The organism is Pseudomonas sp. GW823-FHT04A03, from assembly GCF_058796615.1.
Window position 1 is genome coordinate 56,435 of the sequence record NZ_JBXAIV010000012.1, and the last position, 55,983, is coordinate 112,417.

At 61.9% G+C, this 55,983-nt stretch carries 51 protein-coding genes and 1 tRNA gene (2 of these 52 only partly in view); 14 read left to right on the top strand and 38 right to left on the bottom strand.

Annotated features, from left to right (window positions below; translation table 11 throughout):
- The 4 genes from AC1Q9F_RS24190 to AC1Q9F_RS24205 form a co-directional block, all read right to left on the bottom strand.
- Window positions 1-192, bottom strand: partial view of an energy transducer TonB gene (locus AC1Q9F_RS24190; RefSeq protein WP_492621103.1) — the 5' end (the start) only. The gene continues 621 nt to the left of window position 1, outside the view; the window shows 192 of its 813 coding nt (coding positions 1-192); the start codon lies at window positions 190-192; its stop codon lies off the left edge, out of view.
- A gap of 379 nt (window positions 193-571) precedes the next feature.
- The gene (locus AC1Q9F_RS24195) at window positions 572-898 is read right to left on the bottom strand and encodes a hypothetical protein (protein WP_007952780.1); all 327 of its coding nucleotides are present in this window, start codon (window positions 896-898) and stop codon (window positions 572-574) included.
- Window positions 899-1,079: 181 nt separating this feature from the next.
- Window positions 1,080-2,423 (bottom strand): aryl-sulfate sulfotransferase, encoded by a 1,344-nt coding sequence (locus AC1Q9F_RS24200; RefSeq protein WP_492621102.1) that lies wholly within the window; start codon window positions 2,421-2,423, stop codon window positions 1,080-1,082.
- 23 nt (window positions 2,424-2,446) lie between these two features.
- A complete protein-coding gene (locus AC1Q9F_RS24205) occupies window positions 2,447-4,807 on the bottom strand; it encodes a TonB-dependent receptor (protein ID WP_492621101.1) in 2,361 nt (786 codons plus the stop codon).
- Window positions 4,808-4,972: 165 nt separating this feature from the next.
- Between AC1Q9F_RS24205 and AC1Q9F_RS24210 the strand changes: the two genes are divergently transcribed.
- Window positions 4,973-5,917: a LysR family transcriptional regulator gene (locus tag AC1Q9F_RS24210; protein ID WP_492621100.1), complete on the top strand. Its 945-nt coding sequence runs from the start codon at window positions 4,973-4,975 to the stop codon at window positions 5,915-5,917.
- A gap of 101 nt (window positions 5,918-6,018) precedes the next feature.
- Window positions 6,019-7,629: an alkaline phosphatase family protein gene (locus tag AC1Q9F_RS24215; RefSeq protein ID WP_443579217.1), complete on the top strand. Its 1,611-nt coding sequence runs from the start codon at window positions 6,019-6,021 to the stop codon at window positions 7,627-7,629.
- An 87-nt stretch (window positions 7,630-7,716) separates the two neighbouring features.
- Here AC1Q9F_RS24215 and AC1Q9F_RS24220 read toward each other — a convergent pair whose 3' ends face one another.
- Window positions 7,717-8,637: a TauD/TfdA dioxygenase family protein gene (locus AC1Q9F_RS24220; protein WP_492621099.1), complete on the bottom strand. Its 921-nt coding sequence runs from the start codon at window positions 8,635-8,637 to the stop codon at window positions 7,717-7,719.
- A 180-nt stretch (window positions 8,638-8,817) separates the two neighbouring features.
- On the opposite strand from AC1Q9F_RS24220, the gene AC1Q9F_RS24225 reads away from it, so the two are divergent.
- On the top strand, window positions 8,818-9,738 hold the full coding sequence (locus AC1Q9F_RS24225) for a LysR family transcriptional regulator (protein WP_085608580.1): 921 nt from the start codon (window positions 8,818-8,820) through the stop codon (window positions 9,736-9,738).
- Window positions 9,739-9,777: 39 nt separating this feature from the next.
- Here AC1Q9F_RS24225 and AC1Q9F_RS24230 read toward each other — a convergent pair whose 3' ends face one another.
- Window positions 9,778-10,791, bottom strand: coding sequence for an ABC transporter substrate-binding protein (locus tag AC1Q9F_RS24230; protein ID WP_011331920.1), 1,014 nt, complete (start codon window positions 10,789-10,791; stop codon window positions 9,778-9,780).
- A 303-nt stretch (window positions 10,792-11,094) separates the two neighbouring features.
- Between AC1Q9F_RS24230 and AC1Q9F_RS24235 the strand changes: the two genes are divergently transcribed.
- From AC1Q9F_RS24235 to AC1Q9F_RS24245, 3 genes are read left to right on the top strand one after another with little or no spacing between them, the layout of a single operon-like run.
- Window positions 11,095-12,693 carry an ABC transporter permease gene (locus tag AC1Q9F_RS24235; protein WP_492621098.1) on the top strand — a complete coding sequence of 533 codons (1,599 nt, stop codon included), beginning with the start codon at window positions 11,095-11,097 and terminating at the stop codon, window positions 12,691-12,693.
- Window positions 12,690-13,505 carry an ABC transporter ATP-binding protein gene (locus tag AC1Q9F_RS24240; protein ID WP_492621097.1) on the top strand — a complete coding sequence of 272 codons (816 nt, stop codon included), beginning with the start codon at window positions 12,690-12,692 and terminating at the stop codon, window positions 13,503-13,505. The genes AC1Q9F_RS24235 and AC1Q9F_RS24240 overlap by 4 nt, the downstream gene beginning before the upstream one ends.
- Window positions 13,506-13,519: 14 nt before the next feature.
- Window positions 13,520-15,130, top strand: coding sequence for an arylsulfatase (locus AC1Q9F_RS24245; protein ID WP_273536945.1), 1,611 nt, complete (start codon window positions 13,520-13,522; stop codon window positions 15,128-15,130).
- Between the two features lie 54 nt (window positions 15,131-15,184).
- On the opposite strand, the gene AC1Q9F_RS24250 is transcribed toward AC1Q9F_RS24245, so the two are convergent.
- Window positions 15,185-16,258 carry a fatty acid desaturase gene (locus tag AC1Q9F_RS24250; protein ID WP_492621096.1) on the bottom strand — a complete coding sequence of 358 codons (1,074 nt, stop codon included), beginning with the start codon at window positions 16,256-16,258 and terminating at the stop codon, window positions 15,185-15,187.
- A 100-nt stretch (window positions 16,259-16,358) separates the two neighbouring features.
- Between AC1Q9F_RS24250 and AC1Q9F_RS24255 the strand changes: the two genes are divergently transcribed.
- Window positions 16,359-17,363: an AraC family transcriptional regulator gene (locus tag AC1Q9F_RS24255; protein WP_492621095.1), complete on the top strand. Its 1,005-nt coding sequence runs from the start codon at window positions 16,359-16,361 to the stop codon at window positions 17,361-17,363.
- Between the two features lie 131 nt (window positions 17,364-17,494).
- Here the strand turns inward: AC1Q9F_RS24255 and AC1Q9F_RS24260 are convergent, their stop codons facing one another.
- Entirely contained in the window at window positions 17,495-18,880 is a 1,386-nt protein-coding gene (locus AC1Q9F_RS24260; RefSeq protein ID WP_492621094.1) for a heavy metal sensor histidine kinase, read from the bottom strand.
- On the bottom strand, window positions 18,870-19,550 hold the full coding sequence (locus tag AC1Q9F_RS24265; protein ID WP_085697973.1) for a heavy metal response regulator transcription factor: 681 nt from the start codon (window positions 19,548-19,550) through the stop codon (window positions 18,870-18,872). The genes AC1Q9F_RS24260 and AC1Q9F_RS24265 overlap by 11 nt, the downstream gene beginning before the upstream one ends.
- 136 nt (window positions 19,551-19,686) lie before the next feature.
- Between AC1Q9F_RS24265 and AC1Q9F_RS24270 the strand changes: the two genes are divergently transcribed.
- Entirely contained in the window at window positions 19,687-20,169 is a 483-nt protein-coding gene (locus tag AC1Q9F_RS24270) for a GlcG/HbpS family heme-binding protein (protein ID WP_492621093.1), read from the top strand.
- Window positions 20,170-20,185: 16 nt separating this feature from the next.
- The gene (gene uraH, locus AC1Q9F_RS24275; protein ID WP_007952813.1) at window positions 20,186-20,596 is read left to right on the top strand and encodes a hydroxyisourate hydrolase; all 411 of its coding nucleotides are present in this window, start codon (window positions 20,186-20,188) and stop codon (window positions 20,594-20,596) included.
- Between the two features lie 18 nt (window positions 20,597-20,614).
- Here the strand turns inward: uraH and AC1Q9F_RS24280 are convergent, their stop codons facing one another.
- Window positions 20,615-21,298, bottom strand: coding sequence for a Crp/Fnr family transcriptional regulator (locus AC1Q9F_RS24280; RefSeq protein WP_492621092.1), 684 nt, complete (start codon window positions 21,296-21,298; stop codon window positions 20,615-20,617).
- A gap of 85 nt (window positions 21,299-21,383) precedes the next feature.
- Here AC1Q9F_RS24280 and AC1Q9F_RS24285 point away from each other — a divergent pair, with 85 nt between their 5' ends.
- Window positions 21,384-21,908: an Mpo1 family 2-hydroxy fatty acid dioxygenase gene (locus AC1Q9F_RS24285; protein WP_492621091.1), complete on the top strand. Its 525-nt coding sequence runs from the start codon at window positions 21,384-21,386 to the stop codon at window positions 21,906-21,908.
- A gap of 75 nt (window positions 21,909-21,983) precedes the next feature.
- Here AC1Q9F_RS24285 and AC1Q9F_RS24290 read toward each other — a convergent pair whose 3' ends face one another.
- From AC1Q9F_RS24290 to dibA, 6 genes are all read right to left on the bottom strand, one after another.
- On the bottom strand, window positions 21,984-22,973 hold the full coding sequence (locus AC1Q9F_RS24290; RefSeq protein WP_007952816.1) for a sulfate/molybdate ABC transporter ATP-binding protein: 990 nt from the start codon (window positions 22,971-22,973) through the stop codon (window positions 21,984-21,986).
- A gap of 3 nt (window positions 22,974-22,976) precedes the next feature.
- Window positions 22,977-23,849, bottom strand: coding sequence for a sulfate ABC transporter permease subunit CysW (gene cysW / locus AC1Q9F_RS24295; protein ID WP_007952817.1), 873 nt, complete (start codon window positions 23,847-23,849; stop codon window positions 22,977-22,979).
- 13 nt (window positions 23,850-23,862) lie between these two features.
- Window positions 23,863-24,681, bottom strand: a complete 819-nt coding sequence (cysT, locus tag AC1Q9F_RS24300; RefSeq protein WP_007952818.1) for a sulfate ABC transporter permease subunit CysT — start codon at window positions 24,679-24,681, stop codon at window positions 23,863-23,865.
- A 71-nt stretch (window positions 24,682-24,752) separates the two neighbouring features.
- Window positions 24,753-25,766 carry a sulfate ABC transporter substrate-binding protein gene (locus tag AC1Q9F_RS24305; RefSeq protein ID WP_096821860.1) on the bottom strand — a complete coding sequence of 338 codons (1,014 nt, stop codon included), beginning with the start codon at window positions 25,764-25,766 and terminating at the stop codon, window positions 24,753-24,755.
- Window positions 25,767-25,898: 132 nt separating this feature from the next.
- A complete protein-coding gene (oscA, locus tag AC1Q9F_RS24310) occupies window positions 25,899-26,081 on the bottom strand; it encodes a sulfur starvation response protein OscA (protein ID WP_007952821.1) in 183 nt (60 codons plus the stop codon).
- A gap of 190 nt (window positions 26,082-26,271) precedes the next feature.
- Window positions 26,272-28,191 (bottom strand): phosphodiesterase DibA, encoded by a 1,920-nt coding sequence (gene dibA / locus AC1Q9F_RS24315; RefSeq protein ID WP_492621090.1) that lies wholly within the window; start codon window positions 28,189-28,191, stop codon window positions 26,272-26,274.
- A 146-nt stretch (window positions 28,192-28,337) separates the two neighbouring features.
- On the opposite strand from dibA, the gene desA reads away from it, so the two are divergent.
- Window positions 28,338-29,522 carry a delta-9 fatty acid desaturase DesA gene (desA, locus tag AC1Q9F_RS24320; RefSeq protein WP_115076129.1) on the top strand — a complete coding sequence of 395 codons (1,185 nt, stop codon included), beginning with the start codon at window positions 28,338-28,340 and terminating at the stop codon, window positions 29,520-29,522.
- Between the two features lie 145 nt (window positions 29,523-29,667).
- Window positions 29,668-30,657 carry a GGDEF domain-containing protein gene (locus AC1Q9F_RS24325; protein WP_007957611.1) on the top strand — a complete coding sequence of 330 codons (990 nt, stop codon included), beginning with the start codon at window positions 29,668-29,670 and terminating at the stop codon, window positions 30,655-30,657.
- Between the two features lie 27 nt (window positions 30,658-30,684).
- Here AC1Q9F_RS24325 and AC1Q9F_RS24330 read toward each other — a convergent pair whose 3' ends face one another.
- From AC1Q9F_RS24330 to AC1Q9F_RS24355, 6 genes are all read right to left on the bottom strand, one after another.
- The gene (locus AC1Q9F_RS24330) at window positions 30,685-31,896 is read right to left on the bottom strand and encodes a response regulator (protein WP_007957612.1); all 1,212 of its coding nucleotides are present in this window, start codon (window positions 31,894-31,896) and stop codon (window positions 30,685-30,687) included.
- A 141-nt stretch (window positions 31,897-32,037) separates the two neighbouring features.
- Window positions 32,038-33,315, bottom strand: coding sequence for a 4-aminobutyrate--2-oxoglutarate transaminase (gene gabT / locus AC1Q9F_RS24335; protein WP_007957613.1), 1,278 nt, complete (start codon window positions 33,313-33,315; stop codon window positions 32,038-32,040).
- 186 nt (window positions 33,316-33,501) lie between these two features.
- Window positions 33,502-34,944, bottom strand: a complete 1,443-nt coding sequence (gene gabD, locus AC1Q9F_RS24340) for an NADP-dependent succinate-semialdehyde dehydrogenase (protein ID WP_127796572.1) — start codon at window positions 34,942-34,944, stop codon at window positions 33,502-33,504.
- Window positions 34,945-35,261: 317 nt separating this feature from the next.
- A complete protein-coding gene (locus AC1Q9F_RS24345) occupies window positions 35,262-35,579 on the bottom strand; it encodes a RebB family R body protein (protein ID WP_207984669.1) in 318 nt (105 codons plus the stop codon).
- Window positions 35,580-35,622: 43 nt separating this feature from the next.
- Window positions 35,623-36,162, bottom strand: a complete 540-nt coding sequence (locus AC1Q9F_RS24350) for a hypothetical protein (RefSeq protein WP_492621089.1) — start codon at window positions 36,160-36,162, stop codon at window positions 35,623-35,625.
- Entirely contained in the window at window positions 36,162-36,389 is a 228-nt protein-coding gene (locus AC1Q9F_RS24355) for a RebB family R body protein (RefSeq protein ID WP_492621088.1), read from the bottom strand. Before AC1Q9F_RS24355 ends, AC1Q9F_RS24350 begins: the two co-directional genes overlap by 1 nt.
- A gap of 198 nt (window positions 36,390-36,587) precedes the next feature.
- Here AC1Q9F_RS24355 and AC1Q9F_RS24360 point away from each other — a divergent pair.
- Window positions 36,588-36,664, top strand: a tRNA-Arg gene (locus tag AC1Q9F_RS24360).
- A 65-nt stretch (window positions 36,665-36,729) separates the two neighbouring features.
- Here the strand turns inward: AC1Q9F_RS24360 and AC1Q9F_RS24365 are convergent.
- The 5 genes from AC1Q9F_RS24365 to AC1Q9F_RS24385 all read right to left on the bottom strand — a co-directional run bounded on the left by AC1Q9F_RS24365 (window position 36,730) and on the right by AC1Q9F_RS24385 (window position 40,582).
- Window positions 36,730-36,999: a hypothetical protein gene (locus AC1Q9F_RS24365; RefSeq protein WP_243459123.1), complete on the bottom strand. Its 270-nt coding sequence runs from the start codon at window positions 36,997-36,999 to the stop codon at window positions 36,730-36,732.
- A gap of 20 nt (window positions 37,000-37,019) precedes the next feature.
- Window positions 37,020-37,634 carry a hypothetical protein gene (locus tag AC1Q9F_RS24370; RefSeq protein WP_492621087.1) on the bottom strand — a complete coding sequence of 205 codons (615 nt, stop codon included), beginning with the start codon at window positions 37,632-37,634 and terminating at the stop codon, window positions 37,020-37,022.
- Complete coding sequence (locus AC1Q9F_RS24375; RefSeq protein WP_243459142.1) at window positions 37,631-38,212, bottom strand: RNA polymerase sigma factor; 582 nt, start codon at window positions 38,210-38,212, stop codon at window positions 37,631-37,633. Before AC1Q9F_RS24375 ends, AC1Q9F_RS24370 begins: the two co-directional genes overlap by 4 nt.
- 29 nt (window positions 38,213-38,241) lie before the next feature.
- Window positions 38,242-39,933 carry a vWA domain-containing protein gene (locus tag AC1Q9F_RS24380; protein WP_492621086.1) on the bottom strand — a complete coding sequence of 564 codons (1,692 nt, stop codon included), beginning with the start codon at window positions 39,931-39,933 and terminating at the stop codon, window positions 38,242-38,244.
- Between the two features lie 88 nt (window positions 39,934-40,021).
- On the bottom strand, window positions 40,022-40,582 hold the full coding sequence (locus tag AC1Q9F_RS24385; protein ID WP_492621085.1) for a YbhB/YbcL family Raf kinase inhibitor-like protein: 561 nt from the start codon (window positions 40,580-40,582) through the stop codon (window positions 40,022-40,024).
- 139 nt (window positions 40,583-40,721) lie between these two features.
- Here AC1Q9F_RS24385 and AC1Q9F_RS24390 point away from each other — a divergent pair, with 139 nt between their 5' ends.
- Window positions 40,722-42,251 (top strand): FAD-dependent oxidoreductase, encoded by a 1,530-nt coding sequence (locus tag AC1Q9F_RS24390; protein ID WP_492621084.1) that lies wholly within the window; start codon window positions 40,722-40,724, stop codon window positions 42,249-42,251.
- On the opposite strand, the gene pgaD is transcribed toward AC1Q9F_RS24390, so the two are convergent.
- The 11 genes from pgaD to AC1Q9F_RS24445 form a co-directional block, all read right to left on the bottom strand.
- Window positions 42,244-42,777, bottom strand: a complete 534-nt coding sequence (gene pgaD, locus AC1Q9F_RS24395; RefSeq protein ID WP_474732963.1) for a poly-beta-1,6-N-acetyl-D-glucosamine biosynthesis protein PgaD — start codon at window positions 42,775-42,777, stop codon at window positions 42,244-42,246. The two genes, AC1Q9F_RS24390 and pgaD, sit on opposite strands and share 8 nt — an antisense overlap.
- Window positions 42,774-44,129, bottom strand: coding sequence for a poly-beta-1,6-N-acetyl-D-glucosamine synthase (pgaC, locus tag AC1Q9F_RS24400; protein WP_207984658.1), 1,356 nt, complete (start codon window positions 44,127-44,129; stop codon window positions 42,774-42,776). Before pgaC ends, pgaD begins: the two co-directional genes overlap by 4 nt.
- Window position 44,130: 1 nt before the next feature.
- Window positions 44,131-46,128 (bottom strand): poly-beta-1,6-N-acetyl-D-glucosamine N-deacetylase PgaB, encoded by a 1,998-nt coding sequence (gene pgaB / locus AC1Q9F_RS24405; protein WP_492621083.1) that lies wholly within the window; start codon window positions 46,126-46,128, stop codon window positions 44,131-44,133.
- A gap of 12 nt (window positions 46,129-46,140) precedes the next feature.
- Complete coding sequence (gene pgaA, locus AC1Q9F_RS24410; protein WP_492621082.1) at window positions 46,141-48,621, bottom strand: poly-beta-1,6 N-acetyl-D-glucosamine export porin PgaA; 2,481 nt, start codon at window positions 48,619-48,621, stop codon at window positions 46,141-46,143.
- A 258-nt stretch (window positions 48,622-48,879) separates the two neighbouring features.
- Window positions 48,880-50,385 carry a YdgA family protein gene (locus AC1Q9F_RS24415; protein WP_492621081.1) on the bottom strand — a complete coding sequence of 502 codons (1,506 nt, stop codon included), beginning with the start codon at window positions 50,383-50,385 and terminating at the stop codon, window positions 48,880-48,882.
- Window positions 50,386-50,584: 199 nt separating this feature from the next.
- On the bottom strand, window positions 50,585-51,220 hold the full coding sequence (locus AC1Q9F_RS24420; protein WP_007957651.1) for a hypothetical protein: 636 nt from the start codon (window positions 51,218-51,220) through the stop codon (window positions 50,585-50,587).
- A gap of 93 nt (window positions 51,221-51,313) precedes the next feature.
- Entirely contained in the window at window positions 51,314-52,756 is a 1,443-nt protein-coding gene (locus AC1Q9F_RS24425; protein WP_492621080.1) for an efflux transporter outer membrane subunit, read from the bottom strand.
- Window positions 52,753-53,640: an efflux RND transporter periplasmic adaptor subunit gene (locus AC1Q9F_RS24430; RefSeq protein WP_129973835.1), complete on the bottom strand. Its 888-nt coding sequence runs from the start codon at window positions 53,638-53,640 to the stop codon at window positions 52,753-52,755. The genes AC1Q9F_RS24425 and AC1Q9F_RS24430 overlap by 4 nt, the downstream gene beginning before the upstream one ends.
- Window positions 53,637-53,846 (bottom strand): DUF1656 domain-containing protein, encoded by a 210-nt coding sequence (locus AC1Q9F_RS24435; RefSeq protein ID WP_492621079.1) that lies wholly within the window; start codon window positions 53,844-53,846, stop codon window positions 53,637-53,639. The genes AC1Q9F_RS24430 and AC1Q9F_RS24435 overlap by 4 nt, the downstream gene beginning before the upstream one ends.
- On the bottom strand, window positions 53,843-55,906 hold the full coding sequence (locus tag AC1Q9F_RS24440; RefSeq protein WP_492621078.1) for an FUSC family protein: 2,064 nt from the start codon (window positions 55,904-55,906) through the stop codon (window positions 53,843-53,845). The genes AC1Q9F_RS24435 and AC1Q9F_RS24440 overlap by 4 nt, the downstream gene beginning before the upstream one ends.
- On the bottom strand, window positions 55,903-55,983 hold the final stretch of the coding sequence (locus AC1Q9F_RS24445; protein WP_011331882.1) for a MarR family winged helix-turn-helix transcriptional regulator. The gene runs 348 nt beyond the window's last position; only the last 81 of its 429 coding nucleotides appear in the window; its start codon lies off the right edge, out of view; it ends in the stop codon at window positions 55,903-55,905. The genes AC1Q9F_RS24440 and AC1Q9F_RS24445 overlap by 4 nt, the downstream gene beginning before the upstream one ends.

Below are 55,983 nucleotides of genomic sequence, written 5' to 3' on the forward strand. Positions count from 1 at the left end.
GCCATGCACCACCAGCGCCAGAACGCCGAGCAGAATCGTTTCGCGGCGGCTCAGAATGCCCTTGGGCGCGCGCTGCAAACGCAGCTGCCCCAACGGCACGCGATGGGGCAGGCCGAGATCGACCAACTCGCCGCTCGGCGCCTGGCGCCACAGCACCTCCTGTGCACTGGCGGCGGTCTGGACATTGCCCATTGATTTACTCCCTGCGGTCTCTTTGCGTTTTTTCGCGTAGCCGATTCGCCGCTTGTTGAATCCCCCACGGCGTGATCGATGGGTCAATCATTGGGCTAGACACTTATCTCCGAAAGTAATCTTTCATGTTATGAATAGACGTTTATGGAATATATGAAACGGTCATTTCCGCCAAAGCCACGGCCCGCAAGGCTTCCAGCGATTTGCCGGAATCGACATGCTTTCCCGGCATAAAAAGTATTCATCCAAGGCATCGGGTTATCGATGACCCGGGATTCAGTGACAACTAATACCAAGTTGATAGTTGACGAAATTTTTAAAGGACAAACAAAAAGGCCGATGCATGTTTAATGCATCGGCCTTCGATTTACGGAATTTATTATTGCTTCACAAACTCCCCGGCCAGACCGACTACATCACCGTCAAAGTTGGTACGCGAACCCACCGCGCGAACTTTCGAGTAGTTGTGATCCGGCGAGAACAGCGTCCAGGACTGATAGCCAGTGCCGTCATTCAGAGCCGCGAAAGTAATGATCGTAGGCTGCCCGGTGCTGTTCTGGAAGTGATAGTGACCGTACGCGATGTCGTAGTTCACGCCGTTCTGGCTGAACTTGCCGCTGAAGGTGCCGTTGGAGTCGTTGCCATCGGTGATCGTCAGTTTGGCGCCAGCGTTAGCGTTTACATAGTTGCCATTAATGCTCGACATAACGAGATTTCCTTTATCGTTGGATAAGTGTCTTCCGATGAGAGCAAGTTTCCTCCTGGAAACTCACGACACTCAGGATGGTTGGACATTCATTTATTGTCCACGCGACTTCTCAACGAAATTGCTATATGCACTATTCATGTCGCTCATAACTTATTTCGATTCGGAAGACTCTTAATAACTAACGACTGGCATTGGTTTGTTGCACACCAATGGCCGGCGCAATCACTGCCGTCTCCGAACGCGGCGTACCTGCCGGCACCCAGTCATAACTCACAGGAAGGGCCCGATAGACCCAGTTGCTGATCGCGTCGCTGCCCGGCGCCTTGCCCAGATAAGGGCTGACGTATTCCCAGACGTTTTCACCGCTGGCTGTCACCTGGAAGAACCGCCCGTTCATGCCTTCATCGATCAGCGTATTGCCGTTGGGCAAGCGCCGCGCGCTGCTGATGAACGAGCTGTAGAACGCCCACCCCGGCTGCTTCGAATTGGCCGCGCTGTACTGCCAGACGATTTCATTTTTCACCGGGTCGATCTCCAGCACCCGCGAACCGGAAATCAGCCCCAGCGTGACGTTCGGGTAACCCGCCGAACCCTGGTTGTCGAACACCAGCAGATTGCCCGCGCCGGGCAGTCCGGCCGGGATGATGTGCGCGTCATGCTGACCGACGAACTGGTCCACCGGGCGCGGGATTTTCTGCGCGGTTTTCGGATTGGCCAGCGGCAGATTCGGCCCCAGGCTCCAGACCACCTTGCCGCTGTGTTTGTCGATGATCGCGATGAAGTTCGCGTTGCGCGAATCGATCAGCAGGTTGTCCGGATTGAAGCGCTTGTCGCCGGCATCGAACCACTTGTTCGGCCCGACCAGGCTGAGGTTGTTGATGTGCAGGTAATCCGGATTTTCACTGGCGCGCACCAGCTTCAACTGCTCGGCGGTGAAGCCGAATTCGTTCAAGTGATCTGACGCCAGCCACTGCCATTTCACCTCGCCGGCGGGGCTGACTTCATAGATCGCATCGTCGATCACCTCGGGCACTTTGAAGCCTTTGACCTTGTGCACCTTGTTCGCCAGCACCACGGTGTTGCCGTTGCTCAGGCGACGCTGATCGTGATGCTGTTGTGCCGCGCCACCGGGCGCCTTGTCGCCCCACTGCCAGACGACTTTGCCGTTCCAGTCCAGCTCGCCGACGCTCTGATTGCCGAGGCCGTTGCCGGCGGAGCCGAGCTTGCCCGGATCCTTTTCGCTCAGTTGCAGCAACACATGGCCGCGCTCGCCGCCCACCAGTTGCGGGTCGATGATCGCCGACGGGAAACCCGACTGCGGCCAGTTCTTGACCTCGTTGCCGTTCATGTCGATCAGGTGCGTCTGCTTGTCGGCACCGCTGAAGATCACATATTGATTGAAGGCCTTGGCCGGGTCGTAACGAGTGACGCCGGTGGGGTAGACGCTGGGTGCGGCGAGCGCCCCGGCACTGAGCACTGCGCCGGACAACAACACCGGTAAAGCGGTTTTGATGCGCAACATGATGCAGCTCCTTGAAGGATCGATCAGAAGTCGTAGCGACCGGTGACGCCGAGGGTGCGCGGCGTACCGAGCAGGCCTTCATAGCCGCCGTTGCCGCCGGTCCACAGGGTCGTGTAGTAGGTTTTGTCGAAGGCGTTTTTCAGCCACAGCGAGACGTCCCACTGACCCTGATTGAAATCGCCGCGCAGGCCGGTGGAGAGATTAACCACCGCGTAACTCGGGATCTGGCCGTAGTCGGAATCTTCGACCGTGCCCACCGCTTTCGAGCGGAACGCATAGCTGCCGGTGACGTAAGGTTGCAGACCGTTATCCAGAGTCCATTCGTATTTGCCGTTGGCGTTGCCGATCCATTTCGAGGCGCCGACCACCTGATGGCCACTGAGGTCGCAAGAGGCCGGAGCACCCGGCGCCAGGCTGACTTCCGGCGGGCACGGCGCGTCCTTGTACGAGAGATAGCTGACGTCGTTGTAGGAGCCGTTGAAGTTCAGGGTCAGGCCACGCAACGGGATTACCGTCGTTTCGAACTCGACCCCACGCGAGCGCACTGAACCGGCGTTGGTCAGGTATTGCACACGGTTGACGTCGTCGTAGGCGTTGGTCTGGTAAGCGTTGACCTGAGTCCAGAACACGTTGGCGTTGAGCTGCAAACGCCGATCCCATAGCGTGCTCTTGAAGCCAAGTTCGGCGTTGTTGGCCCGCTCGGTGCCGATCAGCAGCGAGTCGGCGCCAGCGGTGGGGGCCGAGTCGACCACAAGGTTGACCCCGCCGGATTTTTCGCCGTGAGACAAGGTGGCGTAGCCGAGCAGATCATCGGTGAAGCGATAGCTGAGGTTGAGCAATCCGGACGGGCTGGAGCTGTACTGATTCAGGTCGCCGGAATCGTAGGCGCCGGTCCGACCGCGTCGCGCGGTGGCTGCGGCACCCGTGACAGCGGCGCCACCGACCGGCGCATCACGATTGACCCAGGCGTTCTTCTCTTCATAGGTGCCACGCACCCCGGCGGTGAAATCCAGACGCGGGGTCAGGTGCCAGGTGCCTTGGGCGAACAGCGCGAAGCTGTCGGTCTTGATATGGCCACGGCCTACGCTGTTGACGTTGGCCAGCGCGCCCCGTGGCGTGCCGTTCCAGATGTCCGCCTGCGGGCCGTAATAGGCGAAGGATTTGTTGTCCAGGTCCGATCCGAAATAGTAGGCGCCGAGGACGTAATCGAAGAACTCGCCCTTGGGCGAGGCGAGGCGAAATTCCTGGGAATACTGTTTGTCCTCCACCGACACCCCGGCGTTGTAGGTGGCCGGCACGTTGAGGCCATCGTCGTTGCGCGGGGTGAAATTCCAGAAGCGGTAAGAGCTGACCGAGGTCAGGGTGAAGTCGCTCGGCAGGGTCCAGTTGGCCTCCACCGACGTGCCACCCTGATGCACGGTGACGTGCTGGTCGTTGTCCAGATTGACCTTGCGGTGCGAGCCGTTGACCAGCGTCGCACCGGCAGCGGCGGCGCGGGCCGAGTAGAGATTGACGCCGTTGATGGTCGGCCCGGTGTTGTACAGCACGCGGGTGCCGGCGCTGGAATCCTCTTCGTTGTAATCACCGATCCAGCGCAGGTTGAAATTCTCGTTGGGCTTGAACAGCAGCTGCGCACGGAAGCCGTCGCGGGATCCGCCGTTCAGATCATGGCCATTGAATTCGTTCTTGATGTCGCCGTCGCTGCGGGTGCGATAGGCCGACAAACGCCCGGCCAGCACATCGTTGAGCGGCCCGGAAATCGTGCCCTTGGTCTGGAAATAACCGTCCTCGCCGACCGAGGTTTCGATGCTGCGTTCCGGGGTGAAACTCGGCGCGCGAGTGCTGATGTTGATCACCCCGGCGGTGGTGTTCTTGCCGAATAAAGTCCCCTGCGGCCCGCGCAGGACTTCGAGCTGTTCGATGTCCATCAGGTCGAACACCGCCATCCCCGGGCGACCCAGATAAACGTTGTCGATGTACAGGCCGACGCTGCCTTCCAGACCGTCGCTGGCCGGGTTGTTGCCCAGGCCCCGGATCGACACGCTGGACTGGCGCGCATGCATGTAGGCGACGTTGACGCTGGGCACCAGTTGCTGCAGATCCTGAATCCGGTAGACCCGTTGCGTCTCCAGAGTCTGGCCGCTGACCACACTCATTGGCGTCGGCACGTCCTGAGAACTTTCTTCGCGACGACGGGTGGTGACGGTCACGGTTTCCAGTTGCGAAGTGGCGGTCGCGCTTTTGCCTGCCGGTGCCGCAACAGGGGTTTCCGTTTCCGCAGCGTAGCCGTGGGTCCAGCTGGCACTCCCCGCCAGCAACAGGGCCAGAGGCAGACGTTTGAGCCGTCGTGGCGGCGGCGGTGAAGCGAGGTTCAACGGACTCATGGGGCTGCTCCTGGTCAAAAAACACGCAGACATCTTCCGTGCCGCATATTCTTTTAAGTTATTTATTTATGTTTTTACAAAGATTTACTGCATAAGAGATTGCCTTTATAAGGAGTCGACCTAATGCATATCCAATGCATTTCCCGGATATTTTTTATGTGAAAAATGCATATCGACTTGCGCCAACTCAGACACTTCATCGCCCTCGCCGAACAACGCAGCTTCGTCGCCGGCGCGCAGGCGGTGAACCTGTCGCAGTCGGCGTTCAGCCGCAGCATTCAGGCGCTGGAGCACAGCGTCGGTTGTCAGTTGGTGGATCGCGGGCGCAAGGAATTGCCGCCGACCAAACAGGGCCAGGTGCTGCTTGAACACGCGCGGCGACTGGTCAGCGGTGCGCAGCAGATGGCCAACGAGATCAGCCAGTTCAACGGACTGGAGGCGGGGGAATTACGCTTCGGTTGCGGCCCGGCGCCGGCGGCAGGATTGATCCCCCGAGCGATCGGCAGCTTCATCGGCCGCTACCCGAAAGCGCGGGTGCATTACCAGGTTGATGACTGGCAAAGCCTGAGCAAAAGACTCCTTAGCGAGGAGTTCGAATTCTTCGTCGCCGACACTCGGCACTTCGAGGCAGATCCGGATTATCTGACCCACCGGTTGCGACCGCGCAAATGGCATTTCTGCTGTCGCGCCGGGCATCCGCTGGCCGCATCGGATCGGGTCACGGCCGAGCAATTGATGAGTTATCCACTGGCCGTCAGCATTCGCCCGCCGAATCTACGCAAGGTCATCGTCGACCTCAGTGGTCGCCCGGATTTCGTTCCGAATGTGGAGTGCGAGAACAGCGCCAGCCTGCTCGGCGTGGTGCTGCGCTCCGATGCGATCGGCATCGTCGGTGCCTATTCGGATGCGCTGCATCAGGCCCGGGGTGAGCTGCTGTGCTTGAAGGTCGAAGGGTTGGCGGACGATCTGGAGGAGCTTTACACCCGTTATGGAATCGTCAGCCGCGCCGGGTATCGGCTGTCACCGTTGGCCGAGGCGATGATCGAGCAGATCAAGGCGATTGATGCGGTGGAAGAAGAGGTGTGTTCACTGGCGAACCTCGCCGTCTGAGCCCATGCGTTTCATGCATGGCAAGCATTCCCCGAATGCACTTGCCGAACACCCTCGCCGAAAGCGAAAAACCTCGCCTGTCTTTCTGACTGGTGAACCCCATGTCCAACCCGCAAAACCCCGTGCGCAACGTGCTGTATATCATGTGCGATCAGCTGCGCCGCGATTACCTGTCCTGCTACGGCCACCCGCACCTGCACACCCCGAACATCGACCGCCTGGCCGCCGCTGGCGTGCGCTTCAGCCGCGCCTACACCCAAGGCACGATTTGCGGGCCGTCGCGGATGTCGGCCTACACCGGGCGCTATGTCAGCAGCCATCAAGTGGCGTGGAACGCCGTCCCGCTGCCGCTTGAAGAACTGACCATCGGCGATTACCTGCGCCCCCACGGCATTCGTACTGCGCTGGTTGGCAAGACCCACGCCACGGCCAACGTGGATGCCTTGCAGCGGTTGGCGATCAACCCTGAAAGCGCTCAGGCCGAAGTGCTGAACGAAGTCGGCTTCGAGCCGTACTTCCGTCACGACGGCATCTTCCCCGACGACCCGCTGTTCGATGACAAACGCGAATCCGCGCCGTACACCCATTACCTGCGCGAGCAGGGTTTCGAAGGGCGCAACCCCTGGCACGACTGGGCCAACGCGGCCGAAGGCGACAACGGCGAAATCCTCAGCGGCTGGAAAATGCGCAATGCCCATTTGCCAGCGCGAATTCCCGAGCAACATTCAGAGACTGTCTACACTACAAATCGAGCCATCGACTTCATCGGTGAGCAAGGTGAAAAACCGTGGTTTTTACACCTGTCCTATATCAAACCCCACTGGCCCTACATCGTACCGGCGCCGTACCACACCTTGTACAGTACGAAATCGATTCTCGAACCGGTACGTAATGCCTCTCCAAGCGACCACCCGGTCTATCAGGCCTTTCGCCAGCATGAGGAAAGCCTGAATTTCTCCAAAGATCCGGTACGACTGAACGTGATCCCGACGTACATGGGTTTGGTCAAACAGGTCGATGATCAGTTGGGGCGGCTGTTCGATTTCCTGCAAAGCAACGGTCGCTGGGAAGACACGCTGATCGTGTTCACCAGCGATCACGGCGACTTCCTGGGCGATCACTGGCTGGGCGAGAAGGAGTTTTTGCTGGAGCAGGCGGTGGGCGTCCCCTTGATCGTGCGCGACCCGCGTGCGGCGGCGGATGTCACGCGGGGCACGGTCGATGAACGCCTGGCGGAAACCATCGACGGCGTGCCGACCTTTCTCGAAGCGCTGGGCGTGACGGGTGCCGAGCATCGGCTTGAAGGTCGCTCGCTGATTCCGCTGCTGCACGGTGAAAACCCTGACTGGCGCCGCTATGCGATCAGCGAATACGACTACGCCTTTCAGGCCCCGGCACGGGAGCGACTGGGCCAGCCGATTGACCGCTGCCGCATGACCATGGTGCGCAGCGAACGCTGGAAATACCTGGCGTACGACGGCTTCCGGCCGCAGCTTTTCGATCTGTTGAATGATCCGCAGGAGCTGCAGGATCTGGGCGCGGATCCGGCGTATGCGGCAGTGCGCGAGGAGCATGCGGGGTATCTGTTCGAGTGGGTGCGCGGGTTGAAGCGGCGCACGACCATCAGTCATCAGGAGATTGATTTGCGTGGGCAGCGGTTTCGTTATGGGGAGCCGGAGACCGAGAAGCTCGTTCAGATCGGGGTTTGGTGATTAAAAGCATCGCGAGCAAGCTCGCTCCCACAGGATTTGTGTGCGCCGCAAACCGGTGGGAGCGAGCTTGCTCGCGATGAGGCCCGATCAGACGCCGACGATTTCAGCGCCTTTGATGGTCTGACTACGCTGCCCATTCGCCCCGACCGGCACTTCCCCTTTGAGCGTCACCCGACGCACCACCCGATCCTGAGTGCCGTAATCATCAATCGCATAGTGCTGCGTCGAACGGTTATCCCAGATCGCCACATCACCGGCCTTCCAGCGCCAGCGCACGACGTTCTCCTGGCGGATCACATGACTTTGCAGCAAGCCGAACAGATGCGCCGAATCAGCCTGGGAATAGCCCTTGATGCGCTTGACGAAATGCCCCAGCAGCAAGCTCTTTTCGCCGCTGATCGGGTGTACGCGGACCACCGGATGTTCAGTCTCGTAGACGGTCGAGGTGAAGATCTTGCGATAGCGCTCAAGCTTCTCCGCCGAGACGTCCGGCTTCGCCCCGGCGTAGTCGTATTCGTTGCTGTGCACGGCCACCAGTTTGTCCGCCAGTTCGCGCAATTCGGTCGGCAGTTCGTTGTACGCCGTCGCGGTGTTGGCCCAGAGGGTGTCGCCACCGAATGCCGGGGCCACCACCGAGCGCAGGATCGACGCTTTCGGGTAGGCATCGACGAAGGTCACGTCGGTGTGCCAAGAGTTGGCGCGCTGCCCTTCGGCGCCGTCCAGTTCCAGCAGGTAACGGGTGCCCTCGCGGGACGGCACGGTCGGGTGCGCCACGGGCTCGCCGAGCAGATGCGCGAAGGCTTCCTGGCGTTGATCGTCGAGTTGGGTCTGCTCGCGGAAGAACACGACCTTGTACTGGATCAGCGCCTGTTGAATAGCTTCAACCGTCGCGGCATCCAGCTCACCGGACAGGTGCACGCCACGGATTTCGGCGCCGATACGGCCGGCCACCGGATGAATGTCCAGCGCGTGGACAGCGGGTTTTACAGCGAGTGCGGCATTGCTCATGGGTAGACCCTCATCGACTGCTTGCGGTTGGACGGCAGCGAAACAACGCTCTATCTATATTCCATTTACATCTAATAGATATTCACATGCTTCGTTGACGGAATAAGAGCTTGCATTTAAAACCTCAAGCAACCTCGTCGCAAATGCCTTCGAGCTATTTTTAGGATGCCGGAAAAGCATATGGATCTTCGCCAGTTGCGCTACTTCATCGCCCTCAACGAACACCGCAGTTTTGTCCGCGCGGCCGATGCCATGGGCATCACTCAACCGGCGTTCAGCCGCAGCATTCAAGGGCTGGAGCAGGAGTTCGGTTGCGTGCTGGTGGATCGCGGCAACAAGGATCTGCGCCCCACGCCCGAAGGCCAGGTGGTGCTGCAACACGCCCTGACCCTGGTGCAGGGCGCCGCATTGCTCAGCGCCGAAGTGACGCAGATGACCAAGCTCGACGCCGGCGAACTGCACTTCGGTTGCGGCCCGGCGCCGGCGGTGAAACTGGTGCCGGACGCGGTGGCGCAATTCATCAATGCGCACCCGAAAGTACGCACCTGTTTTCAGGTGGATAACTGGGAAAAACTCAGCCGCGCCCTGAGCCGCGAAGAGATCGAATTCTTCATCGCCGACATCCGCCATTTCGAATCCGACCCGAACTTCCAGACCCAGCCGCTGACACCCAAGCGCGGGGTATTTTTCTGCCGACCGGGGCATCCACTGCTGGCCAAGGAAAGCCTGTCGACCAATGACATGTTCGACTACCCGCTGGCGACCACGCTGATCCCGCCGGGCATTCGCAAACTGCTGGCGAATCTCAGCGGCCGGATCGATTTCTCACCGACCATCGAGACCGAGCATTTTCCGGCGCTGGTGAAAGTGGTGCTGCAATCCGACGCGATTGGCGTGGGCACTGAAGAGGCGTTTGTCGAGGACATCGCCCAAGGCTCGCTGGCGCTGCTGCACTGGCGCAATCTGCCGCAGAACCTGGAGAGCATGAATGCGCGGTGCGGGATCGTGAGCCGCACGGGATTCCGGCTGTCACCGGCGGCGCGGGCGATGATCGAGACGCTGGTGGCGGTGGATAAACAGGCGATCAGCGTCGCGGTTTGAGGGTCATTCCCACGCCTTGCGCGGGAATGACTGCATGACTCAGAGCTTCGCAGCCGCCAGCTCAGGCGCCACCCACTCGTTCACCTTGAACGGCTTGCGGATCAGCTTCTGCTGCGCCGCCAGATCCACCTTGCCCTGCAGGTTTTCGAGGAACAGCGGATCCAGTGTCGACGGGAACACTTCACTCAGATTCTGATCCTTCAGATCCTGGGTGAGGATGACCGGCGGATAGCTCGCGAGTCCCGACACAAGCTGCACGTAAGCGTCCTTGTTGCTGTCCTGAGTCAGCCACTCTACTGCCTGCTGCTGCGCCTTGAGCAACTTCGCCACGGCTTCCGGATGCCCGTCGACAAACTTGCCGGTGCCCACCAGCACCGACTGCACACTGCCGGCGCCACCGAGGTCCTTGGTGTTAAGCGGCAACTCGGCCAGGCCCTTGGCCTGCAATGCAGTCAGCCCGGAGCTGCCCCACGACGCATCGATCTGCTTCGCCGCCAGCGCGGCAACCGCTGCGTTGAAATCGAGGTTGATCACTTTCACGTCCTTCTCGCTCAGGCCCACGCTGGCCAGCGCCGCATCGAACGACAACTGGGTCGCGGTGCCCCGGAAGATCGCCACGCGCTTGCCTTTGAGATCCTGCAACGTCTTGATCCCCGAACCCGGCACGACGCCGAGATATTGCTTCACACCCCGGGCACTGGCGCTGAGCAGGCGCGTATCCAGACCGTTGGACTTGCCAATGATGGCCGCCAGATCTCCGAGATAGGCCAGGTCCACCTGACCGTTGGCGAACGCCTCGTTGATCACAGGTCCGGCGCCCTTGAAGAAGCTCCACTGAATCTTGATGCCCTGATCCGCGAAGGCCTTTTCGAAGATCTGCTGATCGCGCAGCACGTCGACGATGCCCCCGCCGCTGTGTTGAGTACCCGCGCTCAGATCAGGCACGGCAATTCTGATTTCCTTGAGCTCGTCGGCCTGGGCAGAGAACGCCAGCAGACCCGCCAGCGCCGGCGCGGCAAACAGACTGATGACACGTTTGAAGGGAAGGTTCATGGGTGCGGCTCCTAATCACGGCGGGCATTGAGGAGCCGAAAGTAGGCGCAATCCGTATCAGCACTTAAATACTTAAAAAGCACATTTTTATAGCTTTTCAAGCTAAGCCAGCAAAGTCGGGACATGTAGAGCCGTATGCATGGAGAGCATCGAAAATATTCTTCGAATGCATTGGATGCGCGTAGGGCTGGAGGCCTTAAATGGCGCTGCTTATCTCCAAAATGATTATTTTCAAACTCACTTATAACTATTTGTTTTTAGCTAATTCCGCTGACTCGATCCAACCCGACAACGGAGGTCACCATGGCCCGTGAATCCCTGCTCAGCCTGCCACTGGCCGCACCGCCGTTGAAAAGCCGGCGCACCTGGCCAAGCCTGAGCCACCGTGTTTTACCCTGGATATTGCCGCTCGGACTGTTCGCCCTGTGGTGGCTGGCGGCGCGCAATCAATGGATGAGCGAACAGATCCTGCCGGCGCCGTCACTGGTGTGGAACAGCGCGATCGAGCTGTCCCAGGGCGAGTTGTGGAGTCATTTGTGGATCAGCCTGCAACGGCTGTTCTGGGTCCTGCTGGCAGGCGTTAGCGCCGGCGCGGTGCTCGGTGCGGCGCTGGGCTTCAGCCGTCGCCTCGAACGCTTGATATTTCCGACCTTCGCCGGCCTGGCCCAGGTGCCGACGCTGGCGTGGATTCCACTGTTCATGGTGTTTTTCGGCATCGGCGAAGTGCTGAAACTGGTGGTGCTGATCAAGGCCATCGTGGTGCCGGTCACCCTGCACACATTGGTCGGCGTGCGTGATGCGCAACCGAAACTGCGCGAAGCCGCCGCCGTGTTGCGCCTGCCGCCACGGTTGCTGATTCGTCGACTGGTGCTGCCCGCCGCCCTCCCAGCGTTCATGGCCGGCTTGCGTCTGGCGCTGGCCGCTGGCTGGACTTCATTGCTTGCCGTCGAGCTGCTGGCCTCCAGCGAAGGCATCGGTTACCTGATGGTCTGGGCGCGTCAGCTGTTCATGCTCGACATCGTCTTCGTGTGCATCGTGGTGATCGGTCTGATCGGCGTGGCGATGGATCGCGGCATCGGTCTGCTGGACAGGAAACTGGTGCACTGGCCGCACCCAGCCACGGCGGAGATTCGTCGCGGCCCGTGCTACGAAGGCTGGCAGCGCGTACAGCCGTGGCTGCTGCCGCTGGCGCTGTTTGCGCTGTGGCAACTGGCGGTCGATCAGCAATGGATCGATGCCAACATTCTGGTCAGCCCGTGGGTGGTGCTTGAGGCAACGAAAAACGGATTGCTCGACGGCACGTTGATCTCGGGCATGGCCCTGAGCCTGGGCCGCACACTCGGCGGCTTGCTGATTGGCGGCGGCCTCGGCCTCGTGCTGGGCTTGTTGCTGGGTCTGTCGCGCACCAGCGAACGCGTGCTCGGCCCGACCCTCGCCGCCCTGCGCCAGATCGCGATTTTCGCCTGGGTGCCGCTGCTCACCGCCTGGTTCGGTCTGGGCGAACTGGCGAAGTGGGTGTTCGTCGCCCTCGCCGCTTTCTTTCCGTTGTTTGTCGCAACCCAACGTAGCGTCGCCAACCTCTCGCCACAACTCAACGAAGCCGCGCAGGTCCTGCGCCTGAGCCTCGGCCAGCGTCTGCGTCGACTGGTATTGCCGGGCGCCGCGCCGGGGATTTTCGCCGGCCTGCGCCTGAGCCTGATCTACGCCTGGCTCGGCACCATCGGCGCCGAATATTTCATGCCGTCCAACGGCGGCATCGGCAGCCAGATGATCGGCGCCCAACAACTGCTGCGCATGGACCTGATCATGGCCGGGATGCTGCTGGTCGGCCTCACCGGCGCCCTGCTCAACCTCATTGGCCAACGCCTGGAAATCCGCGCCACCCGCTGGAGACACGCATGAACGCACCGATTGTCAGCTTCAACCATGTAGGCAAATCCTTCGACGTCGACGGTTTCGAACTGGAGGCGATCCGCGAATTCAACCTCGACATTGCCGAGGGCGAATTCGTCGCCATCGTCGGCTCCAGCGGCTGCGGCAAATCCACTTTGCTGCGCTTGCTGGTGGGCCTCGATACGCAGTTTCGCGGGCAGATCAGCGTCGATGGCAAAGCCGTCAGCGGCGTTGGCGGCGAGCGCGGCATCGTGTTTCAGGAACACCGTTTGTTCCCGTGGCTGACGGTCGCCGACAACATCGGCCTGGGCCTGGTCAACGAGCCGCTGAGCGCCGCTGAAAAGCAGCAACGCGTCAACGATTTCATCGAGCTGGTGGGCCTGCGCGACTTCACCCGTGCCTACCCGCATCAACTCTCCGGCGGCATGGCCCAGCGCGTGGCGATTGCTCGCGGTCTGGTGGCGAGCCCACGAATCCTGCTGCTCGACGAACCCTTCGGCGCCCTCGACGCACTGACCCGCCAGCAGATGCAGGACGAACTGCTGGCGATTCGCGAGCGGGCAAAGATCACCACGATTCTGGTCACTCACGATGTCGAGGAAGCGATTTTCCTCGCTGATCGCGTGGTGGTGATGGAACCGCGCCCCGGCCGGATCAAACAAGTGGTGGACATCGCCCTGCCCCATCCGCGCCAGCGCAGCAGTTTTGACTTCCATCAGTTGCGCGAAGAACTGCTGCACGAACTGACCAGTGACGACCATTACCAACCGAGCGCACCGGTGCAGATCCGCGATCTGCCGCTGTCGTTCATTGCCTGCTGAACAGGAGCCTGTTGATGCCGCAACGTCCCAACTTTCTGGTGATTCTGGCCGATGATCTCGGCTTCTCCGACATCGGTGCCTTCGGCGGCGAAATCGCCACGCCGAACCTCGATGCCCTGGCCAACAACGGCCTGCGTCTGACCGACTTCCACACCGCACCGACTTGCTCGCCGACCCGCTCGATGCTGCTCACCGGCACCGATCACCATATCGCCGGCATCGGCACCATGGCTGAAACCCTGACCCCGGAATTGATCGGCAAACCGGGTTACGAGGGCTACCTCAACGACCGTGTCGTCGCGCTGCCAGAGTTGCTGCGCGAGGCCGGTTACCAGACGTTGATGAGCGGCAAATGGCACCTGGGCCTGACCGCCGAACTGGCGCCCCACGCCCGAGGTTTCGAGCGCTCGTTCTCGCTGTTGCCCGGCGCGGCGAATCACTACGGATTCGAACCGACCTACGATGAACACACGCCCGGCCTGCTGAAATCCACCCCGGCGCTGTACATCGAGGACGACACGTTCATCGACGAATTGCCGAAGGATTTCTATTCCTCCGACGCCTTCGGCGACAAGCTGTTGCAGTACCTCAAGGAGCGTGACCAGAGCCGGCCGTTTTTCGCGTACCTGCCGTTTTCCGCACCGCACTGGCCGTTGCAGGCGCCCGCCGACATCGTCGAAAAATACCGTGGCCGCTACGACGCGGGGCCGGAAGTGCTGCGCCTCGAGCGTCTGGAAAAACTGAAGTCGCTGGGGCTGATCGAGCCGGATGTCGAGCCGCATCCGCTGATCCAGCTGACCGCGCAATGGGACGCGCTGAGCGATGAACAAAAACGCATTTCCGCCCGGGCGATGGAAGTCTACGCAGCGATGGTCGAGCGCATGGACTGGAACATCGGCCGCGTCGTCGACTACTTGCGCCAGCAGGGCCAGCTCGACAACACCTTCATCCTGTTCATGTCCGACAACGGTGCCGAAGGCGCGCTGCTGGAGGCCTTTCCGAAATTCGGTCCGGAGCTGGTGACCTACCTGAGCCAGCATTACGACAACAGCCTCGACAACATTGGCCGCGCCAATTCCTACGTCTGGTACGGGCCGAACTGGGCGCAGGTGGCGACCGCGCCGTCGCGCCTGTTCAAGGCGTTCACCACCGAGGGCGGAATTCGCGTTCCGGCACTGCTGCACTATCCGCAGCTGCCGCTGAAGGGGCAGATCAGCCATGGTTTCGGCACGGTGATGGACATCACGCCGACCATCCTCGATCTGGCCGGTGTGCGCCATCCGGGCAAGCAGTGGCACGGCAAACCGGTGGCGCCGTTGCGTGGTAAATCGTGGCTGGGTTTCCTGTCCGGCGAGACGGCGCAGGTGCATGACGAACACACCGTCACCGGCTGGGAACTGTTCGGGCGCCGGGCGATTCGGCAGGGGCAGTGGAAGGCGGTGTGGATTCCCGGGCCGGTGGGGCCGGCGACCTGGCAGCTTTATGACCTGGGGAGTGATCCGGGGGAGATTCATGACCTGGCGTCGAGTCAGCCGCAGAAGCTTGAAGCGCTGATCGAGCATTGGCAGCGGTATGTGGAGGAGACCGGGGTGATTTTGAGTGAGTCGCCGTTTCAGCCGGATTGAGGGGGGGCTCATGTAAGGCTATCGCCGGTTCGCCGGCGATAGCTTCGGATATCTTCAAGCCTGAGCCGTCTGCACTTCTTTCTGCAGAACTTCTTCCTTGCGAACAAACCGGTTCGCCCGTCCGAACGTCCCGAAATCGTTAAACCGAACCCCCATCTCCCGCATCACCTTATGCGCCACCGGCACCGTCAACTGGCGAATGTAGAACGGCTCCTTCACCACAAAATGATGAATCCCGTGACTGCTGCCGAAGTTGAAGCAGAACGCCTGCAACGGCCAGAGCCACCAAGGGTTCAACACCTGACACTGCTGAAGCACATTACCCGGTTCCACATCGCCGTAGTAATGCATGTTCGAACTGATGAAGTGCAGGCAGAAGGTGCGCAACACGTTCGGCCCGATGATGACCACAGCGGCGATGTCGATCACTTGCATCACCGACAACGTGGTCGCCGACCATTCAATCGGCGAGCCCATCAGGTAGGCGATCCCGTTGGCGGCATGGAACCCGAGAAACACATACCACGCCCCCCAATGCACCAACGCCAGCGGCGCGTAGACCTTCAAAGTGCGCTTGATGATGCTGAACTTGTGCGCCCAGGTCTTGGCCCGCAGCATGCGGATGAACGCGGACATCACGTTGTCGCCGACCATCAGCAACCGCGCAAAACCCCAAGGCTCGCCGTTGGTGATCGCCCGTTCTTCCATGTCGGTTTCAGTGCCGGACACCTTGTGATGATTGAGGTGCAAATGACGGCGGATCCACGGGTTGATCGTGCTCGGCCGCGCCAGCCACACCAGCCCCATCATCAGGTTGTGCGGCATGCGCTGTTTGCGGAAATACATGCTGTGGATCAGGTCATGTTCGAGCTCATGAGTCAGCGAAGCAAAAAACGCGTTGAGCAACAGACACGCCCACCACGCCATGTGCCCGGTGATATAGAGCGCCGCCGAACCGATCATCCCGGCCAGGGCAAAGGCCAGAATCCCCGCGCCGAGGGCGTCCTGATGGTTGAGAATCGGGTAGCGCTCGCGCAGCTCGACGCCCTTCGCCAGCACCACTTCGCGAATATGCGCTGATCGCTGGGCAGCATTGTGTCGCTGGGGACTTGCAGAAGTACGGTCCATGCTTCCATCCTCTGGTTATTGATGTTCGTATCCTGCCCCGCGCGGATTTCGAACGCGGTAGCCGAGAACGCCAACCTGTTGACCGGAAGCGCCAATCAGCATGAAGGAACCGACTTCTCTCGCCAGCTGGACCCGCGCCCTGCGCAAGCAACTCGATGCGCTGGGGCTGGACAGCACTGCCCTGTGTCAGCAGGCCGGGCTCGATCCGCAATTGATGGACGACCCGAACGCCCGCTATCCGTTGTCCGCGACCACACGCCTGTGGGAAATCGCGGTACAGGTCAGCGGTGATCCGGCGATTGGTTTGCGGGTGTCGCGGTTCGTCAGCCCCACGACGTTTCACGCGCTGGGCTATGCGTTGGTGGCCAGCGGCAGCCTGCGGGAAGTGTTCGAGCGGATCGTGCGTTATCACCAGGTGGTCAGCGACGCGCTGGAACTGGAGCTGACCCGAACCGAAGACCGCTATCGGTTTCGCCTGAAAATCCCGACCGACAACCCCGCTCCGGCCTTCGAAGCCATCGACGCCTTCGCCGCGATTTACGTGCGCACCTGCCGCAATCGCTTGGGCCGCGACTACGCACCATTGGCGGTGTACCTGCGCCGCCCGGAGCCGGCCGATGCGCATCAATGGCACAAGGTGTTCCGCTCACCCGTGCATTTCTCCGCCGACGAAGACTGCATCGAATTCGCCCTCACCGACTTCGACAGTCACCTGGACGACGCCAACCCGGAACTGGCCGAACATAACGAAGCAGTGCTCAAACGCACCCTCGCCCAGCTCAAGCCGCTGACCTGGGAGCGCAAGGTACGCGACGCCATCGAAGAACAACTGCCCGAGGGCGAACCCAGCGCCGAACGCATCGCCCAGGCCCTGCACCTGAGCCTGCGCAGCCTGCAACGGCATCTGGCGGACGAGGGTTGTCGCTTCGACACCCTGCTGAATGAAAGCCGCGAAAACCTCGCACTGCTGCACCTGCGCGATCCGCAATGCTCGCTGAGCGAGGTCAGCTATTTACTGGGATTTGCCGATACCAGCAGCTTCAGCCGCGCGTTCAAACGCTGGACGGGGATGACGCCGGGGCAGTTTCGGGATCAGTTGCGCTGACGGGTCGGGAATTTGTACTGAATCGACCAGCCTCTTCGCGGGCAAGCCTGCTCCCACAAGGATCGGGGCGTACAAAAATCCGTGTCACACCTCGACCATTGTGGGAGCGGGCTTGCCCGCGAAGAGGCCATTCAGATCGCTGAAAATCCAAGCTCAAAAACCGTACCCGTTGCATCACTGCTAACCCGCACCCGTCCACCATGTAACTGCATGATCGACTGGACGATCGCCAGTCCCAATCCGCCGGAATCTCCCGGCTCCGCGCGGGACGGGTCGACGCGGTAGAAGCGGTCGAACAGTTTGCCCAGATGTTCATCCGCGATAACCGGGCCGAGGTTGTGGACTTGCAACCAGCACATGCCTGGTTCATCGCGTCGGCACAGGCTGATGACCGAGCCGGCATCGGCGTGGCGCACGGCGTTGGCCAACAGGTTGCCCAAGGCGCGTTGCAGCAGTTGCTGATCGGCCAGCAATTCTCCGCTGAACGTGTTTTCGAGGCGGATTTCACGGTCATCGGCCAGGGCTTCGAAGTAGTCGCACAACTCATCGCCGATTTCGTGCAGCTCCAGCGTGCGCAGATCGAGCGCCCGCTCGGCCTGCTCGGCGCGGGCGAGAAACATCAGGTTTTCGGCCATGCGCTTGAGCCGTTCGAACTCTTCCATGTTCGACGCCAGCACCTCCTGATACTCGGTGCTGCTGCGCGGGTAATTCAGTGCCTGGCCGTTGCTCGCGAGCAAGGTGTGCAGGGGCGTGCGGATTTCGTGGGCGAGGTCGGCGGAAAACTGTGAGAGGCGCTGGAAGCCGTCGTCCAGCCGCACCAGCATGCCGTTCAGCGCGTGCACCGGTTCCAGCAATTCCGCTGGCGTGCCGGCGGTGGGGACGCGTTGGTCGAGGCTGCGCAGGTCGATGCCGCGCAGCGCTTCACTCAGTTCGCGCAGAGGCCGCAAACCACGGCGCAACAGCACCAGGCCGAGCGTGAAGGCGAGCACGGCACCCAGTCCGACGGCCAGATACAAGCGCAGGCGATAGCTGCCGAGCATCTGCTCGCGCTCGCTCAAGACCTTGCCGGCGATCACGGTCAGCGCTTCGCCGTTCGGGCCTTGGGCCTGACCTGACAACAGGGCCAGCTCGACACCGTCCGCCGCCTGCCAGGTCAGCACATCGCGGCGTTGCGGCGGTTGATCCCGGGGGATGGCCTGCACGGACGGCAGTGCGCGTTGGCGAGGGTTGATCGCGATCACATTCGAACCGTCCGCGCGTTGCACCAGCAGCAGACTGTCGAGGTTGCCGAGCATGTTCTGGTACAGCCGTGGCCGCGCCTGCAAGGCGTCGAGGCTGTCGCTGTCGGCGAGCAGCGCGCGCACCTGTTCCAGACGACCGAGCAACGCCATGTCGTCGCGCCAGGCGATTTCCGAGGCCAGCGAGCGATACAGGAACACGCCGATCGCGCTGAGCACCAGCGCGCAGACTGCCGCGAACGCCAGGGCCAGGCGCCAGGCGATGGATCTAGCGCGCATCGTCAGGCGCTTCGAGTTGATAGCCGACCCCGCGCACAGTGTGAATCAGCTTGGGCATGTACGGATCATCGACTTTCGAACGCAGCCGACGCACCGCGACTTCGACCATGTTGGTGTCGCTGTCGAAATTCAGGTTCCACACCTGCGAAGCGATCAGCGTGCGCGACAGCACTTCACCCTGACGGCTGGCGAGCAAATGAAGGAGGGCGAATTCCTTGTTGGTCAGGGCGATGCGCTGGCCGCCACGACTGACCCGGCGGCGCAGCACGTCGATTTCCAGGTCGGCGATGCTGTACGACTCGGCTTCGCGCATCGGCCCGCGCCGCAACAACGTGCGCACCCGAGCGAGCAGTTCGGCGAAGGCGAACGGCTTGAGCAAATAGTCATCGGCCCCTAGTTCGAGACCTCGCACGCGATCTTCGATGGCGTCCTTCGCCGTCAGGAACAGCACCGGCGTGGCGCCACGCTGACGGATCAGCTGGAGCAGTTGCCAGCCGTTGAGGCCCGGCAGCATTACATCGAGGATGATCAAGTCATATTCCTGCTGCTCGATGAAGTAGCGCCCGTCGAGGCCATTCAGTGCCACATCCACGGCAAAACCCGACTCACCCAGCCCTTTGGCGAGGAAATTCGCGGTTTTGGCTTCATCTTCTACAACCAGCAAACGCATGGCACACCTCGATTGATCAGAGGCACAGGCTAGGCCCCTTCGGCCGCATTGCCCATTACAAACTTGTAATCCGACTGACGAGGTTTCGACGGGGACCGGCGGATAAGGTGGCGGCCTTCGCTTTTGGAGCCTGCCCATGACCGTCAAATACTTGATTGCCAGCCTGGCAATCGGCCTCGGCACTGCCGCGTTCGCTGCGCCTGAGCTGCCCCGGCACGCCGATCTCGATCTGAAAACCGCACGGCTGCTGGCCGACGCGGCGCTGGAAAACTGCACCGGCACGGTGTCGGTGCTCGACCGTGGCGGCAACCTGCTGGTGACCTTGCGCGGCGACGGTATCGGCTCGCACAACACCACCGCCAGCCAACGCAAGGCCTACACCGCGCTATCGACGAAAACCCCGACCCGGTTGTTCGCCGAGCGTGCCCGCAGCAACCCGGAAACCGCCAACCTCAACACCCTCGATGAATTGCTGTTGCTCGGCGGCGGCATCCCGCTGTTCGCTGGCAAGGAACTGGTCGGCGCCATGGGCGTGGCCGGTTCCGGCGGCGGCGAGCAGGACGAGAACTGCGCGATCAAGGCTGCCGACATCGTCGGCCTGTCCATCAACCGTATTTGAACCCAGGAGCATCACCATGACCCCACTGCGCATGACTTTCGCCGCGCTTGGCTTGAGCGCTTTTTCGAGCCTGGCGCTGGCCGCCGGCAATCCGCTGAGCGTGCACGTACTCAATCTGGAAAACGGCCTGCCGTCGCCGGGCATCAACGTGACGCTGGAACGTCATGTCGGTCAGGACTGGCAGCCGCTGGCGCAGGGCACCACCAATGAACAGGGGCGGATCGCCGAATTGTTCCCGGCGAACAAACCGTTCGAGGCGGGTGAATATCGGGTGGTGTTCAAGACCGGCGAGTACTTCGAGAAGACGAAGCACGAGACGTTTTTTCCGGAGATTCCGGTGATTTTTAAAGTGAAGCAGACGGATCAGCACTACCACATTCCGTTGCTGCTGAGCCCGTATGGCTTCTCCACTTATCGCGGTTCGTAAGCCATTGGCAGGTGGAGATCAGAGTGTCGCCAGTGCGCGCAATCGCGCGGCGTCGAGGATTTCGATCTCGCCATAACTCAAGCCGATAATCCCCTGCCCCTGCAACTCCTTGAGGATCTGGTTGGTAGTCTGCCGCGACAGCGACAGCATCGACGCCAGCTGTTCCTGGGGCAGTTGCAGCACCCGGCGTGGCGGGTCGAGTTCGCCGTAGCCCTCGGCGATCATCAGCAAGCGATGGGCCAGACGCGCCGGGGCCGGTAGCAGGCTCAGTTGTTCGAGGTTGATGAAGGTCAGGCGCAGCTTGTGGCTCATCAACAGAGCGAGATGGCGCCAATAGACGGGTTGCTCGTCGAGCAGTTTCAGCAGCGTGGCCTGGGGAATGTTCAGCAGGGTACAAGGCCCGACCGCGTAGGCATCGTGCGTGCGAGGCTGGCCGTCGAACAGGCAGATTTCGCCAAACCAGTGCGGCGCCTCCACCAGGCTCAGCAACGCCTCCTTGCCCTGCTCGCTGACCGCGCCGATGCGTACCGCTCCGTCGATCACCGCGTACAGCCCGCACGGCGCATCACCGCGCTGGAACAAGCGCTGCCCCGCCGCCAGCCGCCGCTCCCGGGCCGCCGCCAGCAGACTATCCTGAAAGGACGAAGGCAGATGACTGAACCATTGCCCGGTCAGCAGGCGCTCGCGCCAAACCTTATCCATGCGTTCTCCTAAAGATTGTCGCCTGCCTGACAGAGCGAGCCGTGAACCCGGGGCATGATTCGATCACCCTACAGGAGGAACAACAATGAAAAGCCTCGTCGATCATTTGAGTCAATACGCCGCTTACCACCGTGACCCGCGCAACATCGCCAGCCACTTTATCGGGATTCCGCTGATTGTGGTGGCGGTGGCCGTGTTGTTGTCGCGGCCGGAATGGGCGGTGGACGGATTGTGGATTTCCCCGGCGGTGATTGCCGCCCTTGCTTCGGCGTGGTTTTACCTGCGCCTGGAACTGAAACTCGGGGTTCTGATGACCGTGTTGATGGGGCTGTCGGTCTGGGCCGGGCATGTATTGGCACAGCAGAGCACCATGGTCTGGCTCAGCAGCGGTCTGGCGATGTTCGTGATTGGCTGGGTGATCCAGTTTGTCGGGCACCACTATGAAGGGCGCAAACCGGCGTTCGTCGATGATTTGAGCGGACTGATTGTCGGGCCGTTGTTTGTGGTGGCCGAACTGGCGTTCATGCTCGGGATGCGCCATGAGCTGAAAGAGCAGATCGAGGCGCGGGCGGGGGTGGTGCGGGTCAATCCGAACAGGGCTGCTGTGTAAGCCGCTTTCGCGAGCAAGCTCGCTCCCACATTTGGAATGCACTCCATTGTGGGAGCGGGCTTGCCCGCGATGCTTTTAGAGGTTGGCGACTTTCTGCCAGACCTTCGGCTTGAAGAACAACGTCTCACCCTTGGCCAGCCCGGTCAGGCTGTCGTGGTCTTTCACTACTTCCGCTTCGATCAGATCCGTCTGCCCCTCAACCTTCAACGTCACCCGCGTGGTCGCGCCCAGAGGCCGGATATCGCGGACTTCAGCAGCGTGGTGATCCTCCAGTTCATGCCGCGACAGCGACACTTCGTGCGGACGGAACAGCACGTGGTTGTCATCGCCCAGATGCAGGCGGTTCGAATCGCCGAGGAAGTGATAGACGAAATCGCTGGCCGGATTTTCGTAGACGTCGCCCGGTGAACCGATCTGCTCGATCACACCCTTGTTCATCACCACGATGCGGTCGGCCACTTCCATCGCCTCTTCCTGGTCGTGGGTCACGAACACCGAGGTCAGGTTGATGTCTTCGTGCAGGCGCGCCAGCCAGCGGCGCAGCTCTTTGCGCACCTTGGCGTCGAGGGCGCCGAACGGCTCGTCAAGCAGCAACACTTTCGGCTCTACCGCCAGGGCGCGGGCCAGGGCGATACGCTGGCGCTGGCCGCCGGACAGTTGTTCCGGATAGCGATCCGACAGCCAGTCCAGTTGCACCATGTTCAGCAGCTCGTGAACCTTGGTCGCGATCTGGCTTTCAGTCGGGCGCTGGTTTTTCGGTTTCATGCGCAGGCCGAACGCGACGTTGTCGAATACGGTCATGTGGCGGAACAGGGCGTAGTGCTGGAACACGAAACCGACGTTGCGATCCCGCACGTCGTGGCCGGAAACGTCTTCACCGTGGAACACGATGTTGCCGTTATCCGGGGTTTCCAGACCGGCAATAATGCGCAGCAAGGTGGTCTTGCCGCAGCCGGACGGGCCGAGCAGCGCCACCAGTTCACCGCTGTGGATGTCCAGGCTGATGTTGTCCAGCGCCTTGAACGCATTGAAATTCTTGCTGACGTTACGCACTTCGATCGACATGAGTTATTCCTCCGCGGCGCTGGCGCGCAGGCGGTTGATACGGTTTTCGCTCCACTGCTTGAGCAGCAGGATGAAGAGCGCCAGGATCAGCAACAGGCTCGCCACGGCGAACGCGGCCACGTGGTTGTATTCGTTGTAGAGGATCTCGACGTGCAGCGGCAAGGTGTTGGTCACCCCGCGAATGTGCCCGGAAACCACCGACACCGCACCGAACTCACCCATGGCCCGCGCGGTACACAGCACCACGCCATAGATCAGCCCCCATTTGATGTTGGGGACGGTCACGTGCCAGAACATCTGCCAGCCATTGGCGCCGAGCAGGCGCGCGGCTTCCTCTTCCTGAGTGCCTTGTTCCTGCATCAGCGGGATCAGCTCACGGGCCACGAACGGCACGGTGACGAAGATCGTCGCCAGCACGATGCCCGGCAGGGCGAAGACGATCTGGATATCGTGATCCTGCAGCCACGGCCCGAACAGGCCCTGGGCGCCGAACATCAACACGTAGACCAGACCCGCGATCACCGGCGACACCGAGAACGGCAGGTCGATCAGGGTCACCAGCATACTCTTGCCGCGGAACGAGTATTTGCTCACGCACCACGCGGCACTGACACCGAACACCAGGTTCAGCGGCACCGAAATCAGCACCGCAATCACGGTGAGTTTCAGGGCCGACAAGGCATCCGGTTCAAAGATCGCGGTGAAGAACGCGCCGAGGCCGTTCTTCAATCCCTGCGACACCACGATGAACAGCGGCAGCACCAGAAACAGGAAAAAAATCAGCCAGCCGAGGCCGATCAGGATCCGCCGCGAAGTGGCACTGCCACGGCGGGCGGCGTTGGCCGAGGAAGCGGCCGCAATAGACGATTGGGACATGGTTCGCGCCTCCTTATGGGGTTTCGATGCGCCGCTGCAGCAAGTTGATCAGCAGCAACAGGACGAAGGAAACCACCAGCATCAACACGCCGATGGAGGTAGCGCCGGTGTAATCGTACTGGTCGAGCTTGACCATGATCAGCAGCGGCAGGATCTCGGTTTTCATCGGCATGTTGCCGGCGATGAAAATCACCGAACCGTACTCGCCGACGCCACGGGCAAACGCCAGCGCAAAACCGGTCAGCCAGGCCGGCAACAGCGCCGGCAGCAGGATGTGACGGAACACCTGCAATGGTTTCGCACCCAGGCACGCGGCGGCTTCTTCGACTTCACGCGGGATGTCGGCCAGCACCGGCTGCACCGTGCGCACCACGAACGGCAAGGTCACGAAGGTCAGCGCCAGGGTGATCCCGAGCGGGGTGTAGGCGATCTTGAAACCGAGGTCGGCGGCGAACTGCCCGACCAGCCCGGTCGGCGTGTACAGCGCCGTCAGCGCAATACCGGCCACGGCGGTCGGCAGGGCGAACGGCAGATCGATCATCGCGTCGATCACCTTGCGCCCCGGGAACGTGTAGCGCACCAGCACCCAGGCCAGCAACGTGCCGATAATGCCGTTGATGATCGCGGCGCACAGTGCGGTGCCGAAGCTCAACTTCAATGCGGCGAGAACGCGGGGCGCGGAGATGATCGTCCAGAACTGATCCCAGGTGAGTTGGGCGGCGTGGACGAACATCGCCGCCAGCGGGATAAGCACAATCAGGCTGAGGTACACCAAGGTGTAGCCCAGCGTCAGCCCGAAGCCGGGTATGACGGGGGAGATACGACGCGACATAAAAGTCCTTGGTTTGAGAACGCACAAAGCCCCGACGGTTAAATCGGGGCTCGTTTATGACCTATTTCAGATTACTGCGCCTGATAGATCTGGTCGAACACGCCACCATCGTTGAAGAATTTCGGCTGTGCGGTTTTCCAGCCGCCGAAGTCCTTGTCGATGGTCACCAGTTCCAGTTTCGGGAACTGCTGGGCGTACTTGGCTGCCACGTCCTTGTCACGCGGGCGGTAGAAGTTCTTCGCCGCGATTTCCTGACCGGCCGGGCTGTACAAGTGCTTGAGGTAGGCTTCGGCGATCTGCTCGTTGCCCTTCTTCTCGGCGTTCTTGTCGACCACCGCCACCGGTGGTTCGGCGAGGATCGACAGCGAAGGCACGACGATGTCGAACTTGTCCTTGCCGCCGTCTTCTTTCAGCGCCAGGAAGGCTTCGTTTTCCCAGGCCAGCAACACGTCACCCTGACCGTTGTTGACGAAGGTGATGGTCGAGCCACGGGCACCGGTGTCCAGAACCGGAACGTGCTTGAACAGGGTTTGTACGTATTCCTTGGCTTTGGCTTCGTTGCCGCCGTTGGCTTTCAGGCCGTAGGCCCACGCCGCGAGGAAGTTCCAGCGTGCACCGCCGGAGGTTTTCGGGTTCGGGGTGATTACCGAGACGTCGTTCTTGACCAGATCGCCCCAGTCCTTGATGCCTTTCGGGTTGCCCTTGCGCACCAGGAACACGATGGTCGAGGTGTACGGGGTGCTGGCGTCCGGCAGACGCTTCTGCCAGTCAGCCGGCAGGGTCTTGCCGAGCTTGGCGATTTCGTCGATGTCGCCGGCCAGGGCCAGGGTCACGACGTCGGCGCGCAGACCGTCGATCACCGCTCGGCCCTGCTTGCCCGAACCGCCGTGGGATTGCTGGATTTTCACGGTGTCGCCGGCATGCTCTGCCTGCCAGTACTTCACGAACTCGGCGTTGTAATCCTGATACAGCTCGCGCGTCGGGTCATACGACACGTTGAGCAGTTCGTAATCCTTGGCAACCGCGGAACCGGCAAACACAGCACTGGCCAGGGCGGCCAAAGCGTAACGGCGAATCGACGACATGGTGAAAGCTCCTGGAATTCTTGGTGGTGGCTTTTTCTTATGGATTGCTGGAATCGGGTTGCTCATTCAACGACCGCAGCCTGTGGCAGCTTCTGCCAACAGCTCCCCGCAGGAGCTGCCGCAGACTACGAATCAGGCCGGTTTGTTACCCGGTTGCTGCAGACGGAATTTTTCTTTGCGTTCGATCTGGACCACCTGGGCGTTATGCACAGTGATTTCCACCGCGCCGAAACGCAGGTCGCGCAAGGCGCTCTGGATTTCGCGCAAGATGGTGCTTTCGTCCTGACCGTCAACGCTACGCAGGGATGCGCTCATGGTGCTGCTCCTTTGTATGGGATATGCCTGGCAGTGGGCGGCACTGCGTTCGGCGTGGGAGCAATATAAGAGAGCTTTGGATATTCTTAAAAAGACTATTTAAGAATGTTTATATAACTGGAAAACATTATGTGATGCAGCAAGGGTTTGCGGCGGATTTGCCCGTTGGCAAACCCACCGTACGCCGCCCTCAGCCGATCAAGGGCGCCCGGTTCCAGTCGATTTGCGCTTCCGGGACCGGCCGCCCAAACCAGTAGCCCTGCCCCAGATCACAGGCCTGGCCCAGCAGGAACGCCGCCTGCTCCGCCTGTTCGATGCCCTCGGCGTGCACCTGCATGCCCATGCTGCGGGCCAGAGCGATAATCACCCGGACGATCGCCGCGTCGTCCTCGTCCCACGGCAGGCCGGCGACGAAGCCCTGATCGATCTTGAGTTTCTGCACCGGCAGGCGCTTGAGCCGCAGCAACGACGAATAACCGGTGCCGAAGTCATCGATGGCCAGACGAATGCCCAGCTCGCGCAGCCGATGCATCTGCTCCAGCGCGACTTCCGGATCGTCCATGACTGCGCTTTCGGTGACCTCCAGTTCCAGATAGGCCGGATCCAGACCGGTCTCGTGCAGCACCTGTGCAACCTGCTCGTACAATTCGCGACGGGCGAACAAGCGTGACGACACGTTCACCGCAACAAACGACAGCACCACCCCGGCCTGCTGCCATTGGCACATCTGCCGGCAGGCCTGCTGCATGACCCAGGCATCGATTTCCGAGATCAGCCCGGTGCGCTCGGCAATCGGGATGAACTCCGCCGGCGACACCAGGCCCCGCTGCGGATGCTCCCAGCGCACCAACGCTTCGACGCCGATCAGGCGACTGGTTTTCAGGTCGTGTACCGGTTGGTAGTAGACCCGCAGCTCCTGCTGCTCCAGCGCGCGGCGCAATTCGAAGGCGATTTCGACCCGCTGCTGGGCGTGGGCCGTGAGTTCTTCGGTGTACAGCGCGTAGCCGTTGCGGCCGCTGCTCTTGGCCTTGAACAGCGCAGCATCGGCGTTGCGCAACAGCTGTTCGGCGCTCAGCGCATCGCTGGGAAACAGGCTGATGCCGAGGCTGGCGTTGATGAACAGCTCGTGGCCGTCGAGGCAGAACGGTTCCTTGAGCACATCGAGAATGCGCTGAGCCAGCGCCGCCGCCTGCGCCGGCTGTGGACAACTTTCCAGCAGGACCGCGAACTCATCGCCGCCCAGCCGCGCCAGAGTGATGCCCGGCCCGAACAACGCCTGCAAACGCGCGGCGACCGCCTTGAGCAAACGGTCACCGATGTTGTGGCCGAGGCTGTCGTTGATCAGTTTGAAGTGGTCCAGATCGATCATCAGCAGCGCGCAACCGCGCTTGTGCGTCTGCGCCGATGCCAGCGCCTGTTCGGCGCGGTCGCTGAACAGCAGGCGGTTGGGCAGGTCGGTCAGCGGATCGTGGTGAGCCAGGTGCTTGAGCTCGTGTTCGGAATCCTTGATCGCGCTGATGTCGGAAAACACCGCGACGTAGTGGCTGAGCCGACCGTCTTCGTCGCGGATCACCCGGATCGTTTGCCATTGCGGGTAGATCTCGCCGCTTTTACGGCGGTTCCAGATCTCGCCGCTCCACTCGTCCTTCGCCTGCAACGTGGCGAACATCGCCTGATAGAACCCCGGCGGGTGGTGCCCGGACTTGAACAGGCTGGGCTGCTGGCCAATGACTTCCTCGCGCTGATAACCGGTGATTTCCATGAAGGCGCGATTGACGTGCACGATCAGCCCCTGCCGGTCCGTGACCAGCACGCCTTCGCGGGTGCAATCGAATACCGCAGCGGCCTGACGCAGCCTTTCGCGATCCGCCTGACGCTCACGCAATCGGGCACCGATGCCCAGGCATTCGAACAGCCGCGCCCGGGCCAGGAAGATCAACCCGGCGCTGAGCGCTACGAACACGTAGCCGTTGATCAGTTGCCAGCGCAGCTGTTCGTCAGAGTTATCGAAGAAACTGTTCAATAAATAGCCAGTACCTTGCAGCCAGACAACGGCAAGGACCAGGTAAAGCAGCGCTGCACGCAAAGCATCGCGGTATGTGGCAGACATTCGGCCGTCCATGTCCCTACAAAAATGTCGGGATTATAGGTCAAGAAACATCCAGCCATCTCTTATCTGAAAGGGCGACTGGTTTTATCTGTGTGCTTGGTGATAATGCAACGGCTGTTTTTTCTTTATCGAGGGCCCTATAGCCTATGTGGTACGAAGGTTTTCTTGGCTTGTCGGCCTGGTCACTGGTCGCCGTCACCCTGGTGATGACCCACGTGACGATCGTTGCCGTCACGGTCTACTTGCACCGCTACTCGGCCCATCGCTCCCTGGAGCTGAATGCCGGCCTGAAGCATTTCTTCCGTTTCTGGCTGTGGCTGACCACGGCGCAGAACACCCGCGAGTGGACCGCCATCCACCGCAAACACCACGCCAAATGCGAAACCGAAGATGACCCGCACAGTCCGGTCGTCAAGGGTCTGTCCACCGTCCTGCGCAAAGGTGCCGAGCTGTACCGCGAAGAAGCGCAGAACCCGGAAACCCTGCGCATCTACGGCAAGAACTGCCCCGAAGACTGGATCGAACGCAACCTCTACAGCCGCTACCGGCTGCTGGGCGTGGCGATCATGGCCGTCGTCGACCTGCTGCTGTTCGGCACCATCGGCATCACCATCTGGGCGATCCAGATGATGTGGATCCCGGTCTGGGCGGCCGGCGTGGTCAACGGTCTCGGCCATGCAGTCGGTTACCGCAACTTCGAATGCCGCGACGCGGCGACCAATCTGGTGCCCTGGGGCATCCTGATCGGCGGCGAAGAACTGCACAACAACCATCACACCTACCCCAATTCGGCCAAGCTGTCGGTCAAGAAGTGGGAGTTCGACCTCGGCTGGGCCTGGATCCAGGTCTTCAGCTTCCTGCGTCTGGCCAAGGTGCAGCGTGTTGCCCCGATCGCCCACCGCGTCGAAGGCAAGGGCAGCCTGGACATGGACACCGCCATGGCGATCCTCAACAACCGCTTCCAGATCATGGCCCAGTACCGCAAGCTGGTGATCGGCCCGCTGGTGAAGCAGGAACTGGCCAAGGTCGATCATTCGGTACGCCACCAGTTCCATCGCGCCAAGCGTCTGCTGTCGCGGGAAACCAGCCTGCTGGAAGATCGCCACCACGCGCGCATCCAGAACATGCTCGAGCACAGCCAGGCGCTGAAGGTAATCTACGAGAAACGCCTGGCCCTGCAGCAGATCTGGGTCAAGACCAGCGCAAATGGCCACGACATGCTCGCCGCTATCAAGGAATGGGTACACGAAGCCGAAGCCAGTGGCATCCAGTCCCTGCGTGAATTCGCCGACCAGTTGAAAACCTACTCGCTGCGCCCTGCCGCCGTCTGATGCCGTTGATCGGTGCGTCCGGTTCCCGGGCGCACCCTTCGGAACTTCACCCCCGATCCCCTATCTCAAAGACACTTCGCCACCCCCGGCGGGCTTTCCCGTGGCCGTTGTCGACTTCCCGGCACGCCCTTTGAGATTCGTGTCGATGGTCAACAACAATCAAAAAGACTCATCCCCTCCCCAGTGGCCCGAGGCCGCGCAGACCCTGATGGCATTGATGCACGCCCAGGGCGAAGTCGCCCGGCTGAGCGAGCGCGAGCAACTGTTCAGCTCGTTGCTGGTCAGCGTCAACGCCGTGCTTTGGGCCTTCAACTGGGAAACCCGTCAGGTGCTGTACGTCAGCCCCGCCTACGAACGGATTTTCGGCCGCTCCGCCGCCTTGCTGTTGGCCGACTACAACCAGTGGCGCGACAGCATCTACCCGGACGATCTGGAATACGCCGAACGCAGCCTCGCCGAAGTGCTGCACAAAGGCGCCGTGGAAGACCGCGAATACCGGATCATCGCCGCCGACGGCCAGGTGCGCTGGATCAGCGACAAGTGCTTCATCAACCGTCAGGACGAACCGGGGCAACCGGTGATCATCGTCGGTATCGCCGAAGACATCACCGACAAGAAACAGATGGAAACCGAGCTGCAACGCCTGGCCACCACCGACGTGCTGACCCAGAGCAGCAATCGCCGGCACTTCTTCGAATGCGCCCACCGCGAGTTTGAAGACGCCCGCCTGCAAGGGGCGCCACTGGCGTTCCTGCTGCTGGACATCGATGACTTCAAGGTGATCAACGACACCTACGGCCATCCCGAAGGCGACAACGTGCTGCAACGAATCGCCGAATGCGGTCGTGCGTCGTTACGCCGGGGAGACCTGTTCGGAAGGATTGGTGGTGAGGAATTTGCTGCGGTTTTTCCGGGCTGTGCGCCGGACATGGCGATGCAGGTGGCCGAACGGCTGCAACGGGAAATTCAGCGACTGAGCTTCAATCACGCCGATCAGACGTTCGGCATCACCGTCAGTCAGGGCCTGACCAGCCTCACTCCCGAAGACGAAAGCCTCGACACCCTGTTCGCCCGCGCGGACGCGGCGATGTACGAGGCCAAACGGCAGGGCAAGAACCGGATCATTTCCGCCTGATTCCCGACCGGATGCGCAATCAAACGGCTATTTGCGCATCCGCATCAGCTCCGGCAATCCGATCTTGAGCAACCGCGCCGTGCGGCTCTTCGCCAGTTCCTCAACGCCTTCATGCTCGGTCAGCCGGGCCATCTGCGCCGCCATGTTCATCACCAGCGCTTCGCGGGAGTAAACCCCGCCACCGAGCTGGTAGACCGAGGCAATCAGCTCACGCAGCTCCAGCGGCAAACGCCAGCGGGTGCGCAACGCCGAGCCGTACGCCGCACCGAATTCCGCCAGCGCATCGCCGACTTCCTCAAGCTCATCCAGCTCGCCGCCAGCCTGCTTCCACTCTTGAAGACAACGCAGCAATGCCAGATCGCCGAGACGATGGAGCATCCCGGCGCAGTAGCAGCGCTCCTGATCCAGATCGAGCAGACGCGCCAGCGTACGGGCGTACTCGGCGGTGTGCAGCGACAGGCCCCAATAGCGCTCAGCGTAATCGGCCAGACACGGGTCGCTAAGTCGGGCGCTGCGTTTGAGTGCAAGGCCAAGAATCAGATTCATGCTTTGCCCGGTACCCAGTCGATGCAGCGCCTGCGCCAGGGTCTGCACTGGCGCGCCATGATGCTGAGCGGCGCTATTCGACGCTGCGATCAACACGGCGGTGATCTGCGGATCGGTGCGGATTTCCTCTTCCAGCAGCTTCAGGTCCAGGCCGTTGGGGTTGAGGCTGCGTTTGACCGCCACCTGCACGTCGGTCATCAACGGTGCGCCGTCGGCCTGCTCGCGGCGGCGTTCGAGAAATACCGAGAGGGTCATGCCCGGCGCCAGCGCCGGTACTTCACAGAACACTTCTTCGCCGGCATTGAGCAGCAGCCCCTGCAAACGCTCGGTCAGGCTTTCCATGTTCAGGGGTTTGGCCAGGTAGGCGGTCGGCGCCAGCGGCAGGGCTTCGCGCACGCTGGCGCTGTCGTTGCGGCTGCTCATCAGAATGAACGGCAGCGGCGGATTGCGTTTGCGCTGGCGGACGCTGCGCAACACGCTCAAGCCATCGACGCCGGGCAACTCCCAGTCGACGATCGCCAGGTCATAGGGGACTTCGCTGAGCAGCGTCATTGCCTCCTGGCCATCGGCGCACAGATCCAGCCGCGCATCGCAGCGCACATTCAGCAACACTTGTTTGAGCAGGTCACGCGACCAGGGATCAGCCTCGGCAATCAGCACTCGGGGTACAGCGGGTAATTCGACGGCAGTCATGCTCGCCCTCCCTTGCAATGCTTGAACCTTAGCCAATGCTGGCGTTTCGGTACAACCTGAAAACCGCGCAAGTGTTTCTCCAGGCATGAAAAAACCCGCCGAAGCGGGTTTTTTGTCGATCCGATCACACGGTGCTACGGATTACAGCTCCGAGAAGCACTCTTCGATGATCGCCAGGCCTTTGTCCAGTTGCTCGTCCGGCGAGGTCAGGGGTACCAGGACGCGCAGCACGTTGCCGTAGGTGCCGCAGGACAGCAGGATCAGGCCCTTGTCACGCGCCTTGGCCACGACAGCCGCGACGGCGGTCGGGTTTGGCTTGTGGCTGTCGCCGTTTTCGAACAGCTCGACGGCGATCATTGCGCCCAGGGCACGGACTTCGCCGATCACCGGGTACTTGGCCTGGATGGCTTTCAGACCGGTGACCAGACGCTCGCCGACAGCCTTGCAGCGGTCCAGCAGTTTTTCTTCTTCGAACACTTCCATCACGGCCAGGGCCGCGGCGCAAGCGATCGGGCTACCGGCGTAGGTGCCGCCCAGGCCGCCTGGGGCGATGGCGTCCATGTATTCGGCCTTGCCGCATACACCGGCCAGCGGGAAGCCGCCAGCGATGGATTTGGCGAAGGTGGTCAGATCGGCAGCAACGCCCATCTGTTCCATGGCGAAGAAAGTGCCGGTACGGCCAGCGCCGGTCTGCACTTCGTCAGCGATCAGCAGGATGCCGTGCTGGTCGCACAGAGCGCGCAGACGCTTCATGAATTCTTTCGGCGCGACGTAGAAACCACCTTCACCCTGTACAGGCTCGATGATGATCGCGGCGATGTCTTTCGGCTCGGCGTCGTTCTTGAAGATGCGCTCGATGGAAGCGATCGAGTCGTCGATGCTCACGCCGTGCAGTTCGTTCGGGTACAGCGCGCGGAAGATGCCGCCTGGCATCAGGCCCATGCCGGCCGAGTAAGGCACGACTTTACCGGTCAGGCCCAGGGTCATCATGGTACGACCGTGGTAAGCGCCGGTGAAGGCGATCACACCAGCGCGGCCAGTGGCGGCACGAGCGATTTTCACGGCGTTTTCAACGGCTTCGGAACCGGTGGTCACCAGCAGGGTTTTCTTGGCGAAGTCGCCCGGTACGCGAGCGTTGATTTTCTCGCACAGCTCAACGTACGGCTCGTAGGCCAGAACCTGGAAGCAGGTGTGGGTCAGCTTGTTCAGCTGCTCGGTCACGGCGGCGATGATTTTCGGGTGCACGTGGCCGGTGTTCAGTACGGCGATACCGCCGGCGAAGTCGATGAATTCACGACCTTCAACGTCGGTAACGGTGGCGTTCTTCGCGGACTCGGCGAAGATCGGGTGAATCTGGCCAACACCACGTGGAACAGCTGCGGTACGACGGGCCATCAGTTCAGCGTTAGTCTTGCTCATTACAGTCCTCATTCGCCGCTCATCGGGCGGCGTGGTTCAAGGATAAAGCGGGAGGAATCGGCGGTGGCAGCATGCGATGATCGACTGCCACGGCGTTCCCGTCCGCAGAGAAAATTCCGGTTTGAAACGACGCAAAGGGACAGCGCTCTCGTGCCCTTTGCGTTTACAGCGATCTTCTACCGAGACTTAGATGCCCAGGCAGAGGTATTTGATTTCCAGGTAATCTTCGATGCCGTACTTGGAGCCTTCACGGCCCAGGCCCGAGGCCTTGATGCCGCCGAACGGCGCGACTTCGTTGGAGATCAGCCCGGTGTTGACGCCGACCATGCCGTACTCCAGGGCTTCCGCCACACGGAACACACGGCCCAGGTCGCGAGCGTAGAAGTACGAGGCCAGACCGAACTCGGTGTCGTTCGACATCGCGATCACGTCGGCTTCGTCTTTGAAGCGGAACAGCGGCGCCAACGGACCGAAGGTTTCTTCCTTGGCCACGGCAGCGTCTTTCGGCACGTTGGTCAGGATGGTCGGCTCAAAGAAGTTGCCTTCCATCGGTTTGCCGCCGGCCAGAACGGTTGCGCCTTTGCTCACCGCGTCAGCGATGTGCTCTTGCACCTTGGCCACGGCTTTCTCGTCGATCAGCGGGCCAGTGGTGGTACCGTCTTCCAGACCGTTGCCGATCTTCAGCTTGGCGACTGCCACTTTCAGCTTCTCGGCGAACGCGTCGTAGACCGAATCCTGAATGTACAGACGGTTGGCGCAGACGCAGGTCTGGCCGTTGTTGCGGTACTTGGAAATGATCGCGCCTTCGACGGCCTTATCCAGGTCCGCGTCGTCGAACACGATGAACGGCGCGTTGCCGCCCAGTTCCAAGGAGACTTTTTTGATGTCCTTGGCGCATTCCGACATCAGCTGACGACCGATTTCGGTCGAGCCGGTGAAGGACAATTTGCGCACGATCGGGTTGCTGGTCAGCTCGCTGCCGATGTCGCCGGCGCTGCCGGACACCACGCTGAACACACCTTTAGGGATGCCGGCGCGCTGGGCCAGTTCGGCCAGGGCAAATGCGGAGAACGGGGTTTGCGAAGCAGGCTTGAGCACCATGGTGCAACCGGCGGCCAGCGCAGGACCTGCTTTACGGGTGATCATCGCCGCCGGGAAGTTCCACGGGGTGATAGCAGCGGTAACGCCGATCGGTTGTTTGATCACGATCAGGCGCTTGTCCGGCTGGTGGCCTGGAATCACGTCGCCGTAAATGCGCTTGGCTTCTTCGGCGAACCACTCGATGAACGAAGCGGCGTAAACGATTTCGCCCTTGGCTTCGGCCAGTGGTTTACCTTGTTCGAGGGTCATCAGGCGAGCGAGGTCGTCCTGGTTCTCGATCATCAGTTCGAACCAGCGACGCAGTTTGCCTGCACGCTCCTTGGCGGTCAGTGCACGCCAGGCCGGCAGCGCCTTGTCGGCGGCTTCGATGGCACGGCGGGTTTCGGCAGCGCCCATTTTCGGCACGGTGCCCAGAATCTCGCCGGTGGCCGGGTTGTTGACCTTGATCGTCTGACCGTTGTCCGCGTCGACCCATGCGCCATCGATGAAGGCTTGCTGGCGGAACAACTGGGTGTCTTTAAGCTGCATGTCGGCTTTCCTTAACAGCACCGCGCAAGGCGCGGAGCAAAATTATGATTGTAGAAAGGCGCCTCGCAAGGCTGCCGTCAGGGAAATCATTTACCGGGCTGGCACATAAATAGCGCACGACTCAAAACGCGTGCGGCTCAGCACCTGAATAAGGAGCGTTTGAAATCTCAAACGAATCCTAGGTTCAAAGGGGTTGAAGGACAATAGGGCGTTCGAAAAAAAGAACAAAAACGCCGCAATTGCTGAACATTTCAGATCAACGTACAAGCGCCCGTGTTCCCTGCCGCCGTCGAACGGCAGGGAGCAGAGGGTGGGGACTACTTATCCTGAAACGATTTGAGCACCGTCAACAGACTGGTCAGGTTGTCGGCAACACCCGCCTGCGCGACTTTCTCCGTGGCCGCGGCGCCGGCTGTGGTATCGACGCTGTAAATCTGCATCACGCCCTGATTGGTCGCCGCTTGCGCCAGGGTGTTCTGTTGCTGCTGGGCGCTGACGGCGTTCTCGAACAGGATGCCGGTCGAGTGCGCCATGCTCTGATAAATGTTGCCCATCGCCATGGCCGGTGCTTCGGCCACAACCTTGACGCTGGTCTGGGTGACCGCATCGGTGATCTGATCATTCACGGTTGCCATGTTCCGACTCCTTTCAAGGGACAGTGAGTGTTGCAAATATTGCTCAGGTGCCGGACGACCGCTCTGGCTGACTGGCGCTGAACTGGGCAATGCTCTGGTTGATTCGCTCAAGAGCCTGGTTCACGCCGTCGGCGTCCAGCACTCCACTCGCCGCGGCCACCGCCGCAGCTCCGCCCACCAGCAGATGGGTATTCAAAGCGCCGAGCGCACTTTCGGTGGCGGCATCGAGATCATCCTTGATGATGCTCTCGGTCATCTTGCGCAACAGCACACCTTGAGAGGCCAGAGCGAGCTTGGTGACGCCATCGAAGTAGCTCGCCGCCGACTGCGCCACCAGTCCGCTGGCCTGACGAATCAGCAGCTCCGACCCCAACGACGCCAGTGCGGGCGCATGGGCAGCCAGCTGAGCGTTGAGCAGGTTCACCGCTTCCACGATCTGCCGGTTCAAGGCGTCGGCCCCCACACCGTCAGCCGATTGCTGGAGCAGATGCTCGTTGAGCGATTCGAGCAACGAAGCTGCAGCGGCGGCCGGATCGACGGCCGGCTGTTCCGCGCCGTCAGTCTGCGCCTTTTCCCTGGCCATCAGGATCGCCCTCCCACCGCGAGAATCTGCTGCACGGCCGCCGCCACGGTGGCGTTGCCGATAATGTTCAACGCCTGCTGATGGCTGACCGCGTTCTGCAACGCCAGACTGACCGCATGACTGCTGACCTGAGTCAGCGTGGCAATGGCCGTGGCGGGCGCAGAACCGATGACCTGCACCGTCGATTGAGTGACGGAATCAGTGACTTGAGGATTGACGACGCTCATGCTTTTCTCCCTGAATAAGGCGATCGAGGAACCCGCCGCAGGAAAACAATAGAACAGCTGCGCCAAACTGCCACGAGAGCGTTTTGCAGGACGTTACAGCCTTTTGGAATGCGCCCTGCACCGACACAAACACTGACAATGACCCGGCAAAAACCGGCATGGACGCCCCGAGCCGACCTAGGTATGATGTCGCCCGCTGCACCAGTAGCTCAGCTGGATAGAGTACTGCCCTCCGAAGGCAGGGGTCGTGGGTTCGAATCCCGCCTGGTGCGCCATGAACAAAACGAAAAAGCCCCGGACTGCAAGGTCCGGGGCTTTTTTGTGTCTGCTGGCTGGCGACTCACTCCGTCGTCCAGTCAAACTCGTCGTATTCATCATCGTCTTCTTCGTCCTCGATCAAGTCATCATCGAGAACGTCTTCCTCCAGATCGTCTTCAGCCTGCTTGGCCAGAAGAAACTCCTTGCGACTCTCCGTCACTGCCCGCCGCAGTTCCTCACCCTTCACCGGGCAGTTGAGCATTTGGGCGATGCGGTCGATTTTTTGGGCCACGGCATCCTCCAGCGCATCGGCAATGACCCGATAGTGCGCGTTTTTGCGGGTCAATGCCAAATGGCGGATGGCTGATACGGTCAGTTCTTGCGGATTTTTTCCAGTCGCAGGTCGAGATTCACGTTCGGGTAGCGCTTGTGTAGGTTGTTGAACAGGCTGTCGGCCGCTTGCGACTGGCCGGACTCGCGCAGGCGCAGGACCTCGCGCAGTTGCTCGTCGAGACCGTTGACCGGGGCGGCGGCGCGCTTGCTGACCTTGGCTTCGTCCGCCGTGTCGGCGCTGATCGATTCGCTCTGCATCGGCGCAGCCATTTCCGCCATCGGCGCGGGAGCCATTGCGGGTGCTGGCGCAGAAAGCGCGCCGGCCGGGGCCGACAGCGATCGGGCCTCCTGGCGGACCACAGGCGCGGCCGGTTTGGCAGCAGGGGCGAAGTCAAATTGAGCCACGGGTTCCGGCGCGCGCTGCACCAGCGACAGCATCAGCGCGATGCCGACCAGACTGGCAAAAGCCACTTGGTAGCGCGGTTGCTGGCAGGCCTTGAGCCAGCGTTGCCACAGGCTCTGCCGTGGCGCCGGGGTTTCACGGCGGGCGGCGCTGAGGATCAGCGCATCGAGATGCGCCGGCGGCTCGGCGTTGTGCTGTTCGCGCACGTGCTTGAGCACTTGCTCTTCGGGTGTCGGGCGGGCGTCCGTCATGTCAGTACCTCCTCGGCCAGCAGCCGACGCAGTTTTTGCTGGGCGTAGCGCAAGCGGCTCTTGACGGTTTCCAGCGGTGTTTCGGTGAGACTGGCGATTTGCGCCAGGTCGAGGTCGCCGTGGGCGCGCAGCAGGAACACTTCGCGCTGGTCGGCGGGCAAGGATTGCAGGGCGCTCTCCAGGCGCTCGCTGTCGCGGCTTAGGTTGAGCAGTTGTTCGGGATCGGAGGCGTCGTCGCTGACGGCGTGGGATTGTTCGTCGTAGCTGTCATGCAGCGGTTGCCGGGCGCCGTGTTTGCGCCAGTGGTCGATCAGGCGATTGCGGGCAATCTGGAACAACCACGTACGAAAGGTCGCCCGGCCCTGTGGCTGACTGGCACTGCGGATCAGGCTCAGCCAGGTCTCCTGGAAAACCTCATCGGCCAGTTCAGGTTTGCCGCTCAAACCGAGCAGAAACCGGTAAAGACTCTGCCGATGACGGGCGTACAGGATCTCGAACGCCTTGCCGTCACCCTCGCGATATCGGGCCAGCAGCGATTCGTCGCTGCTGGCCTCAAGGCTGTCTGCAGAAGCAAACAGCTGTGTGATGAAGCCTTTGAGGCGGCTCACTATTCAATCCGTCGCTCAGTGGACATTGCGTTGGAAGCAGTAGAACTACGCAGGCTCTGCGCCAGTTCCACCAGTTGCACGAACTCGTTGCGCAAGCCGAAGCGGTCATCGCCGCGCGCACCTCGGGCCAAGGCTTCGGTGTCCTTCAAGCTGAAATCGCCGATGTAGCGACCGTCCTTGAGTTGCTGGGAAAACGCGGCGACGGCGGCAGCGAAACGCAGATCCTCACTGGCCGGCGCAACCTGACTGGCAATCGGCCGCTCGATCAGCAGACTTTTCCCACCCTCAGGCTTTTGATATCGCACGCGCAGCATTGCCAATTCTCCTTTCTTCTCGGAAACCACTGCATCGGTTTTTCCGTAACGCAGCGGTTCCAGCCAACCGTTCTCGCCTGTCGGGACGATTTCATACAACGCCGTTACCGTATGGCCTGCACCGATTTCACCAGCATCGACCTTGTCATTGCTGAAATCCTCACGCTTCAGTGCGCGGTTTTCGTAGCCGAGCAGGCGGTATTCGCTGACCTGCGCCGGGTTGAACTCGACCTGCAACTTGACGTTTTTCGCCACCACGGCGAGGGTCGAACCGAGTTGATCCACCAACACCTTGCGCGCCTCGCGCAGGTTGTCGATGTAGGCGTAGTTGCCGTCACCGGCATCGGCCAGTTGTTCCATCAGGTGTTCATTGTAGTTATCCACACCGAAACCCAGGGTGGTCAGGGAAATCCCGGTCTTGCGCTTATCCACAGCCATTTGTTTCAGGCTGTCGAAGTCGCTGATGCCGACATTGAAGTCACCGTCGGTGGCCAACAGGATGCGGTTGATGCCTTTGGGGATGAACGCCTGCTGCGCCATCTGGTAAGCCAGTTCGATGCCTGAAGCGCCGGCGGTCGAGCCACCGGCGGTCAACTGCTCGATGGCCGTGCGAATTTTCGCCTTTTCCCGTCCGGAAGTCGGCTCCAGTACCACTCTGGATTCGCCGGCATACACCACCAGCGATACCCGATCCTGTTCGCGCAATTGATCGACCAGCAATTTCAGGGTGCTTTTGACCAGTGGCAAGCCTTCGCGGCGGTCCATTGAGCCGGAAACATCCACCAGAAACACCAGATTGGCCGGGGCCAGTTCCGCCACCGCGCGGTCGGAGGCCTTGATGCCGATACGCAGCAAGCGGGTGTGCGGGTTCCACGGTGAAGCGGCCAGTTCGGTAGTCACGCCGAAGGGCGAGCCATCGCTGGGCAGCGCGTAGTCGTAGGGAAAGTAATTGACCATCTCTTCCAGCCGCACTGCGCCTTCCGGCGGCAGCCGACCCTGATTGAGCAGCCGTCGCACATTGGCGTAGGCGCCGGTGTCGACGTCGGCGCTGAAGGTCGAGACCGGGGTTTCGGTGACGCTGTGGATCGGATTGTCGGCCAGCTTGGCGTACTGCTCGCGCTGTTCGTCGCGATAGCCTTGTGGATAACTTTCACCGGCCGGCATCGGTGCAAAACTGGCGATCGGCGCCGCCAGTGCACTGCGCTTGGCCATCGCGCTATCGGCCATGACCGCTTCAGGCTGCACGGAAGATTTCAGTTCGGTCTGCGCCGGAGGCGGCGCGACAGTGGTTTCCGGGCTGGAGGAAACACCGCAACCGGCAACCACCAGCAACACACTGGCAGCAAGGGGGCGCAGAAGCGTGGAAGGAAGGGACATGGGGGCTGACCTCGGGGAAGAATTGATCCATTCATCCCCTGAGACGGGCAGCCCTTTCAGTTCGGGTTAAACCTCGCCGAAAATTTTTTCAGCGGTGATAACGCCGCACCGCACTGCTGTTGCGCAGCACGTGGCCTTTGATTTTTTCCATCAACTGGGCGCGGGTCAGCCCGGCGGGCAAGGCGTCCGGGGCCAGATCCAGGGCGTAGATCTGGATGATGTAGTGGTGAGCGCTGTCGCCAACCGGCGGGCATGGGCCGATGTAGCTGGTGGTGCCTTTGCTGTTGGTGCCACCGACACCTTCAAGGGCCGATTTGGCGCCGACACCCGCCGGAATCTGCCGGGTCGTGGCCTTGATCCCGTAGTGAATCCAGTGATCGACGCCCGAGCCTTTCTGGCCGTCCGGATCGTGCATGACGATGGCGTAGCTCAGGGTGCCGCTCGGGCCGGCATTCCAGCTCAGGGCCGGCGACTGGTTCTTGCCGCCGCAGCCGGCCGCATCGCTGGCCGCCGCCGAGGTGAACAGACGGTTATCCGACACACCGGGAATGCTGAGGGTGAAACGCTCCTGGGCCTGCGCCGGAAACTGCACGCAAAGGGCGATGGCAACGGCCGCCAGCCAAGGGTTGAGAGAGGTCAATCGGGTCATTCCGGGAGCACCTTGTGCAGTTGGGCCTTCGTCGGCCTGCAAACTATAGCCGTACCGTTCGTGCCGTGGCAGTGGGAAATGGCTGAACCTCGCAATGCAGCCCAAACTCGTAAGAGAAATGCCTGTGAGGAACACGACCATGACCCTGCACCGTGTCGCCCGTTTCGCCGATGTGCCTGAAGACCGTGGGCTGGAGGTGCAAATCGGCGACTGCAAGATCGTCCTGCTGCGCGCCGCCGGCCAGTTGCGCGCCTTTCAGGGGGAATGCCCGCACGCCGGCGCGCCGCTAGCGGAAGGCGCGCTGTGCCACGGCCGACTGATCTGCCCGTGGCACAAGGCAGCCTTTCGCGCCGAGGATGGCGCGTTGTGCGAGCCTCCGGCGCTGGACAGTCTCAAGCGTTACCCGCTGGAACTGCGCGGCGACGAAGTGTGGGTCGATGATCAGCCGCTGCCGGATCCGCACACCCCGCCGCAGGACGATCCGCGCACCTTTGTCATCGTTGGCGCCGGTGCCGGGGGAACGGCCTGCGCCGCCGCCCTGCGGGAAAAAGGCTTCGGCGGGCGGATCGTGCTGATCGACCGCGAGCCGGACGCCGGTTACGACCGCACGGTGCTAAGCAAATTCGTGTTGTCCGGGGAAATGCCGACGCAGGAAACTCCGCCCCTGCGCGATGACGATTTTTACCGCGAACAGCACATCAACCGGGTTTCAGGCGAGGTCACCGGGCTCGATGCCGATACCAAAACCCTTCACCTGAGCGATGGCCGCACACTGCATTACAGCGCGGCGGTGCTGGCCACCGGCGCAACGCCCAATGAACTGAAACTGCCCGGCGCCGACCTTCCCCAGGTGTTTGTCCTGCGCTGCAAAGCCCAGGCGCAATCCATCATGGACGCCGCCCGACCCGGCCAGCGCGCGGTGATTATTGGTGACAGCTTCATTGCGCTCGAATGTGCCTCGGCCCTGCGCCAGCACGGTCTCGAGGTGACGGTGCTGGCGCGTCACGCGATTCCCTTCGCGGCACAATTTGGTGAAGCCGTCGGCAAGGCGATCCGCGCGCTGCACGAAGAAAACGGCGTGAAATTCATCACCGATCACGAAGCCAGGGAGATCACCGGCGACGGCAAGGTCGAGGCGGTGTTGCTCGACAATGGCCTGCGTCTGTCGGCGGATCTGGTATTGGCGGGAATCGGCGTGCATCCGGCCACCGAAGCGTTCGGCGACTTGCCGCGCGAGGACGATCAATCACTGTTGGTCGATGCCAGCCTGCGCGTCGCCGACAGCCTGTGGGCGATTGGCGATATCGCCACCTTCCCGTTGAACGGCAAACCACAACGCATCGAACACTGGCGCCTGGCCCAGCAGCACGCGCGGATCGCCGCCGCGAATCTGCTCGGTGGCGATGAGCATTACCTCGACGTGCCGTATTTCTGGACCTGGCATTTCGGCCGCAACTACGACTATCTCGGCCACGCCGAGGCGTGGGATGCGGTCGAATTTATCGGCGAACCCGAACAGCCGCCGTTTATCGGGCTGTTCGGGAGCAAGGGCGTGGTGGTGGCAGCGGTGGCCTGCGAAGAAGAACGAGCGATGGCGCTGCTGGCCGAGCGCATGAAGCAACCGCTGCCGATGGAGGAAGCCTGGCGACTGATTCGCGCCGTCAGGTGATCCGGTTCAGCGGCTCGCGGTTGTCGTCGTCCTCGGCGTGCAGAAAGATCACCCGAGGATGCTCCAGTGGCGCCAGCGGTGGCGGCAGTTCTTGCGGCTGGACCGGCCATAGATGCGGCACCACGTGACTGACGTCGCCGTCCTGATCGTTGTGGATAGTCATCACGCCCGGCCCGCGCAGTTTCTGAAAGCGGTCGTCGCACAATTTGAAGCTGCGGCTCAGCCCTTCATCGTCGACCACCGGAGACGGCAGGCGGCGCTGGGCGAAGCTTCGGCTCTTGCGTTGCTGATAGCGCGCCCAGCCGATCAGGATCACGGCGTTGACCAACGCCACCCACAGATAAATCTGCAAGGTGCCGAGGGCTTCGAACGCCGAGTTGTCGATGCGCGGCCCGCCTTCGTGGGTCTCGATCAGCGGCCATAAACCGCGCGCCAGCAGATACAGCAGGCCGATCCAGGCCAGCACGGTGAAGAACGCATCGACCACCACCAGAAACGGCCGTTGGCGGGTCCGGATGATTTTCATTTGATAACCTCCTCTTCATCGTCCCCGAGCGGCTTGATACCCCGGTCGGGACTGACCCAGCGCGCACGCTTCTGGTGTTGGCCGAACAGTACTTTGGGGAAACTGACCAGCGTGGTCAGCAGGCTGACGAACCAGAACGCGATCGGGTACCACACCACCCAGAACATGGTCCTGCCCAGGCCCGGCTCGTAACGCCGGTCAATGATGATGCTGACTGCGAACTGCACCAGGCAGACAAACGCCAGCAGCAACCCCGTAAACGCCGGCGGCATGAGGTGATCGACGGCAATGGCTTCCGGCATGACCACGAACTTGCCGACGCCCCAGAAGATCACCGACAACAGGAAGGTGAACGCCCAACCGGTCGACAGGCAGTATTCGAATAGCAGCGGCCACAGGTAACGGTGGCGGTACTGCCAGATCCCGCGGATGTTCTTGAACAGCACTTCGGCGCCGCCCTGGGCCCAGCGCAGGCGCTGCTTCCACAGACCGCGCAAGGTTTCCGGCATCAGGATCCAGCACAGGGCACGGGGCTCGTAGAAAATGCTCCAGTGGTCCAGTTGCAGCTTCCAGCTGATGTCGATGTCTTCGGTGATCATGTCCGGGCTCCAGTAACCGACCCGGTTCAGCGCCGTGCGGCGGAACGCGACGATCACACCCGACACGGTGAAGATCCGCCCGAACACCCGCTGAGTGCGCTTGATCAGCCCGATGATCGACGAGAACTCACCAACCTGAACCCGCCCGACCAAGGTCGAACGCGTGCGGATCCGTGGGTTGCCGGTCACAGCACCCAGTCGTGCGTTGTCGAGCATCGGCGCCACGAGGTAAGCAGCGGTGTTCGGCGCCAGCAGCGCGTCACCGTCGATGCACACCAGATATTCGCTGCGCGCAGCGATGGCGCCCATGCGCAGGGCCACGGCCTTGCCCTGGTTTTCCGCCAGGTGCAGCACGCGCAGTCGTGGGTCTTCCTTGGCCAGCGCATCCAGCACTTCGGCGGTGTTGTCCTTGGAACCGTCGTTGATCGCGATGACTTCGATGTTCGGGTAATGCTGCGCCAGCGCCGCGTGGATGGTGTCGGCGGCGTTGTCGCCCTCGTTGTAGCAAGGGATCAGGATCGAAATCAGCGGTTCGCCTTCCAGCGGTGGCGGCAGCGTGTCGTCCTTCCACGGCCAGTGCCGCTCCCAGTGCAGCCAGAAATACAGGCCACCGGAAATCCACAACCCGGACATGAACAGCGGGTAGAAGAACACGAAGTCCATCAGGAATTGCCCGGTGACCAGGAAGATCAGCCCCAGCGGGACGCCGAGGACGATCGCCAGAACAAGCAGGGCCAGCAGTCTATCCAGCATGTCATGGGTTCCATTTGTTGGAGAGCGCAGGCCGCACGGTTTTCAGGTCCGGCAGGTTCTCGAGGAAGTTGTCCGGGTAGTAGCCGAAACTGGTGGCGCCCTGACGCTTGAGGCGGCTCATCCAGTCGGCCAGTTGTGCACCGTCGATGTCGGCCTGTTCCTTTTTCGTCCAGTCCCGGGCCTGCAATTCGAACACCGTGCGATCCAGCGCACCGGGGCGCTGTTTGATCTTCGCCACCAGCTCTTCGAGCCACGGGCCGGATTGCGCCTGGGTCTGTTTTTCCATGAGCGGCATGGCCATCGGCGCCGTCCAGTCGTAGGTCACGAGGAAGTCGTCTAGGTTCTGCGCGAACCACGCTTCGCTGTGCGGATTGAGCACCGGCTCGGCGAAGATGTTGCGTGCGGTGAGCACTTGCGGGCCACGAATCGCGCGCACCTTGGCGGTCAGTTCGTTGGTGAAGTCGATCAGGTAGCGGCTCTTGAAGCGCGTCCAGCGCTGCATCGCCGCCGGATCGTCACGCAGGGCGGCGATCGAACCCGGCAAGCCTTGGGCGGCGTAAGCCTTCAGCGCCTGAGGGCCGGCGTCTTCGAAGTCCGAAAGCACCGCGTCGTCGTGGTAGAGAATGCCGTCGACCGAAGTCAGGCGTGCCACGTCTTCGTAGATCTCGCCGATGATCCGTCGCACCTCGGGATCGAACGGCGACAGGCGCTTGTATTGATCCGGGTCGACAGCGGTCGTGCCGGTCTTCGGATCCCAGCGCGTCACCCGTGGCAGCTTCGAATCCAGTTCAAAACTCAGCACCGGCATCCACGCAAAGACCTTCACGTGAGCCCGGGTGCGCAATTGCCAGGCGACGCGGTCGAACAGGTCGGCGCGCATCGGCAGATGACGGTTGGGGAAGTACAGCGAATGCACCAGGCCATCGCCCTTGGGATCGGCGAAGGCTTGCAGGAACACCGTGTTGGCGCCCATGTCGGCCATGCGCTGTATCAGTTTGCCAAGGTTGATTTCCTGCTGCGCCGGGTCCGGGTCGTAGACGTTGTCCAGATCCACGTGCACGACGCGCATGGTGAAGTCCGATTGCACGCCGACCACGCTGTTGGCGAAGTGCTCGCCGTCAGGGTCGGAAGCCACCAGGAAACGGGGCCCGCTCATCAGGTTGTCGAGGGCATCGAGACCGTCATCGAGGGTCAGGGCCATTTCATAGCCCTCTTCGCTGACCACGGTCAGCGACGTGCCGTCCGCCGTCCCGTAAGGCCAGACCCAGATGCGCGGCTTTTTACCGGTGTTCTTGCGGATCTTCTCCGAGATCGCCTGCACGTCAGCGCGGATCCGCGCCTGGAAGTCGGCTTCGGATTCGTAGCGCTTGCTCACCGGGTCGTAGCGTCGGGTCGCGGCCGCCGGCTGCATGTTGCCTTGCGGGTTGGCGAGGATGCCTTTGTGGCTGGCGTCGGTGTGGGCAGCGATTTCCACCAGGCCCGATTGGGAGATTTCCCGCACCTGAGCCCAGGTCAGGAAGTCGGAACGCGGACGCGGCGTGCCGGCGAAGTCCACCGGCTGGTTCAGCGGCGTATCGATCCAGGTACCGACCGGCGCCAGCAGCGCATGCCAGTTGTAGGCGCGCAACACCGGCAACACACGGGTGTAGAAGCTTGCATAACCGTCGTCGAAGCTGAGCAGGATCGCCTTGGGCGGCAGTTCCGGCCCGCCTTTGCGCGCGGCCATGATCTGGTCGACCGTCACCGGTTGGTAGTTGTTCTCCCGCAGCCAGGCGAGCTGTTCGAGCAGGCGCTCGGTGCGCACCGCCACCACCGCCTGATCGGGGTCACGGTCTTCGACGTCGTGGTAGGCAATGCCCAGCACGTGGTTTTTCGGCCAGGGCTTTTCATTGGCTGCCACCGGTCGCTCGGACGGCGGCACGAAGGCCGGGGCTTGCTGGGCGCAGGCGCTGACCAGCAGCACTCCCAGCAGAAGGATGAAACGCGAAATCAAAGGCATCTTCAAACTCTTCTAGAAGCGGAAAGTGAGGTCGACGAGCAGACGCAGATCGGTTTCCCGGTCACCGTCGTAGGGCCGGTTGATCACGCTGAACAAACCGCCCACCTCGAACACGTCGTTCCAGGCGTAGCGCTGGCCGTAACCGAGCAATGCCATGCCGCCGGTGCCGTGATCACGCTGGCTGTAAGTACCCGCACCGGCCTGGAACTGCTGGCTCCACACCGTTTCGTAGCGGTGGTACAGCACGTGATTGACGTTCAGCAGCGGCATGACGCTGAAGTCCGACTTCGGGTTGAAGTACGGCACGTCATCGGACTTGGAGTTGTGGCTGGTGCCCACTTCCAGGCCCGCATCGACTTGCAGGTTCGGCGCGCTGTAGACGCCCTCTTTTCCGGTCAGCAAGGCTTCGACGCGGTTGTTGCCGTCGCTGAAGTGCGACGGGCTGACCGACAGCCGCCACTCGCGGCTCTCGTTGGCGCGCCAGCGGATGAAACCGCTGCCGCCGTTGGCCTTGATGTCGCTGTTGAGTGCCCGCAGCGGGGTCTCGGCCGACAGGTATTCGAGGCTGCCGCCGTATTGCCAGTGATCGTCGATGTCGCGGGCAATCGCCAGACGCGCGCCCTGCTTGTCGCCAAAGCCATAGGAATGGTTCGACACCTCGGCTTCGAGGGTCATGTCGCGGGTGCGACGCTCCAGACCGACACGCTGGAAGCGATGGTGGCCGGTGCCTTCGGCGAAATCGCCAGTGGCGTATCCGGCCCCGGCGAACACCCGCCAGTCTTCATCGATCGGCGGGCTGTAAAGAGTGGTCTGGATACCGAAATCGCGGCTGCCGGTGACTGCGCCGGCGTCGCCACCTCCGCCACCGTTGGCCTTGCCGCCGTAGGCTTCGACGCGCAGCTCGGACATGTCGTGCACTTCACGCTCACGGGCCAGACGCTGGACCTGACGGTTGTCGGGGAAACGCGCCACCACGTCATCGGTCAGCGCATCCATCTGCCGCCATTCCTGCAGGTCCATGGCGGTGCGGGCCTGTGCGACTTCCAGGCCCATGTCGCGCGGCGCGATGCTCTCGGTTTCCTTGAGCTGGTTTTCCGCGCGGCGCGGCCAGTTGCGGGCCAGGTACAAGTCCGCCTGGGCCAGGCGTAGGCCGATATTGCCCGGCGCCTGATCCACCAGGGTCTGCAAGCGCTCTTCGCCGTGAGGCAGGTCGGAACCGTAGGTGCCGGCCTGCGCCGCCAGTTGCTGGGCGTCCATCCATTCGTCGTTGGGGTTGCCGATCGGCAGGCCCTTGAGTTCGATGCGCGGCTTTTGTGTCTTCGCCTGATCTTCGGCGACCTTGCGCGCCTCTTCGGCGCGATCGCTTTCCAGCAGCGAGTAATACAGCGCCGTGGTGTCTTCGAGTCGATCGCCGACATCGGCGTCCGGGGCTGCCAGCACCTGACGGTAAAGATCGGTGGCGATTTCCGGCTGCCGCTGATCCAGATAGGACGCCGCTACCCAGCGCAGGGCGTAGGTCGGAATCTTCACGCCTTCGGCTTGCAGCTTCTGGTATTCGCTGATGACCTCGGCGGTGCGCGCCCGGGCCTTGAGCGCGCCCATGCGGTCGATGCGCCAGCGGGTCACGTCGTCGTGGGCGCTGGCGTCCGGCGTCCAGGTGGCGAGCAACTGGTCGTAGTCGGCCAAGGCACGATCGGCGATCACGTAGCGTTCTTTTTCGCTGCGGGTGGCCAGTTCGGCAAGGCGCACGCGTTCGGCAGCCAGATCGCCTTCCAGACGTCGCAAGGTGACAGGATCGATCAGCCCCGGACGCTGCTTCGCCAGACGCAGCGCCGGCTCCGGCAGACGCGCCTTTTGCAGGGCGACCACGTATTCGCGGGCGACTTCCGGTTTGTTGCCGGCGCGGATGAAGGCCTGGTCGTATTCGAACAGCGCGTCGTACGGCTTGCCGGCGCGATTCAGGGCGTAGCCCAGCGCCAGTCGGCGGGAAGGATCATCGGGTTTGGCGGCGACCAGCGAACGGGCGCGGATCACCCCTTCGTCGGGCTTGCCGGAATCGGCCTGGGTCAACGCGAGACCGAGTTGCAGGTCGGCGTTATCCGGCTCCAGTGTCAGGGCCTTGTTGTAGACCTGGATCGCCTGATCCCAGCGCTTGAGGTTGCGGTAGGCCCGGGCGGTAGCGGTCAGCGCCTGAACCGGCAGTGCACGGCCAAGACCCTGAGTCTCGTAGACCTGAACTACTTCAGCGTCGAGCCCGGCCCAGCCGGCGATTTGCAGGTGATCGCTGACCTGGCCGGTAGTGGCCTGGGCCGGCGGCACCTGACGCAAAGCGGTCAGCGCGGGCGTGTAATGCCCTGCCCGGGCATCGAGCACCATTTGATCGTAGGCCGTATCGGCGAACGCGAACGCCGGCCAGAGCAACTGGCTGCACAGCGCGACTCGAAACAAAGGGCGTAAACCACGATGTAATACGGGAACATCAATACGCGGCATTCGTCAGCATCCTTACATGGCCAGCCGGGTAGCAACGCCCCCCCTTGCCCATTTCGTAACGGAGGCCAAGCAATAAACGCTCAGCCAAGCTTATCCAAGCAGTCTTGCACGCAAGCCTAGACCAATATTCAGAACACAATAATTGTTCAGATTCGTGACGACGGTTTTCCCGACCGGCCTCAAGCCCGGACGCCAGACAGCAAAACGCCCGGCGTCTGCGGGTGCAGAGGCCGGGCGTTGCGGTGTATCGCGGGGCGTTTACTGAGGCTGTTCGATACTGCCGAACTTGCTCATCAGGAAGCCGACGAACTGCTCGACGGTCATCTTCTGGCCGTTGAATTCCACCTGATTGGCGGCGTAATGCAGTTTGGTGACAACGTTGGTACCGTCCAGCGTCGCCAGCTGCGTACCGACGGCCATGCCGGCGAACATGTCGGCGCCAGCGCTGGCCTGGTCGACGATTGCCTTGGCATCGGTCTGACCGTCGATTTGCGCCTGCACGCTGAGCAGATCGACCAGCATCGGCTTGGACACCAGCACATTGACGTCAAGCAGCGCGATCAGCTGTTTGCCCAGTTGATCCGGTGGCAGGTCCATCGACTGTGGCTTGGCCAGGTCGAGCACCAGATTCGCGCGGCTTTCGCCGTTGGCGGTTTTCAGCGACAGGTCTTCCAGCGCCAATTGCGGCCCGGCTGCCAGCAGCTTCTGCAGGTCGGCCTTGACCTGGGTGGACTCGGCCTCGGTCAGGTTCAGCTCCGGTGCCGGCAGGCCGGCGGCGGTGGCTTCAGCGGCGGCCTTCTCATACGGCTGCAGCTTGGTCTGGTAGATCTGCATCAGCGACATGGCCGACGGAATGTCGAGGTTTTTCAGGCTCATGGCCAGGTTGGCCGAACCGATCTTCTTGTCGTTGAGGGTCACTTCACCGACCTTGTAGTCGGCACGGCCGGAAGCGTTGCTGCCGTTCTCTTCGGTGCGGTTCTTCATTTCGAAGTTCTTCACGCCCAGCACCGACTGTTTGACGCCGAAGGTGGTCTTGCTGCTGGTCAGTTCCAGGGTGTTCTCGCCGGTGTAGTAGCCGTAAGTGCTCTTGGCGAGATTGCTGGCCAGGGTCAGGCCATTGAGTTCGATCTGCACCGGCGCCTGATCTTCGGCGACCGTGGTCAGATGCAGGCTGTCCATGTAGCCGTTGGCCTTGACCTTCTGCGCCTGGGCGCTGGCGGAAATGTCCATGTTCAGGCCGGAAAACTTCAGGCTCGACTTGTCGTCCAGCGCAGCTTCCAGCGGCAGCAGTTCGAGGTTGCCGGTGGTGGACTGGTCGTAACCGATGTTGACCACACCTTTGAGCGGCGCGGCGCCCTTGGTGGCGGCAAACCATTTTTCGGTGATCGGGGTCTTTTCCAGTTCGTAGTGACTGGTGGCCATGACCGGCAGCCATTTCAGCGACACCAGCCGCGAGAACGGCAACGGGCCGTGTTCGATGTGATCGACGAACAACAGCTCGACCGGCTCCTCGCCGAACATTTCACCCTCGCCCTTGAGGCGATAGTGCGCGGTGCTGCTGAAGGTGTTGCGCTCAAGCGATACCAGTTCCAGCGACGCACTGCCGTTGGAGCCGGCCATGGCGGTCTGCAACTCGCTGTTGGCGTTGGCGACGGCGTTGTTCAGCACGCCTTCGATTTTGGTGCCGGTGTACCAGGCCCCGCCTACGCTGATGGCGCCAATGGCCACAACAATTCCGAGAAGCACGCCTGCTGATTTATTCATGAATGACCTGATCGATTTCCGTGGCTGAAAGTGTGGTCGTCTTCCCTGAACCCGTGACCGGGCCGTGGCGCGACTCCGCTGAATTTAGCGGTGGAGATTAGCACTGGCAGTGCGACGGGGCCCAATGTTTAAAGGTTAAAGAATGTCCACGGGACATGGACAAACAAAAAGATCGCCGGGTTCGGCGATCTTTTCGGGATCAGGAATATTGCACCTCGATCTCATCGAGCTGATGGTCGAAGCTTTTCAGCCGTGCGGTCCAGGTGTACACCAGCACTTCGAAATCCCGGTCGATCACCGCCCCACCCGGCCCGTCGCTGCGCGGGTCGCAGAAGTCCAGTTGATAGCGCTCGCGGGCCATGGCCGTGGCGACGTCCGACAGTTCGCGGGCGTTGTTGAGCCAGTGCCAGCCGTCGTCGGCGACTTGCCGGTCGAGGGCCAGGCATTGTTTTTTCAGGGCTTCGAGGCTTTTTTCCAGCGGCGTGCCGGTGAGTTCGCCCATGACCTCGGCGAAAGTCCGCCCCGGTTGCCAGTAGCTGCCCCAGAAGTAGCGGTCGAACACGGTTTCGACTTTGCGCAGTGCGACTTTGGTGTCCCAGATCAGCAGCAGCGTCTTGCTTTGCTCAAGCTGGCGTTTCTTGAGTCGCTGGCTTTGCACCAGGGCCGACGCCACGACCACGATCGCCATGACCGCGATCAGCGCCACGGTGCTGTCGAGGAAGACCATTGCCTTGTCGATCTGGTGGGCCAGCATGATGCCGTAGAAATAGGTGGCCGACAGCAGCACCAGGGCTACCAGGGCGCACCAGAAGCCGAGAGCGTAAGGGTTTTTCATTATTGGTTTCCCCTAGACCTGCGCTAGCGATGTGCACTGAAAAGGCGCCTGGTTCGGGGCGCCCTTTCAATACTTCAAAGCATAGCAACGGCCTCAGGGTTTGCTGGCGCTCGAGGCTTGCGTTCGTCCGCTTTCCCAACCGCCTCCCAGGGCGAGGAACAAATCGATCTGGCTCATGGCAACCTGGGTGTTGGCGGCGGCCAGTTGCGCGGTGACATCGGTGTAGGTGCGGGTGGCCTGCAGGTCGGCGAGGAACGACTCGCGGCCGGCCTGGAAGAAGCGGTGCGTCTGGTCGGCCGCCAGTTTCGCCGACTGTTCGGCATCGGCCAGCGCATCGCGGCGTTGCAGCAGCGCGGAGTACTGGGACAGGCCGGTCTGGGTTTCGCGGATGGCGTTGAGCACCACGCCGTCAAAATGCGCCAGCGCGCCCTGGGTCGTGGCTTCGGCTTCGCGGATGCGGGCCCGGGCGCCGTTGGTCGGCACGCTCCAGCTCAGCGACGGGCCGAAGCCCCAGCGGTTGGTGGAGGGTTTGCCAAGGTTGTCCAGAATACCGACGGTGCCGATCGTCGCGCCGAAACTGATGTCCGGGTACAGCTCGCCGGTGGCGATACCGATTCCGGCCGTCGCGGCCGCCAGACGGCGCTCGGCCTGGCGGATGTCCGGCCGGCGCTTGAGCAGCGTGGCGCCGTCACCGACTGGCACCAGTTGGGCGATTTTCGGCAGTTCGGCGCAGGTCGCGGTGCCGGCCGGCAATTGATCGACAGGCTTGGCCAGCAACATCGACAGCCGGAACAACCCGGCCTGACGCGCCGCCTCATAACGCGGCATGTCAGCGCGCAGGGATTTGAATTGGGTCTGCGAACGGGTGACCTGGGTTTCGTCGCCGCGCCCGGCGTCGCGCAGACGCTGGATCAGCGTGGTGCTCTGGGATTGCAGGTCGAGGGAATGCTGGGCGATTTCCCGTTCCTCGTTCGCCGCGCAGACTTGGGTGTAGGCCCGCACCACGTCGGCGACCAGGGTGATGAGTGCGGTGTCGGCAGCGGCCTGAGTCGCGTCGGCGTTGGCCTTTGCTGCTTCAATCCCGCGTTGCAGCGTGCCCCACAGGTCGAACTGATAGGACGCGCTGATACCGATATCGCCAATGTTGGCCACCGGCACTTTCTCCGGCAGCAGGAACGCCTCGCCGGATTCCTGCAAGCGCTGGGCGCCCATTTTCACGCCGCCGCTCCAGCCACCGGCCGCCTCGGCTTCATCGACCTGCGCACGGGCCCGCGACAGGTTCGCCGCCGCCACTCGCAGATCGGTGTTGGACGCCACGGCCTGCTGCACCAGTTGATCCAGACGCGGATCCTGATACAGCCGCCACCAGTCCGCCGGCACCGGGGCCGACACCACCGGTTTGCCGGCCACCGCCAGGTCGCCCTGGAAATCCTTGCGCTGGATCGCCGCGTCTTCGGGCACGTGATAGTCCGGCCCGACCATCGAGCAGGCCGACAGCATCATGCCCAAACCGGCGATCATCAGAGCCCTGCTCATTTGGCGGGCTCCTGCGGTTGATCGTCGATGATCGACACAGTGGCGGTACGCCCGGCGATCATGCGGAAATCATCCGGTACATCGTCGAAGGCAATGCGCACCGGAATCCGTTGCGCCAGACGTACCCAGCTGAACGCCGGATTGACGTTGGGCAGCAGGTTGCTGCCGCTCGAACGGTCACGGTCTTCGATACCGGCAACGATGCTTTCGACATGCCCGCGCAGGCGGGCGCGGTCGCCGATCACGCGGATATCCACCGACTGCCCGATGTGGATGCCGTCGAGTTTGGTCTCTTCGAAATAACCGTCGATGTGGAACGAATTGCTGTCGACCACCGACAACACCGGACGCCCGGCGGTGACGAATTCCTGCGAGCGCGGCGCACGGTCGTTGACGTAGCCGTCCACCGGACTGCGGATCACCGAGCGATCAAGATTGAGCTGAGCGCTGTCCACCGCCACCAGCGCTTCGGCCAGGGCCGATTGGGCGCGGGCCACTTTCGACAGGCTTTCTTCCAGCTGTTCGGCCGGCACCAGATTGCCCAGACCACGGTTACGTTTGGCTTCACGCTGGGCCTGGGCGAGGGTTTCTTCGCGATCAGCGACCGCCGCCTTGGCCTGGCGCAGCGCCAGTTTGAAACGGTCCTGATCGATGCTGAACAGCACCTGGCCGCGTTTCACCAACTGGTTGTCCTTCACTTCGACCTGCTGGATCAGCCCGGACACGTCCGGGGCGATCTGCACGATGTCGGCGCGAATGTGGCCGTCGCGGGTCCAGGGCGCGAACATGTAATACATCACCATGCGCCAGACCACGACGACAGCGAAAGTCACGATCAGCAGCGTCAGGACGACGCGACCGAGGGTCAGAAACGGTTTTTTCATGTCATCAGGTATCGACTGAGTGAATCCACGCCGCACAGCATCACGGCGTAGAGAGCCACGTTGAACAATGCCCGGTGCCAGACCAGACGGTAGAAATGCAGGCGTGTGAGCACGCCGTGTACCAACACAAACAGCACATAAGTGATGCCCATCAACACCAGCAGGGTCGGCAGGAAAATGCCGCTGATGTCCAGATCACCGATCATAGGGGCGCTCCTTCGGGCAGCGGTTCTTCGGGCTCGGCACTGGAGACGAATTCCACGCCGGGCAGCAGCGCCAGGCGCAAACCGCTCAAGGCGTGCAACAGGTTTAGTCGGGTTTCTTCATCGCCGTGGCCGTTGAGCGCACGACGGGTGCGATCCATGGTCATCAGCAAGGCGCTAGGCGCAGGCAGGCGTTCGCCGGACTTGAGACAGGCCCGGAAATATTCGCCAACCTCTGCCACCACTTGCTTGAGCAGCGCGTTCGGTGCGCCCGTCACTCGCGGCGTGTAGGCGAGCAGGTCGAGCAGGTTCAGCCCCACGCGCACTTCGCGCATGGCGATGCCGGTGTCCTGGCCGGTCAGCGCCAGACGCGGCAGGTGCTGCATCAGGCGGTCGAGCAGTTGCACGCCCAGTTGCCGGTGTTCGGCGAGGTTGGCCGGCTCGGTCATGCTGACGATATCTTTCCAGCTGAAACGGGTCAGGCGTTTGGCCGCGAGTTCCGCGCCGAACGGCCGGGCGATCAGGGTCCAGATGAACGCGAACAACAGCCCCATCGGGCCCGCCAGGTTGGAATTGACGAAGGCAAAGAAGTCCGCGTCGTAAGCACCGGAAATGCTGATGAACGACGAGGTGTTGACCAGCGTCAGCAGCATGCCGAGGTAGAAACGGGGCTGCACCGTCAGGGTGCCGACACAGATGAACGGCACCGCGAACGCCAGCACCAGCATCGGGAAATCATGCAGGTTCGGCAGCACCAAAAACAGGTACAGGCTGGCGAACAGCACCGACATCCCGGTCCAGAAAAAGAACCGGTAGATCTGCGGCGCCGGGTCGTCCATCGAGGCGAAGAAGCTGCACGAAACCGCCGCCAGAATCACTGCGCTGCCGCCGTCGGTCCAGCCCAGCAGGATCCACAGTACCGAGGCGACGATGATCGCCAGGATGGTCGAGGCCACCGAATACAGCATCAGCCCACGGTCGAGAAATGGCGTCAGGCGGCCAAGGCGCCAGTGACGATAGACCGCGCGCCAGCTGTCCTGGCGCTCGCACAGGATCGCGTCCTGCAGGCTGCGACAGTCCTGCCACAAATCGATGAATTCACCGAGGCGATACAGCGCATTGGAAAACAGCAACTGTTTGCGATCTTCGAGGGCTTCGGCGCTCGGTTGCAGCGCTTCGAGCTGATCCCGCAGGGCTTGCCAGCGTTCAAGATCGGCGTCTTTGTGGCCGAGCCATTCGCGGGTCGCCGTGAGCAGCGGCGCGAATTTTTCTACCAGCTCCGGCGTGCGCCGTTCGAGGGCGTAAAGCGAATCTTCGAGGGCATCGATCACCGGCAGTAGGTGGATCATCCGCCCGCGCAACTCCTTGGTGTTGCGAACGGTCTGCGGCCGCGCACCTTCGTGCGGCAACTGGCCGATCATCAATTCCAGGCTGTTGAAACTGCCGACCATGGCCATGCGCAGGGCGGTGACTTCTTCAGGCTGCACGTCGCGGCTGAGGAATTTAAGGCTGTAAGTCGTGGCGTCGGCGAACCATTTGCCCACGGCGTCGTTGAACACCGGTGCCAGGCGCCGTGGCCAGAACATCGCGCCGACCACCGCCGCCACGGCGATGCCGAGAAAGATCTCTTCGGTCCGCGATTCGGCCACATCCCACACCGCCAGCGGGTTATCCACCACCGGCAGGGCGATCAACGGCAAGGTGTAGCCGGCCAGCATCAGCGCGTAGTTGTTGGCGGTGCGCAGGTGCAGGGACAGGAACAGCAGAATCCCCGTCCACAAGGCGATGACCACCACCAGCACATACGGGCTCTGGACGAACATCGGCACGAACAGCACCGCCGCCGCCGCACCGAGAAACGTGCCGATCGCGCGATACAGCGCCTTGGAACTGGTCGGGCCGAGGAACGGGCTGGAAACGATGTACACCGTGGCCATCGCCCAATAAGGACGCGGCATCTGCATGAGCAAGGCGATGTACAGCGCGATCATCGAGGCCGCGAACGTGCGGATCCCGTAGAACCAGTCCCGCGCCGGGGGCATGCCGGAAAAGAACCCGTTCACGGATTAATCACCGTTGGCGGAGTGGCCGCCTCAAAAGCTCTCAGTACCCGAAGCGTAGCCTCCAGATCGCGCTGGTC

What these genes read in the sequence shown, in the direction of transcription:
- dibA (WP_492621090.1), bottom strand. Translation starts at nt 28,191, where the DNA reads ATGTCTGCCACATACCGCGATGCTTTGCGTGCAGCGCTGCTTTACCTG.
- gabT (WP_007957613.1), bottom strand. Translation starts at nt 33,315, where the DNA reads ATGAGCAAGACTAACGCTGAACTGATGGCCCGTCGTACCGCAGCTGTT.
- AC1Q9F_RS24425 (WP_492621080.1), bottom strand. Translation starts at nt 52,756, where the DNA reads ATGAGCAGGGCTCTGATGATCGCCGGTTTGGGCATGATGCTGTCGGCC.
- AC1Q9F_RS24195 (WP_007952780.1), bottom strand. Translation starts at nt 898, where the DNA reads ATGTCGAGCATTAATGGCAACTATGTAAACGCTAACGCTGGCGCCAAA.
- AC1Q9F_RS24240 (WP_492621097.1), top strand. Translation starts at nt 12,690, where the DNA reads ATGAACGCACCGATTGTCAGCTTCAACCATGTAGGCAAATCCTTCGAC.
- AC1Q9F_RS24350 (WP_492621089.1), bottom strand. Translation starts at nt 36,162, where the DNA reads ATGGCCAGGGAAAAGGCGCAGACTGACGGCGCGGAACAGCCGGCCGTC.
- AC1Q9F_RS24210 (WP_492621100.1), top strand. Translation starts at nt 4,973, where the DNA reads ATGCATATCGACTTGCGCCAACTCAGACACTTCATCGCCCTCGCCGAA.
- AC1Q9F_RS24200 (WP_492621102.1), bottom strand. Translation starts at nt 2,423, where the DNA reads ATGTTGCGCATCAAAACCGCTTTACCGGTGTTGTTGTCCGGCGCAGTG.
- AC1Q9F_RS24280 (WP_492621092.1), bottom strand. Translation starts at nt 21,298, where the DNA reads ATGGATAAGGTTTGGCGCGAGCGCCTGCTGACCGGGCAATGGTTCAGT.
- AC1Q9F_RS24255 (WP_492621095.1), top strand. Translation starts at nt 16,359, where the DNA reads ATGAAGGAACCGACTTCTCTCGCCAGCTGGACCCGCGCCCTGCGCAAG.
- AC1Q9F_RS24305 (WP_096821860.1), bottom strand. Translation starts at nt 25,766, where the DNA reads ATGTCGTCGATTCGCCGTTACGCTTTGGCCGCCCTGGCCAGTGCTGTG.
- AC1Q9F_RS24250 (WP_492621096.1), bottom strand. Translation starts at nt 16,258, where the DNA reads ATGGACCGTACTTCTGCAAGTCCCCAGCGACACAATGCTGCCCAGCGA.
- AC1Q9F_RS24260 (WP_492621094.1), bottom strand. Translation starts at nt 18,880, where the DNA reads ATGCGCGCTAGATCCATCGCCTGGCGCCTGGCCCTGGCGTTCGCGGCA.
- AC1Q9F_RS24330 (WP_007957612.1), bottom strand. Translation starts at nt 31,896, where the DNA reads ATGACTGCCGTCGAATTACCCGCTGTACCCCGAGTGCTGATTGCCGAG.
- AC1Q9F_RS24270 (WP_492621093.1), top strand. Translation starts at nt 19,687, where the DNA reads ATGACCGTCAAATACTTGATTGCCAGCCTGGCAATCGGCCTCGGCACT.
- AC1Q9F_RS24220 (WP_492621099.1), bottom strand. Translation starts at nt 8,637, where the DNA reads ATGAGCAATGCCGCACTCGCTGTAAAACCCGCTGTCCACGCGCTGGAC.
- AC1Q9F_RS24290 (WP_007952816.1), bottom strand. Translation starts at nt 22,973, where the DNA reads ATGTCGATCGAAGTGCGTAACGTCAGCAAGAATTTCAATGCGTTCAAG.
- cysT (WP_007952818.1), bottom strand. Translation starts at nt 24,681, where the DNA reads ATGTCGCGTCGTATCTCCCCCGTCATACCCGGCTTCGGGCTGACGCTG.
- pgaD (WP_474732963.1), bottom strand. Translation starts at nt 42,777, where the DNA reads ATGAAAATCATCCGGACCCGCCAACGGCCGTTTCTGGTGGTGGTCGAT.
- AC1Q9F_RS24285 (WP_492621091.1), top strand. Translation starts at nt 21,384, where the DNA reads ATGAAAAGCCTCGTCGATCATTTGAGTCAATACGCCGCTTACCACCGT.
- AC1Q9F_RS24345 (WP_207984669.1), bottom strand. Translation starts at nt 35,579, where the DNA reads ATGGCAACCGTGAATGATCAGATCACCGATGCGGTCACCCAGACCAGC.
- AC1Q9F_RS24225 (WP_085608580.1), top strand. Translation starts at nt 8,818, where the DNA reads ATGGATCTTCGCCAGTTGCGCTACTTCATCGCCCTCAACGAACACCGC.
- pgaB (WP_492621083.1), bottom strand. Translation starts at nt 46,128, where the DNA reads ATGCCTTTGATTTCGCGTTTCATCCTTCTGCTGGGAGTGCTGCTGGTC.
- AC1Q9F_RS24205 (WP_492621101.1), bottom strand. Translation starts at nt 4,807, where the DNA reads ATGAGTCCGTTGAACCTCGCTTCACCGCCGCCGCCACGACGGCTCAAA.
- uraH (WP_007952813.1), top strand. Translation starts at nt 20,186, where the DNA reads ATGACCCCACTGCGCATGACTTTCGCCGCGCTTGGCTTGAGCGCTTTT.
- oscA (WP_007952821.1), bottom strand. Translation starts at nt 26,081, where the DNA reads ATGAGCGCATCCCTGCGTAGCGTTGACGGTCAGGACGAAAGCACCATC.
- AC1Q9F_RS24245 (WP_273536945.1), top strand. Translation starts at nt 13,520, where the DNA reads ATGCCGCAACGTCCCAACTTTCTGGTGATTCTGGCCGATGATCTCGGC.
- AC1Q9F_RS24265 (WP_085697973.1), bottom strand. Translation starts at nt 19,550, where the DNA reads ATGCGTTTGCTGGTTGTAGAAGATGAAGCCAAAACCGCGAATTTCCTC.
- AC1Q9F_RS24380 (WP_492621086.1), bottom strand. Translation starts at nt 39,933, where the DNA reads ATGTCCCTTCCTTCCACGCTTCTGCGCCCCCTTGCTGCCAGTGTGTTG.
- AC1Q9F_RS24415 (WP_492621081.1), bottom strand. Translation starts at nt 50,385, where the DNA reads ATGAATAAATCAGCAGGCGTGCTTCTCGGAATTGTTGTGGCCATTGGC.
- gabD (WP_127796572.1), bottom strand. Translation starts at nt 34,944, where the DNA reads ATGCAGCTTAAAGACACCCAGTTGTTCCGCCAGCAAGCCTTCATCGAT.
- AC1Q9F_RS24420 (WP_007957651.1), bottom strand. Translation starts at nt 51,220, where the DNA reads ATGAAAAACCCTTACGCTCTCGGCTTCTGGTGCGCCCTGGTAGCCCTG.
- AC1Q9F_RS24390 (WP_492621084.1), top strand. Translation starts at nt 40,722, where the DNA reads ATGACCCTGCACCGTGTCGCCCGTTTCGCCGATGTGCCTGAAGACCGT.
- desA (WP_115076129.1), top strand. Translation starts at nt 28,338, where the DNA reads ATGTGGTACGAAGGTTTTCTTGGCTTGTCGGCCTGGTCACTGGTCGCC.
- AC1Q9F_RS24325 (WP_007957611.1), top strand. Translation starts at nt 29,668, where the DNA reads ATGGTCAACAACAATCAAAAAGACTCATCCCCTCCCCAGTGGCCCGAG.
- AC1Q9F_RS24435 (WP_492621079.1), bottom strand. Translation starts at nt 53,846, where the DNA reads ATGATCGGTGATCTGGACATCAGCGGCATTTTCCTGCCGACCCTGCTG.
- AC1Q9F_RS24430 (WP_129973835.1), bottom strand. Translation starts at nt 53,640, where the DNA reads ATGAAAAAACCGTTTCTGACCCTCGGTCGCGTCGTCCTGACGCTGCTG.
- AC1Q9F_RS24235 (WP_492621098.1), top strand. Translation starts at nt 11,095, where the DNA reads ATGGCCCGTGAATCCCTGCTCAGCCTGCCACTGGCCGCACCGCCGTTG.
- AC1Q9F_RS24230 (WP_011331920.1), bottom strand. Translation starts at nt 10,791, where the DNA reads ATGAACCTTCCCTTCAAACGTGTCATCAGTCTGTTTGCCGCGCCGGCG.
- AC1Q9F_RS24355 (WP_492621088.1), bottom strand. Translation starts at nt 36,389, where the DNA reads ATGAGCGTCGTCAATCCTCAAGTCACTGATTCCGTCACTCAATCGACG.
- AC1Q9F_RS24370 (WP_492621087.1), bottom strand. Translation starts at nt 37,634, where the DNA reads ATGACGGACGCCCGCCCGACACCCGAAGAGCAAGTGCTCAAGCACGTG.
- pgaA (WP_492621082.1), bottom strand. Translation starts at nt 48,621, where the DNA reads ATGCCGCGTATTGATGTTCCCGTATTACATCGTGGTTTACGCCCTTTG.
- AC1Q9F_RS24385 (WP_492621085.1), bottom strand. Translation starts at nt 40,582, where the DNA reads ATGACCCGATTGACCTCTCTCAACCCTTGGCTGGCGGCCGTTGCCATC.
- AC1Q9F_RS24215 (WP_443579217.1), top strand. Translation starts at nt 6,019, where the DNA reads ATGTCCAACCCGCAAAACCCCGTGCGCAACGTGCTGTATATCATGTGC.
- cysW (WP_007952817.1), bottom strand. Translation starts at nt 23,849, where the DNA reads ATGTCCCAATCGTCTATTGCGGCCGCTTCCTCGGCCAACGCCGCCCGC.
- pgaC (WP_207984658.1), bottom strand. Translation starts at nt 44,129, where the DNA reads ATGCTGGATAGACTGCTGGCCCTGCTTGTTCTGGCGATCGTCCTCGGC.